Genomic DNA, 55,127 nt, shown 5'->3' with positions numbered 1-55,127 from the left:
GCCCCGGCACCGGACGGTGCCGGGGCGCCGCCGCGACCGGACCGCTAGCGCCGCACCCGCGGCTCGCCGGCGTCGTGGTGCTCCGTGCCGTCGTCCGGCGCCGGCCTCTCGGGGGCCAGCGGCGCGTCGGAGTCCTCGATCTCGGCGACGCCCTCGGTGCGCCGGCCGCCCCGGGCCAGCGCGGTGACGCCCGTGTTGAGCACCGCGACCAGCGGCACGGCGAACAGGGCGCCGACGATGCCGAAGACGGTCGCGCCGGCGGCGACGGCGAGGATGACGGCCAGCGGGTGCACCGCCACGGCACGGCCCATGAGGAACGGCTGCAGCAGGTGGCTCTCGATCTGCTGCACGGCGACGACGACGCCGAGCATGATCAGCGCGGTGACCGGGCCCTGCGCGACGAGGGCGACCAGGACCGCCACGGCCCCCGACAGCAGGGCCCCCACGATGGGGATGAACGCGCCGAGGAAGACCAGCAGGCCCAGCGGCACCGCCAGCGGCACCCGCAGCACCGCCGCGCCGACGGCGACCCCCACCCCGTCGGCGAACGCCACGACGATCGTGGCGCGCATGTAGTGCGTCAGCGTCACCCACGACTGGCGGGCGGCGGCGTCGAGGGGACCGCGGGACGGGCGCGGGAACAGGTGCAGCAGCCACGACCAGATCCGCCGCCCCTCGAGCAGGTAGAAGAACGAGGCGAACAGGGCGATGAAGAAGCCTGCGACGACGTGCCCGGCGGTGGCGACCACGCCGGTGGCGCCGGACAGGATGGTGTCGCGGTTCGCGGCCAGCGCCTCCTGCGCCTGGTCCACGTAGCCGGACAGCGCGGCGGAGGACACCTGCAGCGGCCCCTCGGCGAGCCACTCCTCGACCTCGTCGATGCCCTGGCTGGCCGAGTCGGACAGGTCCGCGAAACCCTCGGCCGCCTGGGTGCTGATGAGCGCGACCAGCCCGGCGACCACGGCGAGCGCCAGCAGCATGGTCATCAGGGTCGCCAGCGCCCGCGGCACCCCGCGCGCGTGCCCCCACGCCACGACGGGGCCCAGCAGCGCGGTGATGAGCAGCGCGACGAGCACGGGGATGAGGATCTGCGACACGAAGCTGAGCCCGTAGGCGACGACCACCACGGCGGCGGTGACCGCCACCAGCCGCCAGGACCACTCGGCCGCCGTGCGCAGCGCCGGGCTGACGTAGGGGTGGTGGGGGCGCGGGTGCAGCGCGTCGTCGGGCTCGGTGTCGGGCTGGGTGTCGGACTGGGTGTCGGACTGGGTGTCGAGCTGGGTGTCGGGCTCGGTACCGGCCCGGCGCTGCACCCGCGGTTGCGCTCGGGGACCGGTGCGGCTCACTGGCATGGGGGTCATCGTGCTCCGCGCGGCCGCGGCGGGCGCGCCGGGGTCGCCGCCGCGGAGCGGGTGTGGGCGGCGCGGAACGGACGTAGGTTCGGCGCGTGAGCAACCGCGACGCGCCCGCGACGACCGCCACCCTCCCCCTCGAACCGCCCGCCGACCTGCCGCGCACCCTGGGGGCGCTGCGCGCCTCCGGGCACGAGCACCTCACCGTCAAGGCGGAGCTGCGTCGCAACCTCCTGGCTCGCATGCGCGCCGGCGAGGACCGCTTCCCCGGCGTCCTGGGGTACGAGGACACCGTGGCGCCGGAACTGGAGCGGGCGCTGCTGGCGGGGCACGACGTGGTGCTGCTGGGCGAGCGGGGCCAGGGCAAGACGCGGCTGCTGCGCTCGCTGGTGGGCCTGCTGGACGAGTGGACGCCCGTCATCGCCGGCAGCGAGCTCAACGAGCACCCGTACGCGCCGCTGACTCCGGCCTCGCGCCGCCGGGTGCGCGAGGAGGGGGACGACCTGCCGGTGCAGTGGCTGCACCGCTCGCTGCGCTACGGCGAGAAGCTGGCCACGCCGGACACCTCGGTCGGTGACCTGATCGGCGACGTGGACCCGGTGAAGGTCGCCGAGGGCCGGGCGCTGGGCGACCCGGAGACCATCCACTTCGGCCTGGTCCCGCGCACCAACCGCGGGGTCTTCGCGATCAACGAGCTGCCGGACCTGGCCGAGCGCATCCAGGTCTCGCTGCTGAACGTGCTGGAGGAGCGCGACATCCAGGTGCGCGGCTACCAGCTGCGACTGCCGCTGGACCTGCTGCTGGTGGCCAGCGCGAACCCGGAGGACTACACCAACCGCGGGCGCATCATCACGCCGCTGAAGGACCGCTTCGGCGCGGAGATCCGCACCCACTACCCGCTCGAGGTGGAGCTGGAGGTGGACCTGGTGCGCCAGGAGGCCGCCACGGTCGCGGAGGTCCCGGACCACCTGCTGGAGGTGCTGGCGCGCTTCACCCGCGCGGTGCGCGAGTCGCCGGCGGTGGACCCGGCCTCGGGCGTCTCGGCGCGCTTCTCGATCGCGGCGGCCGAGACGGTCGCGGCGGCGGCGCTGCGGCGCTCGGCGCTGTCGGGCGAGGAGGGCGAGCCGGTGGCGCGGGTGGGCGACCTGCACACCGTCGTCAGCGTGCTGGGCGGCAAGGTGGAGTTCGAGCAGGGCGAGGAGGGCCGCGAGGGCGAGGTCCTGGAGCACCTGCTGCGGACCGCGGTCGCCGAGACGTACCGCGCGCGCCTGGGCGGGGCGGAGCTGTCGGGTTTCAGCTCCCTGGTCGCCGACGGGCGCACCGTCGAGACGGGTGACCTGGTGCCGGCGCGCCGGCTGCTGGAGCAGGTGGGCACCGTCACGGGGCTGGCGCAGGTGCTGGACCGCCTCGGCCTGGGCGACGAGCCGACCCCGCAGCGCGCCGCGGCCGGCGTGGAGTTCGTGCTGGAGTCGCTGCACCTGACGCGGCGGCTGGACAAGGTGGTGCTCGAGGACGGGCGCACCGTCTACGGCAGCTGACCGGGGCGCACCCGCGACCACCTCGGTGCGTCAGGGGACGTCACGCTCCGCGATGGCGTTGCGGCCGCCGGGGGACGTGGTGTGCCCGAACGGGTGCAGGCCGTTTGCTCTGCGCATCGTCTGGATCTCAACCTCTTCCTGTCACCTGGCTGTCACCGAGAGCAGCGTTCCCCGGGTGATCTGACGCTGCGGCCCCGGGCCGCCGCTCCAGCGGTGCGGAGAAAGAGATCCCACGATGAGCAGCCCTTCCGGCACCCCCCGTGCCTTCACCGCCCGCGCGTGCGCGTTCCGCGCGGTGCCGCCCTTCGTCGCCCTCGCCCTGGCCGCCGGCCTCGCCACCCCGGCCGCGGCCGCGGCCGCCGGGACCGGCGCGGTGCAGGTCGAGCGCGCCGAGCGCGGGGTGAGCGACGCCGTCACGTCCGGCACGTGGACCCCTGCCCCCTCCTCGACGTCCACCGCGACGCCCGCCCCGACGCCGTCCCCCGCCACCGGTGGCACCGGCGGCACCGGCACCGGCGCTGCCACCGGGACCGCCCCGGCGCCCACCACGGGTACCGGCACCCCGACCGCGGACACCACCGCGCCCGCGGCCGTGCGTTCCCTGAAGGCCAAGGGCTCCACCAGCAGCGTCAAGCTGAGCTGGTCGAAGGGCTCCGAGAAGGACCTCGCCGGGTACCGCGTCTACCGCGCGAGCGCGAGCGGCGAGTTCCAGCTCCTGGCCACCACCACGTCGCCCAAGTTCACCGACAAGGGCGCCCCCGCCGGGTTCACCAGCCACTACCGCGTGAGCGCGGTCGACCGCGCGGGCAACGAGTCCGCGCCCGTCACCGCCTCCGCCCTGCGCCGCGACAAGACCGCCCCCGGCACCCCCAGCGGCCTGGTCGCCACCGCCGGCGGCGACGGCATCGCCCTGGACTGGGCCGACGGCGCCGACGGCGACCTCGCCGGGTACGTCGTGCAGCGCGCCACCGGCACCAGCCGCTCCTTCAAGGCCCTCACCGGCACCCCCGTCACCGCCTCTGCGTGGAACGACACGACCGCCGTGCCGGGCACCGCCTACACCTACCGGGTCACCGCGGTCGACCACAGCGGCAACGACTCCCGCGCCGCCACCACGGGTGCCGTGCTGCCCGACGACGTCGCTCCCGCCGTGGTCCGCTCGCTGAAGGCGAAGGGCTCCAGCAGCGGGGTGACGCTGAGCTGGTCGAAGAACCGCGAGAAGGACCTCGTCGGCTACCGCGTCTACCGCTCGGCCACCGCCGACGGCGAGTTCGAGCTCGTCGGCACCCCGACCTCGGCGAAGTTCAGCGACAAGACCGCCCCCGAGGGCGTGTTCTCGCACTACCGGGTGACCGCGGTGGACCTCAGCGGCAACGAGTCGGCCGCCGCCACCGCCACGGGGCTGCGCGAGGACCGCACCGCCCCCGCCGCCCCCACCGCCGTGGTCGCCACCCCGGACCTCGCCGCCGCCACCGTCGCGCTGGACTGGGCCGACGGCGCGGAACCCGACGTCGCCACCTGGGTCGTGCAGCGCTCCACGGGCACGAAGAACTCGTTCAAGACCCTGGCGAAGGCGCTCACCGCCTCGCAGTTCACCGACACCACCGCCGTGGCCGGTACCGCGTACACCTACCGCGTCGCGGCCGTGGACCTCAGCGGGAACACGGGCGCCTACACCACGGTGGGCGCGACGCTGCCCGACACCGCCGCTCCCTCAGCGGTGCGCTCGCTGGCGGCGAAGAGCACCAGCGGGGGCGTGTCGCTGAGCTGGCCGAAGGGCTCCGAGAAGGACCTGGCCGGCTACCGCGTCTACCGGGCAGCCACCGCGGACAGCGAGTTCGCGCTCGTCACCACCACCACGTCGGCGAAGTTCACCGACACCACCGCTCCCACCGGCGTGTTCTCGCACTACCGGGTCACCGCGGTGGACCGCAGCGGCAACGAGTCCCTGCCCGCCTCCGCGAGCGTCCTGCGCACCGACCGCGTCGCGCCGGCCGCGCCCGCGGGACTCACCGCCACCGCCGGCGAGGGAGGCGTCGCGCTGACCTGGACGGCGAGCACCGAGCCCGACCTGGCCGGGTACGTCGTGCAGCGCGCCACCGGTACGAGCACGACCTTCGACACCCTCACCACGACGGCGCTGACCACCGCGGCGTTCACCGACACCACGGCCGTCCCGGGCACCGCGTACACCTACCGGGTGCGCGCGAGCGACCTCAGCGGCAACCTCTCCGAGCCCGGCGCCGGCGTCGGCGCGCTGCGCCCGGACGTCACCGCTCCGGCCGCTCCCACCGGCCTGGGCGCCACCGGCACCGAGACCGGCAACGTCCTGACCTGGACGGCGAGCACCGAACCGGACCTCGCCGGCTACCTGGTGTTCCGCTCCGTCACCCCCGACGCGGCCGACGGTTCCTGGACGCAGCTGACCGGCACCCCGCTGACCGAGCCGGCGTTCACCGACACCACCGCACCCGAGGGCGCCACCTCCTCGTACCGCGTGGTCGCCACCGACACCTCCGGGAACACCTCCGCCCCGGCTGCCGCGCAGGTGTCGCGCCCGGCCGCGGCCCCGGTCGTGGCCGCCGACGTCACCGTGGCGGCCGACGGCAGCCGGGACTTCACGACGGTCACCGCCGCCCTGGCCGCCGCACCGGCCGGAACCACGCCGTTCGTCATCGCGATCGAGCCCGGCACCTACCGCGAGACGTTCACGCTGACCCGCTCGAACACCACGCTGGTGGGCACCACCGGGAACGCCGCCGACGTCGTCATCAGCTACGACAACGCCGCGGGCACCGCCAAGCCCGACGGCAGCGGCACCTACGGCACGACCGGCAGCGCCACGGTGACCGTCAAGGGCAGCGACGTCACGGCGAAGAACCTCACCATCGAGAACTCCTACGTCGAGACCGGCTCGGGCAGCGAGCAGGCGGTGGCTCTGAAGACCGTCGGTGACCGGCTCGTTTTCGACAACGTGCGCCTGCTGGGCGACCAGGACACCCTGTACGCCGACTCCCCGAGGGCCGGCGCCCTGGCCCGTTCGTACTTCGTGAACTCCTACGTGGAGGGTGACGTCGACTTCGTCTTCGGGCGCGGCACCGCCGTCTTCGACCGCTCCACGCTGCACGCCTCCACCCGGGGCAGCACCAGCAACAACGGCTACCTCACAGCCGCGAGCACGGACGAGAGCCTGCCCTACGGCTACCTCATCACCGACTCGCGGATCACCAGCGACGCGCCCGCCGGCACGTTCCACCTGGGCCGGCCGTGGCAGCCCAGCGGTGACGTGAACGCGGTGGCCCAGGTCGTCATCCGCGACACGGAACTGCCTGCCGCCATCAAGTCCTCCCCGTGGACGGACATGTCGGCGACGTTCTCCTGGCGGGACGCCCGGTTCGCCGAGTACCGGAACACCGGCGTCGGCGCGACGGTGAGCGCCGACCGACCGCAGCTGAGCGACCTGGACGCGGCGAAGCACACGAAGTTCACCTACCTCGCCGGCGCCGACGGCTGGAACCCCACCGGGGAGGCCGCCCCGGCCGACACCACCGCGCCGGCCGCGGTGGACGCCCTGGGCGCCGAGCCCAGCGACAGCTCCGTGACCCTCACCTGGACGGCGGGCACCGACACCGACCTGGCGGGGTACGCGGTGTACCGCTCCACCGCCGAGGTCGTGGAGCTCACCGCCGCGAACCGGATCGCCACCGGAGTGACGGGCACCTCCTACACCGACCGCACCGCGGCCAACGGCACCACCTACCGCTACGTGGTCACCGCCGTGGACAGCAGCAGCAACGAGTCGCCGGCGTCCGCCCCGGTCACCGCCGCACCCGTCGGGGTGCCGCTGCCCGCCCACGACGTGCTCGTGGCGGCCGACGGGACGGGGCAGTACACCAGCGTCGCCGACGCGATCGCCGCCGCGCCGGCGGGCACGGCCGCGAACCCCACCGTCATCGCCGTCAAGCCCGGCGTCTACCGCGAGATGATCACCATCTCCCGCAGCGGCGTGACGCTCATCGGGACCACCGGCACGGCCACCGACGTCGTCCTCACCTACGACAACGCGGCCGGCACGCCGATCCCGGGGGGCACGGGCACCTACGGGACCGGCAAGAGCCAGTCGGTGCTCGTCTCGGGGAACGACGTCACCGTCAGGGACCTCACCATCGAGAACTCCTTCGACGAGGCGGCGTCCACCTACGACGGCGAGCAGGCCGTGGCGTTGAAGACGACCGGCGACCGGCTCGTCTTCGACAACGTCCGCCTGCTGGGCAACCAGGACACCCTGCTGGTCGACTCCCCCGACGCGACGAAGGTCGCCCGCTCCTACTTCGTGGACAGCTACGTCGAGGGTGACGTCGACTTCATCTTCGGCCGCGGCACCGCCGTGTTCGACCGCACCACCATCCACGCCCTCTCCCGCGGCTCGAGCTCCAACAACGGCTACATCACCGCCGCCAGCACCGCGGACACGAACCCCTACGGGTTCCTCATCACGGACTCGCGCATCACCAGCGACGCCCCGGCGAACAGCTTCCACCTGGGCAGGCCGTGGCGCGGCTGGTCCGACGACTACACCAAGAACGGTGTCGAGTACCCCGACTCCCGCGGGCAGGTGACCATCCGGGAGACCGCGCTGCCCGAGGCGGTCAAGTCCTCCCCGTGGACGGGCATGAGCCCGAACCTGTGGACCGACGGACGCTTCTTCGAGTACCGGAACACCGGTGCCGGCGCGGCCGTGAACGACGACCGCCCGCAGCTGACCGACGAGCAGGCCGCCTCCGCCACGAAGTGGGCGTACCTGGCCGGTTCCGACGGCTGGAACCCCACCGGTCAGGCGGCTCCCGGAACCACTGCGCCGGTCACCCCGACCACCCCGGTCGAGACCGTCGCCCCGGCGGCGCCGAGCGCGCTGAGCAGCCGGCTGAGCGGCCGCACCGTCGTGCTGGACTGGACCGCGCCCGCGGACGCCGACGTGGCCGGCTACACCGTGCAGCGCTCCACCGGCGACGGCGCAGCCGTGCAGGTGGCGACGGGGGTGACGGTGACGACGTTCACCGACACCACCGCGACCCCCGGAACCGCGTACCGGTACACCGTCACGGCGGTGGACACCTCCGGGAACGTCTCCCCCGCCGCGGCGCCCGTCACCGCGACCCCGGTGGCGGCGGACGTGGTCGTGGCCGCCGACGGCTCCGGTGACGCCACCACTCTGCAGGCGGGCATCGACCTGCTGAAGAACAACTCCGACTTCGCCGCGCAGGGCGGCGCGACCGTCCTGGTGCAGCCGGGCACCTACACCGGAGCGGTCACGAGCGGGAACAGGTACGGCATCACGATCCTGGGCGCCGGAGCCCGCCCGGAGGACACGGTGATCACGGCGGCCGCTCCGGGCGCGACGCTGGTGATCGCCGGGCGCGACTGGACCGTGAAGAACCTGACGGTGGCGAGCACCGGAACGTCCTCCGCCCTGCAGACGCAGGGCGACAGGAACGTCTTCGAGGACGTGCGCTTCCTCGGCGACAAGCAGACCCTGAAGATCAGCAGCCCGAACACGAGCACGCAGGCCAGGGCGTACTTCCACCGGGTGTTCGTGGAGGGTGGCGCCGACACGCTGATCGGTCGCGGCACCGCCGTCTTCGCGGACAGCACGTTCCACCTGCTCGACCGGCCGGGGAGCGCGATGACCGACTCCTCGATCGACGGCGCCTTCGAGCACGGCTTCCTCATCACCGGGAGCCGCATCCTCACCGACGGCGCCGCGAACAGCGCGTACCTGGGTCGCCCGTACCCGGAGACGCCGACCGCGGTGGCGCAGGTGGTCGTCCGCGAGACCGAGATCGGCTCGGCCGTCAGCACCAGCCCGTGGAAGGACTGGAACGCCGCGACGCCGTGGACGGGCGCCCGCTTCCTCGAGCACCGCAACACCGGTGCCGGGGCTGCGGTCACCGACCCCGCCACCCGGCCGCAGCTCAGCGACGAGGAGGCCGAGCGGTACACCGTGAGCGCCTACCTCGCCGGTGCCGACGGCTGGAACCCCGCCGCCGGCTGACGCGCCCCGCTCGGCCGCGCACGCCGAGCACGCCCACGAGGCCCCGTCCGGACCCCCGGACGGGGCCTTCGTCGTCCACGCCCGGGGTGGCCGGCAGGGCCGGGAACAGACCCGTGTGCCACCCTGTTCACCGAGTACCCCCCAGGGGTACGAGGCGATCGATCGAGGAGGCGGACGTGGTCGGCTACGACGACGACAAGGAGCAGGTGCTCAAGCGCCTGCGCCGCATCGAGGGCCAGGTCCGCGGCCTGCACCGCATGGTCGAGGAGGACACCTACTGCATCGACGTGCTGACCCAGGTGTCGGCAGCCACCAAGGCCCTGCAGGCCGTGGCGCTGCAACTGCTCGACGACCACCTGGCGCACTGCGTGGTCGACGCCGCCCGCCAGGGCGGTGAGGCCGCCGACGCCAGGGTCAAGGAGGCGTCCGACGCCATCGCCCGCCTCGTGCGGTCCTGAACCGGACCGACCACCCGAACGACCCGAACCGCCAGGAGGAACCGTGAGCCAGCAGTCCTACGAGGTCACCGGCATGACGTGCGAGCACTGCGTGAACGCCGTGCGCACCGAGGTCGGCGCGATCGACGGCGTGACGTCCGTGGACGTCGCCCTCGTCGCCGGCGGCACCTCCACCGTCACCGTGACCTCCGCCGCCCCGCTGGACGACGCGGCCGTGGCCGCCGCCGTGGACGAGGCCGGCTACGAGCTCGCCGGGGACCGGTCCTGAGCGAGGAGCCCCGGGACGCCGTCGTGCCGGAGGGCCCGGGCCGGTCCAGGGCCTCCAGGGCCGGCTGAGAGCGCCGTGGACGACGTCGCCGCGCTGTTCGGGGCCGCGTCGGCCCGGCACGCCGGCCGCGGCGACCCACGGCTGCGGGCGACGGCGCTGGCCGCCGCGTGCCGCGACGTGCTGGCTGCGGACGGTGCCACGATCAGCGTGACGAGCGACGGCCGGTGGCGCCTGCCGATCGGCGCCAGCGACGCCGCGGCCGCCGCGGCGGAACGCTGGCAGTTCACCGTCGGGCAGGGCCCCGGCTTCCGCGCGTGGGCCGAGGGCGGGGTGGTCGTGGCCGGCGAGGCGTCGCTGCGGCGCGCGTGGCCCGTGCTGCACGACCAGCTGCACCGCCGCACCCCCTTCCGGAGCACGGTCTCCCTGCCCCTGCGGCCGGGCCCGGGCCCGGTGGGGGTCTTCGACCTGCACTTCCACCGGGCGGAGCCGGTGGCGCCCGCGACGGCGTCCTTCGACCCCGTCCGCGCGCAGCTGGTGGCCTCGCTGATCGACACCGACCTCTTCGGCCCCGGAGCGCCCGGCCCGGCACCCGCCGGCCGCGGTCCGGGCGCGCCCGCCTGGCTGGACGCGCCCACCGCCCGGCACCGCCAGCGCGTGTGGATGGTGATCAGCATGTCCCGGCAGGTCCTGGGGCTCACGGACGCCGACGCCCTGGCGCTGCTGCGCGCCCGGGCCTACTCCCGGGACCGCACCCTGGAGGAGCTGGCCGACGACGTCGTCGAGGGACGCACCCCCGTCAGGGCGCTGCACCACAGCGCCGAGGACTGACCCGGCACCCGCACCGGGCGCTCCGCTGGGCTCACGCCGGCTGCAGGCGCAGCAGCAGGTCCCCGGCGTCCACCGACTGCACCGGGTCCACCGCGACGTGCACGACCGTGCCGGCGCTCGGGGCGGTGAGGGCGGCCTCCATCTTCATCGCCTCGATGGTGGCGAGCACCTGCCCCGCCTCGACCGCCTCGCCCACCGCCACGGCGAGGGTGACGGTGCCGGCGTAGGGGGCCGGCAGGTGGGTGGGGTCGCCCGGGTCGGCCTTCTCGGCGGTGCGGGTGTGCACGTCCACGGAGCGGTCGCGCACCTGCACCGGGCGCACCTGCCCGTTGAGGCTGGCCAGCACCGTGCGCATCCCGCGCTCGTCCGGGTCGGAGACGGCCTCGAGCACCACGATGAGCTGCACGCCCTGCTCCAGCTGCACGACGTGCTCGACGCCCGGGCGCAGCCCGTACAGCGCGTCGAGGGTGTCCAGCACCGAGGTGTCGCCGTAGGCGGCGCGGTGCTCGGTGAACGCCCTCGTGGGAGCCGGGAACAGCAGCCGGTTCAGCGCCTCGCGCCGCCGCGGCCCCGGCGAGGCCAGGTGCTCGGCCTCCTCGGCCGGCACCTCCGCGGCCGTGGCGCGGACGTTGCGCCCGGCCAGCGCCCTGGAGCGGAACGGCTCGGGCCAGCCGCCCGGCGGCGTGCCCAGCTCCCCGGCGAGGAAACCCACCACCGAGTCCGGCAGGTCGACCCCCGAGGGGTCCTCGGCGAACGCCGCCACCGCCTCGGGGGTGTCCACACCGGCGGCCACCAGCTGCAGCGCGAGGTCGCCGACCACCTTGGAGCTGGGGGTGACCTTCACCAGCCGGCCCAGCACCCGGTCCACGGCCGCGTACGCGGTCTCGATCGCCTCGAACCGCTCCCCCAGACCCAGGGCGATGGCCTGCTGGCGCAGGTTGGACAACTGACCGCCGGGGATCTCGTGCTCGTACACGCGCCCGGTGGGGCCGGCCAGCCCCGACTCGAACGGCGCGTACACGCGGCGCACGGCCTCCCAGTACGGCTCCAGGTCCATCGCCGCCCGCAGGTCCAGCGGCGTCTCGCGCGCGGTGTGCTCCGTGGCGGCGACCAGCGCCGACATCGACGGCTGGCTCGTGGTGCCGGCCATCGAGGCCACCGCCACGTCCACGGCGTCGACACCGGCGTCCACGGCCGCCAGCAGCGTCGCCAGCTGTCCGCCCGCGGTGTCGTGGGTGTGCAGGTGGACCGGCAGGTCGAACTCGCTGCGCAGCGCGCCGACCAGTTCCCGGGCCGCCGCCGGGCGCAGCAGACCGGCCATGTCCTTGATCGCCAGCACGTGCGCGCCGGCCGCGACGAACCGCTCGGCCAGCCGGAGGTAGTGGGGCAGGGTGTAGAGGTCCTCGGCCGGGTCCGCGAGGTTGCCCGTGTAGCACAGCGCCGCCTCGGCCACCGCCCCGCCGGCCTCCCGGACCGCGCGGATCGCGGGCTCGACCTGGCCGGCGTCGTTGAGCGCGTCGAAGATCCGGAAGACGTCCACGCCCGTGGCGACGGCCTCGGCGACGAACGCGTCCGTCACGGCCAGCGGGTACGGCGTGTAGCCGACCGTGTTGCGCCCGCGCAGCAGCATCTGCAGGCACACGTTCGGCACCGCCTCGCGCAGCGCCGCCAGCCGCGCCCACGGGTCCTCCCCCAGGAAGCGCAGCGCCACGTCGTAGGTGGCCCCGCCCCAGCACTCCAGGCTCAGCAGCCCGGGCAGCGTCCGGGCGACCGTCGGGGCCACCGCCAGCAGGTCGGCGGTGCGCACCCGCGTCGCCAGCAGGGACTGGTGGGCATCGCGGAACGTGGTGTCGGTGACGTGGACCCGCTGCTCGGCGCGCAGCCAGGCGGCGAAACCCTCCGGGCCCAGCTCGTCGAGGCGCTGCTTCGACCCCGCCGGCGGCGCCGCGGCGGCGACCGCGGGGTCCAGGGCGGGCAGCTTCCGGCGCGGGTGCACGCTCACGGGCGCCGCCCCGTGCGGGCTGTTGACCGTGATGTCCGCCAGGTGCGTCAGCAGCCGCGTCCCGCGGTCGGCCGGGGTGCGCGCGACCGCCAGCTCCGGGTGCTCGGCGATGAACGAGGTGTCCACCCTGCCCCCGGTGAAGTCGGGGTGGTCCAGCACCGCCTGCAGGAAGGAGATGTTCGTCGCCACCCCGCGGATGCGGAACTCCGCCAGCGCCCGCCGCGCACGGGCCACGGCCGTGGGGAAGTCCCTCCCCCGGCAGGTGAGCTTGACGAGCATGGAGTCGAAGTGCGGGGACACCTCGGCCCCGGCGTTGACGGTGCCGCCGTCCAGCCGCACCCCGGCGCCGCCGGCGGAGCGGTACGCGGAGATCCGGCCGGTGTCGGGGCGGAAACCGTTCGCGGGGTCCTCGGTGGTGATGCGGCACTGCAGCGCTGCGCCGTTGACGCGCAGCTCCTCCTGGCGCAGCCCCAGGTCCGCCAGGGACTCCCCCGCGGCGATGCGCAGCTGCGCCTGCACCAGGTCGACGTCGGTGACCTCCTCGGTCACCGTGTGCTCGACCTGGATCCGGGGGTTCATCTCGATGAACGCGTGCTCCCCGGCCCGTTCCCCCGCGGTGGCCACGAGGAACTCCACCGTGCCGGCGTTGACGTACCCGATCTCGCGGGCGAACCGGACCGCGTCGGCGTGCAGCGCGCGGCGCACGCCGTCGTCAAGGTTCGGCGCCGGGGCGATCTCGACGACCTTCTGGTGCCGGCGCTGCAGCGAGCAGTCCCGCTCGAAGAGGTGCACCACCTCGCCGGTGGCGTCGGCGAGGACCTGCACCTCGACGTGCCGGGGGCGTTCCACCGCGCGCTCCAGGAAGACGGTGGGGTCGCCGAAAGCGCCGTCGGCCTCGCGCATCGCCGCGGCCAGCGCGTCGGGGAGCTCGCCGGGCGTACGCACCAGGCGCATCCCGCGCCCACCACCGCCGGCCACGGCCTTGACGAACACCGGGAACCCGACGCCCCCGGCGGCGGCGACCAGTTCGTCGCGGTCGGCGGAGGGGGCGGAGGACTCCAGCGTCGCGATGCCGGCCGCGCGAGCCGCGGCGACCGCCGAGACCTTGTTGCCCGCCAGTTCCAGGACCCGTGCCGGCGGGCCCACGAAGGCGATGCCGTGCTCGGCGCACGCCCGCGCCAGCTGGGGGTTCTCCGAGAGGAACCCGTACCCGGGGTAGACCGCGTCCGCGCCGGACTCGCGGGCCACGCGGACGATCTCCGCGACGTCCAGGTAGGCGCGCACCGGGTGCCCGCGCTCACCGATGAGGTACGCCTCGTCCGCCTTGGAGCGGTGGATCGAGTTGCGGTCCTCGTGGGCGTACACGGCGACCGTGCGCGCCCCCAGCTCGTACGCGGCCCGGAACCCCCGGACCGCGATCTCCCCCCGGTTCGCCACCAGCACCTTGCGGAACACGGCCTGCCTCCTTCGTGGGTCGGTCCGGGCTCGGGCTGACCCTGACGGGCCGCCCGGCCGGCGTCAAGGCCGCAGTTCGAGGGGGTTGTCGGCGCTGGAGGTGGTGCGGGTGTCCAGGTGCCCGCGCCCCCACGAGGCGTCGCTGCCGCGGTGCGTCGCGAGCAGCCCGGCGGCGAAGTCCTGGTCCAGGTCGCGCAGCACGGTGTGCAGGTGGTTACCGCCTGCCACGGCGTTGACGGCCTCCACGAGGAAGCGCGGGGTCTGCACCCGGAAGTAGTGCGGCTCCCCGCGGCGCTGGGCCCCGGCCCAGGCGAAGTGCACCGACCCGATCCCGGCGGCCCGCACCGCCGCGCGGTGCTTGAGCCAGGCCTCCTCGGGCAGGCGCGCGAGGTAGCAGTCCAGCAGCCGCCACAGCAGCTCCTGCTGCTGCGGGCCCAGCGCGTCCCCCGCCAGGCCGGACGGCTCGTCGCGGCTGAACCGCAGCGCCACCCGGTCCGCATCGGTGATCGTGTACTGCGGCATCCCCAGGTCGTAGTGGTCGGGCTGCTCGAAGGCCCCGATGCGCGGCACCTGGCGGGTGACGAAGTCGGCCGGCGCGACGTCGTGGATCACCGCGCCCTCGCGCTGCGCGTCGTCCAGGGACGCCAGCAGCTCGAAGGCGGTGCCCTCGTCGTCCGCCAGGGGCTTGAGCACCCCGTCGTACTCGGTGGGCTGCTGCCCCAGCGCCACCGGCGTGGCGCACACCCACCGCTCGTCGACGACGGTGACGTTCAGGCACACGTGGTGCCCGAGGAACCGCAGCATCCAGGTGTCCTCGAAACCGGGCCGGCCGAAGAACGTGACGAAGTAGGAGTCCGACGTGCGCCAGGCCTGCAGGGCGGGCCCGAGGAAGTCGTGCTCGTAGTCGCGCAGCACGTGCTCCAGCTGCGGGATCGCCAGGACCTTGGTGAACGTGCGCATCGGCAGCGCGGTGCGCACCAGGTCCCACAGCAGGACCTTCTGGTGGCGGTCCAGCCGGTGCAGCGGGACCCCGGTGCGGTCCGGGCGCGGGATGATGTCCCAGTCCAGGCGGCGCGGGTCGTCGAAGTCCGCCACGACGGCGGCCGCGCGCTGCTCCGGGGTGAACGTGTCCAGCAGGCCCATCGCGGTCACCAGCATCCGGGTCGCGGTCCGCGGGGCCTCGTAGGCCGCCGCCGCGTCGGTGGGCTCGCCGCCGGTCCCGCGGGTCGGTGCGGTGATCAGGTCGTGCGCCACGGGATCTCCTCCAGGTCTGGCGGGGTGGTCCCGTGGCGCCCCAGGCGTCGCGGGGTGGGGTGCCGCTGACCGCGGCCGGCGGCGAGCTCGGCGCCCAGCGCGTCGCACAGCCGCTGCACGAACCCCTCGGGGTCCTCCGCGGCGTCGCGCGGCTCGGGCACCAGGACGTCCACGAACCCGGCGCGTCGCAGCGCGCTCGCGTCGATCCCCTGGCTGCGGGCGAGCTCGGGGGCGTGCGCGGTGTCGCGGTGCACCACCGCGCTGGCGCCCTCCGGCGGCAGCGGCGCCAGCCAGCTGTGGCTCGCCGCCAGGACGCGGTCCGCCGGCAGCAGCGCGAGCGCCCCGCCGCCGGCGCCCGCGCCCAGCAGGACCGAGACGGTGCGGGTGCGCAGGCGCACCAGGTCCGCCAGGCACCGGGCGATCTCCCCGGCCAGCCCCTGCTCCTCCGCGGCCGCGGACAGCTCGGCGCCCGGGGTGTCGACGACCGTGACCAGAGGCAGGCCGAGCTCCTCGGCCAGGCGCATCCCGCGCCGGGCGGTGCGCAGCCCCGCCGGTCCCAGCGCCGTCCCGTGCGCCTGGGCGTACCGGTCCTGCCCGACGAGGACGCAGGAGGTGCCGCGCAGGCGCACCAGCGCCAGCAGCAGCGCCCCGCCGCTCTCGCCCTGCCCGGTGCCGCGCAGCGGCAGCACGTCGTCGGCCGCGGCCAGCACCTCGCGCAGCCCCGGCCGTCCCGGTTCGCGCGAGCGCTGCACCACCCGCCACGGGTCCGGCGCCGCGGCCGGGTCCGGCTCGACGGCCGGGCCCGGGACGCGGGGCGGCACCGGTGCCGGCGGGTCGCCGAGCACCGCCAGGGCGCGCCCGGCGACGGACCGCAGCCGGTGCAGCGGCACGACGGCGTCCACGAGCCCGTGCCGCAGCAGGTTCTCCGCCGTCTGCACCTGCGCGGGCAGCGCGGCGCCGGACAGGGCCTCCTGCACGCGCGGCCCCAGGAAACCCACCAGGGCACCGGGTTCGGCCGTCGTCACGTGCCCCAGGGAGGCCCACGAGGCGAGCACGCCGCCGGTGGTGGGGTGGCGCAGGTGCACCAGGAACGGCAGTCCCGCGGCACGGTGGTCGGCGACGGCCGCCGTCACCGGGACCATCGCCAGGAACGCGGCCGTGCCCTCCTGCATGCGGGTACCGCCCGAGGCGGGCGCCACCAGCAGCGGCAACCGCTCGGCCGTGGCCCGGCGCACGGCGTTCACCAGACGGGCGGCGGCCGCGGATCCCACGGACCCCGCGAGGAACGCGAACTCCGAGACGGCGACGGCCACGCGGCGCCCGGCGACCGTCCCCGCGCCGGTGAGGATCGACTCGTCGGCCCCGCAGCGGGCCTCGGCGTCCAGCAACCGGCGCCGGTAGGCGGGGTCCGCGCCGGACAGGTCAACGGGGGCGTCCCAGGAGCGGAAGCTGCCGGGGTCCAGCACCGCCGCCAGGACGTCGCGGGCGCCGGGGCGAGCCGTCCGCGCCGCCGGCGGTGCGCTGGTGGTCACGCTCACGAGCCCTCCCCCAGCCAGCGGCGCAGGGCGGCCGCGTCGGCGTCCAGCACCGGCGGAGCCCGGTGCTCGCGCCGGGTCGTCTCGGCGCCGTCGGCGTCGAAGAAGCGCAGCGGGACGCCGGGCAGGGTGATGGTGCCCAGGGTGGCGTGCTCGACGTCCAAGAGCAGTCCCTGGCTGGCCGTCTGCTCCCAGGAGTAGACGTCCGCGACGTCGCGGACCCTGCCGGCGGGGACGCCCGCCTCGGCGAGCCTGTCCAGCAGGTCGGTGGCCTTCCAGTCGGCGAAGACCTCCTCGACGACCCGGACCGTCTCCTCGCGGTGGCGGACCCGCTCGGTGTTGCTCGCCAACCCGTCGGCGGCGGCGTCCAGGCCGAACGCCGCGCAGAACCTGCGCCACAGCCCCTCGCTGCCGACCGCGATCTGCACCGAGCCGTCGGCGCAGCGGAACAACCCGTACGGGCTGATGGAGGGGTGGTGGTTGCCCTGCGCCCGCCCCACCTCACCGGCCACCGTCCACCGCGTCCCCTGGAAGGCGTGCACGCCGACGACCGCCGCCAGCAGGGAGGTGCGCACCACCTGCCCGCGGCCGGTGCGCTCGCGCTGCACCAGGGCGGCCAGGACGCCGTTGACACCGGTCAACCCGGCCAGCAGGTCCGCGATGGGCACCCCGACGCGCTGCGGGTCCTCCGGCGCGGAACCGGTCAGCGACATCAGCCCGGCCTCGCCCTGCGCGATCTGGTCGTACCCGGCGCGCCCGCCCTCGGGGCCGTCGTGCCCGAAACCCGTGATGGACAGCACCACCAGCCGGGGGTTGAGTTCCAGCAGTTCCCCGGTGCCGAACCCCAGCCGGTCCAGGACGCCGGGGCGGAAGTTCTCCACCAGCACGTCGGCGCGGCGCAGCAGCCCGGTGAGGACCTCCCGGCCGTCGGGGGACTTCAGGTCCAGGGCGATGGACTCCTTGTTGCGGTTGCAGGAGAGGAAGTACGTGGACTCCCGCTGCCCTTCCCCGTCCGGTTCGGCGAACGGGGGTCCCCAGCCGCGGGTGTCGTCCCCGGCGCCGGGGACCTCGACCTTCACCACCCGGGCCCCCAGGTCGCCCAGGACCATCGCCGCGTGCGGGCCGGCCAGGGCCCGCGAGAGGTCCACCACGACCGTGCCCGCCAGGGGCCCGGCGCCCGGGCGCTCGCGCGTCGCGGTGCTCACGCGCCCTTCCTCCCGCCGGCGTCGACGATCGGCGTGCGCAGGACGCCGAGCCGCTCGACGTCCACCTCGACGACGTCACCGGGCTGCAGCAGCCACGGGGGGGTGCGCACGTAACCGACGCCCTCGGGGGTGCCGGTGGCCACCACGTCGCCGGGGTGCAGGGTGAGGGTGCGGCTGACGAGCGAGAGCAGCGTGCCGACGTCGAACACCATGTCGCGGGTGTTGCCGTCCTGGACGGTCTCGCCGTTGACGCGGGTGCGCACCGCCAGGCCGTCGCGCAGGTCGCCGACCTCGTCGGCGGTGACCAGCGGACCGGTGGGTCCGCTGCGGTCCGCGTTCTTGCCGAGCGTCCACTGCGCGGTGAGCTTCTGCGCGCGGCGGGCGGTGAGGTCGTTGAACGTGGAGTACCCCAGCACGGCCGCGCGGGCGCTGTCGGGATCGGCGTCGGCCAGGTCCTCGCCCACGTAGGCCAGGACCTCGCCCTCCCAGTCCAGGCCGTCCTCGCCCTGCGGGACCGGTGCGGGAACCTCCCCGGCGGTCAGCGACGCCGTCCACCTCCCGAAGACGGTGGGGAACTCCGGCGGGGTGAAACCCCCCTCGGCGGCGTGCGCGCGGTAGTTCAGCCCGATGCAGAGCACCCGCGCCGACGGGGGCACGACGGGACGCAGCTCGACCTCCTCGACCGCCACCGCCGGGCCGTCCCCCGGCTGACCGGGCACGGCCCAGCGGCGCGGTGCGGCCCAGAACTCCGCGAGGCTCGTCAACGGGCGGACCGCCCCGTCGAGCAGTTCCCCGACGAGCACCTCGGCGCTGCCGGGCCGGGCGAATCCGACGATCTTCACGATCGACCTCCGTGGTGGTTCTTCGGCGTCCAGGGGGCGGCCGGCACGCAGGGGGTGCGCCGCACGGGGACCGAGCGTCCCGGCGCGGCTCGTCCTCGAGCCGTCCGGCGACTGTGGCACCCGGCGATCGGCAGCGGAACGCCCCGTCCCATTGGACGGGACGCCCGGGGCGGGAGGAGCCGGGTGGGGTAGCGTCGCGGAGCCGGGTGGAGCGGCCGGCGCGCAGGGCTGCGCGCGGCGCCCTGGGCCCCCGGCAGCCCGGCGACGGGCACACCGACGAGGAGGTCACCGCGATGCCGCCGTCCCCCGAAGCACCGGCGCCGGGAGCACCGGCCCCCCGGGCACAGACCCCGCCGGCGCGGCGCGGTCACCGCCCCACGAACGGCGACCCGGTGGTGGACCGCGCGTTCGCGCTGCTGGCGGCCTTCGGCGCCGACCGGCGCGCGCTGACGCTGGCCGAGCTGTCGCGCCGCAGCGGGGTGCCCACCAGCACGGCGCACCGGCTGGCGGGCAGGCTGCTGGCCTGGGGGGCGCTGGAGCGCGACGCGGACGGCCGGTACGTCGTCGGCCTGCGGTTGCTGGAGGTCGCCTCGCTGGCGCCGCGCGGGCACGGCGTGCGCGAGGCCGCCATGCCGTACATGGCGGACCTGGCCGAGGCCACGCACCAGCACGTCATGCTGGCGGTCCCCGAGGACGACACCGCGCTCCTGGTGGAACGGCTCTCGCACCGCTCGGCCCCCGAGGTCCACTACCGCGTGGGCGGGCGCGTTCCGCTGCACTCCACCGGTGTCGGGATCGTGCTGCTCGCCCACGCCCCGGCGGAACAGCGCGAGCGCCTGCTGCAGAACCCGCTCGTGCACGAACCCGAGGGGGTGCCCGCCGACCCGGCGCAGTTGCGCCGCCGGCTGGCGGAGGTGCGGCGGCAGGGTTTCGTGGAGTTCCGGCGGGCGTCCCCCGGCCCGGTCCTGGCCGTGGCGGCGCCGGTGTGGAACTCCGCCGACCGCTGCTGCGCGGCGGTGTCCGTGCTGGTGCCGGACTCCGGGGTGAGCGCGGGTTCCCTCGTCCCGGCGGTGCAGGCGACCGCGCGGGCCGTCTCGCGCGCGCTGGGCGCCCCGCGGGCGTCGGTGCGTCCCGCGACCGTGCACGGCGGCTGACGCCGCGCACGGTCGCGGGAGGGTGCGGGCGCCCTCAGGCCACCGTCGTGAGGCGGCGGCCGCCCGGGGCGGGCACAGTCCCGGTGGCGCGGGCGAGCGCGGCGGGGACCTCGCCGAGGTCGCAGCCGCGCCAGGCGACGTGCTGGTCCGGGCGCACCAGCACCGCGGGCGCGCCCCACACCCGCGTGAAGGTGCTGCCGGCGGCGGGGTGGCGCACGGTGCGCACCTCCAGCGGTGCGCCGGTGGGCACGGCCCCGGGGGCCGGGGCGGCGGGGAACGCGTCGGCGTCGAGCAGGAGGGTGAAACCCGGTCCCAGGACGTCGTACAGGGAGGTGCGCTCGTCGAGCCACGCGTGCGGCAGCAGGCACCCCGGGACCGCGGAGGGGTGGTAGGCCACGGGGTCGGGCGCGGGCGCCGGCTCGGGGTCCGGTGAGCACAGCGGCGACCCGGTGTACGAGTAACCCAGCACCAGGCCCAGCGCGTGGAACTCGCTCTCCTTGACGGCCAGGGCGCGCGCCGCCCGGGCCCGGGCCCGCTCCCCCGCCTCCCCGTCCTCCTCGAGGTGCGGGTCGAGCAGGTCGTCGGCCAGGAGCGTGCCGTTGCGCGCGGCCTCGTCGACGGTGCGCCGGGCGACGGGCCGGCGCTCGGCCTCGTAGCTGTCCAGCAGCTCCTCCCCCGCCCAGCCGTCGAGGACAGCGGCCAGCTTCCACGCCAGGTTCGCGGCGTCGCCCACGCAGGTGTTGAACCCGTGCCCGCCCCAGGGCGGGTTGGCGTGGGCGGCGTCGCCGAGCAGGAAGGTGGCGCCGCGGCGGTAGGTCGGCGCCAGCAGCATGCGCGCCGTCCAGGGGTCCTGGGCGACGACCTCGACGTCGACGTCGGCCCCGACCAGGGCGCGCAGGACGTCCTCGACGGGCACGTCCGCGAACTTCGGGGCGTCCGGGTCGTAGCCCTGGACGATGGCCCACCACAGGTCGCCGAGGTCCAGCCGCCCGATCATGCCGGCGTACTCCGCGCCGGTGACCCAGTACTGCACCGCCGGGTCCAGGGCGACGGCCCCGGCGGTGCCGCGCGAGCGGAACACCACGCCGAGGTTCGACTTGGCCGCCGAGGAACCCTCCAGGCGCACGCCCAGGTCCGCGCGCACGGCGGAGGACACGCCGTCGGCGCCCACCAGGTAGCGGGCCCGGACGTGCGCGCGGTTCCCGGAACCGCCCTCCACGGTGACCAGGGTGCCGTCCCGCGCGCCGGCCGCGGCGGACGAGCGGGTGAAGCGCGCGCCGAGGTGCAGGGCGGTGCGCTCCTCGCGGGCCACCGCCGTGCGTAGCACCTGTTCGACGACCGGTTGCGGAACCTGCTGCCCGCACTCCGGCTGGGGCTCATAGCGCCCGTCCTGCAACTGGAAGGCACCGGTGAACCGGGTGAGCTCCCGGCCGGCCAGCGAGGTGCAGAACAGGACGCTGTCGGAGTAGGAGACCGGCAGCGGTGCGGCGGCGCGCAACTCGCCGGCCAGGCCGAGGCGGCGCAGGTGCGTCATGGTCCGGGCGTTGGTCGTCTTCGCGCGCGGGCGGGTCCAGTCGATCTCGACGCGCGGTTCGAGCACGACGGAACGCACCCCGCGCCGGGCCAGGTCCAGGGCCAGGAACAACCCGCTGGGACCTCCCCCGGCGATGAGGACGTCGGTCCGCTCGGGCAGGTCGGCCAGGGAGGTGGAGATCACGATGCTCCTCCGGTGGCGCCCAGGGGCTCGCGCGGTCCTCCGGCGGCCACCGCCGGCCCCTCGGGGGCGCGCCGCTGCGCGGGCACGAACAGGACGACGAGCGCGCCCGCGAGGGCGGTGGCGGCGAACGCGGTGGTCGTGGCGCTGAGCGGTTCGTCACCGGCGACGGCCCAGGCCCCGAAGGTGGGACCGACGATGGCGCCGAGCCGGCCCACGCCGAGCGCCCAGCCGAGGCCGCTGGCGCGGTGGGCGGCGGGGTAGTACCGGGAGACGAGGTCGTTGAGCACGTTCTGGGTGCCCAGCCCCCCGAAGCCCGCGAGCAGCACCAGGACGACCAGCAGCGGCGTCGGCGGCCGCAGGGAGATCGCCAGCAGGGCGGCGGCGGCCGTGAGGTAACCGGTGAGCACCAGGGGTTTGGGGCCGACGCGGTCCGCGACCGCGGAGGCGGCGAGGGTCCCGACGACCGCCCCGGTGCAGTACACGCCCAGCAGGACGATGGACGAGCCGAGCCCGTACCCGGACCGGGCCATCACCTGCGGCAACCAGGTGCTGATGCCGAACACCGTGAGCAGGCTGAAGAACGTCGTGCCCCAGATCAGCAGGGTGGGCCAGCGGTCTCGGCCGCTGAGGAGGCTCCTGAGGGGGTTGTGCCCGCCCGCCGCTCCGGGAGCGGTCGCGGGGACCTGCTCGGGCGGCAGCCCGTAGCGCGCGCGCAGGGCCGCAGCGAGCTCGTGCCGGCCGCGCGCGGCGTGGAACGCCGGCGACTCGGGCTGCAGCTTGACCAGCACCGGGACGAGCAGCAGCACCGCACCGCCGGCGACGTACACGGGGCGGAAACCGTGGGCGGGCACGACCTGGGAGGCGACGAAGGAGGCCAGGAGCATGCCCAGCGGCGGGCCGGTGAGGACCAGTCCCAGCGTGCGGGAGCGGTTGCGCGGGTGGGCGAACTCGGAGGCGAGGGCCACGGCGGTCGGCAGCAGCCCGCCCACCCCGACGCAGGTGAGGGTGCGGAACAGCACGAACACCTCCAGCGTCGGCGCCAAGCCCGTCACGAGCGTGCCGGCCGAGAACAGCGCCACGCTGGAGATGAAGATGCGGCGGCGGCCGACCACGTCGGTGAGGGTCCCGGCGACCAGCGAACCGGCGAGCATGCCGGCCAGGGCCAGGCTGCCGATGTGCCCGCCCTGCTCGACGGTGAGGGAGAACGGGGGCTGCCCGATGAGGCTGGGCAACGTGGCGCCGTAGGCCAGCAGGTCGTACCCGTCGGCCATGAGGCACAGCCAGCACAGGACGAACAGGGGTGCCCGCGAGCGGGCGGTCGGGGTGGGGGCGAGCGACACTGCGGCCTCCTGGGACGGACGGGTGGGGTCGTCCGGTCCGCCTCGCGGTGACGGCGGCTCCGGCGTCTGCCCGACCGTGGCACGCGTCACCGGCTGCCAGAAGTGCGGCGCCCGTTCAATGGGACGGCAATCCGCGGCCTGCGGCCGGACTCCAGCACACCGTCGGCTGCGGACCCCGGCGCGACCGGGACGTACGCCCGAGCGGCCGCCGCGGTGAGCACCGGGTGCTCCGCCCCGGGGGTGCCGCGCGCGCTCCAGCGACGGACGGCACCCCCGGAGGCGGAGGTCAGGAGTTCTGCGGGAAGCCGAGGTTCAGGCCGCCGTGGGAGGGGTCCAGCCAGCGTTCGGTGACGACCTTGCCGCGGGTGAAGAAGTGCACGCCCTCGACGCCGTGGGCGTGGGTGTCGCCGAACAGGGACTGCTTCCAGCCGCCGAAGGAGTAGTACGCCACCGGCACCGGCACCGGCACGTTGATGCCGATCATGCCGACCTGCACCTCGTTGCGGAAACGGCGCGCCGCGCCACCGTCGTTGGTGAAGATGGCCACGCCGTTGCCGTACCGGTTGGCGTTGATCATCTCCATGCCCTCGTCGTAGCCGGACACGCGCAGCACCGACAGGACGGGGCCGAAGATCTCGTCGGTGTAGATCGACATGTCGGTGCCGACCTTGTCGAACAGCGTGGGGCCCAGCCAGAAGCCGTCCGCGTCGCCGTCGGGGACGACCTCGCGGCCGTCGATGACCAGCTCGGCACCCTCGGCGACGCCGGCGTCGACGTAGCCGGTGACCTTGTCGCGGTGGGCGCCGGTGACCAGCGGGCCCATGTCGCAGCCGCGGCGGCCGTCGCCGGTGCGCAGCGTCGCGACGCGCTCCCCGATCTTCGCGATGAGCTCGTCGGCGACGGAGTCGACGGCGACGAGGGCGGAGACGGCCATGCAGCGCTCGCCGGCGGAGCCGAAACCGGCGTTGACCGCGGCGTCGGCGGCCAGGTCCAGGTCGGCGTCGGGGAGCACCAGCATGTGGTTCTTCGCCCCGCCCAGGGCCTGCACGCGCTTGCCGTGGCGGGTGCCGGTCTCGTAGACGTACTGGGCGATGGGGGTCGAGCCGACGAAGGAGATCGACGCGACGTCCGGGTGCGTCAGCAGCCCGTCCACGGCGACCTTGTCGCCGTGCAGCACGTTGAAGACGCCGTCGGGCAGACCGGCCTCCTTCCACAGCGCGGCGATGAAGTTCGCCGCGGAGGGGTCCTTCTCGCTGGGCTTGAGGACCACCGTGTTGCCCGCGGCGATGGCGACGGGGAAGAACCACATGGGCACCATGGCGGGGAAGTTGAACGGGGAGATGATGCCGACCACGCCCAGCGGCTGGCGCACGGAGTACACGTCGATCTTGGTCGAGGCGTTCTCGGTGAACCCGCCCTTGAGCAGGTGGTTGATCCCGCAGGCCAGCTCCACGACCTCCTGACCCCGGGAGACCTCGCCGAGGGCGTCGGAGAGGACCTTGCCGTGCTCGGCGGTGATGATCTCGGCCAGCTCACCCTTGCGGGCGTCGAGCAGCTCGCGGAAGCGGAAGAGCACGGTGGTGCGCCGGGCCAGCGAGGTGTCGCGCCAGGCGGGGAACGCGGCGCGGGCGGCGGCCACGGCGGCCTCCACGTCCGCGGGCGCGGCCAGGGCGACGCTCTTGGTGATCTTCCCGGTGGCCGGGTCGTAGACGTCACCGAACCGCTCGCCGGTCCCGGCCGTGGCAGCACCGGCGATCCAGTGCTCCACCAGGGGGTGGTCGGTGTTCTGCGACGCGGACGAGCCAGCGGCGGCGGTGGAGCTGGCGGTCGTGGTGGTCACGAGGGGGCCTCCTCGGTCACGGATCGGCGGACCGCGTCATCATGCCACCGGAAGGCCCCTTTTTGTAAAGACAAGCTGTCATTGGGAGTGATCGGTGGCCGGGGCGGGGGCGTGGCGCCGCGGCGGCACCGGACGTAGCGTCGCCGCATGAGCGATGCGCGGAGCCGGTCCTGGGCGCGGCGGCGCGGCGGGCGCTACCGCTACGGCGAGTGGGCCGGCGGCCCCGACCCCCTCGCCCCTCCCCACGACGTGCGCGCCGCCGTCGACCGCGTCGGCCGGGAGGTGCTCGGCGGCGGCTCCCTGCGCGAGGCGCTGCGCGACCTGCTGCGCCACGGCCCCGACGGCCGCTCCGGGCTGGAGGACCTGCGCGCCCGCGCGGCCCGCCTGCGCCGCGAGGCCGCCCGCCGAGGCGACCTCGACGGCGCCCTCACCGGCGCCCGCGCCCGGCTCGACCAGGCCCTCGCCGCCGAACGGGAGGAACTCGCGGCCCGAACCGGAGAGGACCCCCGCGCGGACGACGCCCGCTTCGCCGAGGCGCGCCTGGACGCCCTGCCCCGATCCACGGCGCAGGCCGTGCGCGACCTGCAGGACTACGACTGGGCCTCCGACCAGGCGCGGCAGCAGTACCGGCAGATCCTCGACGGGCTGCGCGAGGACGTCCTCGACCAGCAGTTCCGCGGGGTGAAGCAGGCCCTGCGGAGCGGCGACCCCGCCGCCCTGCAGGCGGTGAAGGACATGGTGAGCGACCTCAACGACCTCCTCGCCGCACGGGCCCGCGGGGAGGACACGCAGGCCGACTTCGAGCGGTTCACGTCGAAGCACGGCGACACGCTCGGCGCGGACGCGGAGGGCGTGGAGGACCTCGACGGCCTGGTCGACCTGCTCGCCCGCCGCGCCGCCGCCGCGTCCCGGCTCATGCGCTCGTTGTCCCCGCAGCAGCGCGAGGAGCTGTCGCAGCTGATGGAGCAGGCGTTCGGCGACGACCTCGACCTGCAGGCGCAGGTGTCGCAGCTCTCCGACAACCTGCGCGCCCTGCGCCCCGACCTCGACTCCACCAGCGGCGAACGCGTGCGGGGCGGGCGCGGCAGCGAACCCCTCGGCTACGGCGAGGCCGCCGACGCCCTGCAGGACATCTCCGAGCTCGACGACCTGATCGACTCCCTCGGCCAGGAGCACCCCGGCGCCACCCTGGACGACGTGGACGTCGACGCCCTCGGGCGCCAGCTCGGCCGCGGCGCCGCCGACGACCTGCGCCGCCTGAAGGAGCTGGAGCGCGAACTGCAGCGCCAGGGGTGGCTCACGCGCTCCGGGCAGGGCCTGACCCTCTCCCCCAAGGCGCTGCGCCGCCTCGGGCAGACCGCGCTGCGCGACGTGCTGAACCGCGTCACCGCCGACGGCCGCGGCGACCACGACAACAGCAGCGCCGGCGCCGGGGGCGAGCCCACCGGCGCCACCCGCCGCTGGGAGTTCGGCGACGAGCAGCCCCTCGACGTGGTGCGCACCGTCTCCAACGCCCTGCGCCGCACCCGCCCCTCCCCCGGCGGTGCGGTGCGCCTGAGCTGGGAGGACTTCGAGGTCGTCGAGACCGAGCGCCGCGCCTCCGCCGCCGTCGCCCTCTGCGTGGACCTGTCGTTCTCCATGGCCGCGGAGGGCCGGTGGGGCCCCATGAAGGAGACCGCGCTCGCCCTCAGCCACCTCGTGTCCACCAAGTTCCCCGGCGACGCCCTGCAGATCATCGGGTTCGGCCTGCACGCCGCCCCCATGACCCTCGGCGAGCTCGCCGAGGTCGAGCCCGACTTCGTGCAGGGCACCAACCTCCAGCACGCCCTGAGCATCGCCCGGCGCCACCTGCGCAGGCACCCCGACGCCGAACCCGTCGTCCTCGTCATCACCGACGGCGAACCCACCGCCCACCTCGACGACACCGCGGGAACCCCCGAAGCGGTGTTCCAGTGGCCCCCCACGGCCGCGACGATCCGCGCCACGGTCACCGAGGTGGACCACCTCACCCGGTTCGGCGCCACCGTGAACCTGTTCATGCTCGGGGACGACCCCGGGCTGCGCCGGTTCGTCGACGCCGTCGCCCGCCGCAACGGCGGCCGCGTCCTCACCCCCAGCCCGGAGCGCCTCGGGCGGTTCGTCGTCGACGACTACCTCCGCTCGCGGTCGGGGCGTTCCACCCGGCGGCGTGCTTCGTAGGGTCGCCGCCCGGGTGGCGGGGGGTTCCTCCGCCCCCCTCTGCACCCGCCTCGCGCGCCCCCGAGCGCGCCTTGCGAGGAGGAACTCAGGCGAACGCCGCGCGCACCGCGTCGAGCACCGCGTCCGCCGCCGCGAGCGCCCCCTCCTCGTCGGCCGCGACACCCGTGGGCAGCGCCGTCACCGCGACCGTCACCGCGCGCCCGTCCTCGGTGGCGCCGCCGCGCGTCTCGAACCCGGGGATGTCCCCTCCGTGCCCCCACAGGAGGGTCCCGTCCGGCAGGGGCGAGCTGGACAGCCCCAGGCCGTAGCGGGCCCCCTCCCACAGGTCCGGGGACGGCACGGTGGTGCGCATCTGCTCCAGCGCCTGCGCGGACAGGAGTTCACCGGACAGCAGCGCGACCGTGAACCGGTTGAGGTCGCTGGGCGAGGCGACGAGCGCACCGGCCGCCCACCCCCACGACGGGTCCAGCAGGGTGATGTCCCCCCACGGCTGCGCGGCGGAGTCGCGGTGGAACGCCACCGGGTGCTCGCCCCGGAACCCCTGCTCGCCGGGGTGCGGGAAGAACGTCTCGCACAACCCCAGCGGCTCGGTGATCCGGGTCCGCACCAGTTCGGCCAGGGGACGGCCGGCGACGCGCTGCGCGAGCAGCCCGGCGACCACGTACCCGGTGTTGCTGTACGCCCACGTCTCGCCCGGGGGCGACGTCGCGGGCTGCTCGGCGACGAGGTCGAGGAGCTGGCGGGGTTCGTAGTAGCGGTCGCGCAGCTCGAACCAGTCGGTGGTACCGAAGTGGCCGGTGTAGTTCGGCAGGCCGGCGGTGTGCTGCAGGACCTGCCGCACCGTGATCTCGCGGCCGTCGCCGCCGGGGCCGCGCAGCAGCCCGGGCAGGTGCGCCTCGACCGGCTCGTCGAGGCCGACGAGCCCCTCGTCGACGAGCTGCAGCACGATCGTCGCCACGTACGTCTTCGTGTTGCTGCCCACCCGCACCCGCCCGTCCACGGGCACGCGCGCACCGCTGGTCGCGGTGAGGTCGTGCACCCGCCCGTCGGCGTCGCGCACGCTCGCCAGCGCGGAGGGGAAACCCACCTCGTGCACGAGGCGGTCGAGGTGCTCCTGCAGCGGGTGGCGGCGCCGGCGCGGGGCGGCGACCACGGGCGGGGCCGCGGCGACGGCACCAGCGCCGAGGGCCGCTCCCCCGAGGACGCTGAGCACGGATCGGCGCGAGGGCGCGGGAGGGGTCGTGACGGTCACGTCGGGCTCCTGACGTCGGTGGGTGGTGTTCCCATCCGACCGGAGCGGGGCATCGCGTTCGAGGGGGTGTGCGGGTGTCCCCGTGCGGGGGTCTCCCCTACCGGAGCTGGGTTCGCGCCCGGGGGGGGGGGGGGGGGGGGGGGGCCCCCCCCCCCCCCCCCCCCCCCCCCACACCCCCCCCTCCGACCTCACCCACGCGGGGGTGGGCCGGCCCAGCGGTTCAGCCCAGAGCGGTGGCGAGGTCCGCGACGAGGTCGTCGGCGTCCTCGAGGCCGACGGACAGGCGCACGAGGTCGTCCGGGACCTCCAGGAGGGAACCGGCGACGGAGGCGTGGGTCATCCGGCCGGGGTGCTCCACGAGGGACTCCACGCCGCCGAGGGACTCGGCCAGGGTGAACAGCTCGGTGCCCTTGCAGACGGCCAGGGCGTCCTCGACGCTCGCGGTGCGGAAGGAGATCATCCCGCCGAAGCGCCGCATCTGCTTCGCGGCGACGTCGTGGTTGCGGAACTCCGGCAGGCCCGGGTAGAGGACCTTCGTGACGCGCGGGTGGGACTGCAGGAACTCCACGACCCGCTCGGCGTTGTCGCAGTGCCGCTCCATGCGCACCGCGAGGGTCTTCAGCCCGCGCTGCACCAGCCAGGAGTCGAACGGCCCCGGCACGGCGCCCATGGAGTTCTGGTGGAAGCCGATGCGCTCGGCGATCGTCCCGCCGCGGCCGTCGTCGCCGTCGCGCACGACGACGGCGCCGCCGACGACGTCGGAGTGCCCGCCGGCGTACTTCGTCGTGGAGTGCACGACGAGGTCGGCGCCGAGCAGGAGCGGGGTCTGCAGGTACGGGGTGGCGAACGTGTTGTCGACGACGAGCAGGGCGCCGGCGGCGTGGGCGACCTCGGCGACGGCCGCGATGTCGCCGATGGTCAGCAGCGGGTTGGTGGGGGTCTCCAGCCACACCAGGCGGGTCCTGCCGGGCTCGACGGCAGCGCGCACGGCGTCGAGGTCGGCCAGGTCGGCGGGGGTGTGCTGCACGCCCCACGGCTCGGCGACCTTCTTCACCAGGCGGTAGGTGCCGCCGTAGGCGTCGTTCGGGATGACGACGTGGTCGCCGGGCTTGAGCAGCGCGCGCAGCACGGCGTCCTCGGCGGCCAGGCCGGAGGCGAACGCGAAGGCCGCGTCGCCCTGCTCGAGGGAGGCGAGCTGCACCTCGAGCGCGGTGCGGGTGGGGTTGCCGGAGCGGGAGTACTCGTAGCCGGTGCCGAGGCCGGTGCGCAGGCCTCCGACGCCGTCCTGCTTGTAGGTGGACACCTGGTAGATGGGCGTCACGACGGCGCCGGTGGCCGGGTCGGCCTCCTGACCGGCGTGCAGGGCGCGGGTGGAGAAGCCGGGCGTCGCGGAGGTGCCGCCGGCGGGGCTGTCGGGAGTCGTCACGGTCGGCAAGCCTACGCACGGCACGGGAACGCCGCGGCGGCCCGCGCGGTTGAGGGGGGTACCACGAGGGAGGAGCACGACGTGCTGTTCGGCAACCCGTTCAAGACGCGCATGGTGACCCGGGAGGAGGCGCTGCCCGGCTCGCCGGCCCGCCGCTTCGAGGTCCCCGCGGAGCACGCGGTGCTCGGCACCCCGCTGGAGGGGCCGTGGCCCGAGGGCACCGAGGTGATCTCGTTCGCGATGGGCTGCTTCTGGGGTGCGGAGCGCATCTTCTGGCGCCGACCGGGGGTGGTGACCACGGCCGCCGGCTACCAGGGCGGCTTCACCGAGAACCCCACCTACGAGGAGTCCGTGACGGGCCGCACCGGCCACGCCGAGACGGTCCTGGTGGCCTACGACCCGTCGGTGACGAGCCCGGAGCAGCTGCTGAAGGTGTTCTGGGAGAACCACGACCCCACACAGGGCTACCGGCAGGGCAACGACCGCGGCACCGAGTACCGCTCGGCGGTCTACACCACGACCGACGGCCAGCTGGAGGCCGCGCGGCGCACCCGCGAGACGTTCCAGCGGGAGCTGACCGCGCACGGCCACGGCGAGATCACCACGGAGATCCGCCCGGCGGTCGAGGCCGGACCGTTCTGGTACGCGGAGGAGCACCACCAGCAGTACCTGCACAAGGTCCCCGGCGGCTACTGCAACCACGGCCCCAACGGCCTGACCTGCCAGATCGGCCTGGTCGGCACCGGGGAGTGATCGGGCCGTGAACGGCACAGGGGTGGCACCGCACGGTCGCGGTGCCACCCCTGGTGCGTTCGCGGCCCCCCGCTCGCCACGACGCCCCGTCCCCCCGGCGGAGCGCGCCCGGAGATCCTCCCAGAGCGCGGGACCGCGGCGGGCGCCGCGCACACCCCCCTTTCGGGGGCGCGGGACGGCGGTGGCGTGACGTGGGCGCCCCGCGAGCTGGCTAGGCTCCGCTGACGAAGGAGGTCACCCGAGTGGACCAGGAGCCCGCACGACCCGCGACGGCACGACAGCGCACGGTCGTCCACGGGGCCGTGGACGACACCGTGGACGGTGCCCTCGACGGAGCCGTCGACGCAGCCGATCCCGCCACCGCGCTGCGCGTCGCCGCCGTGGACGACCACCCGGCGCTGCTGACGGGGCTGCGCGTGGAGCTGGCCGGTCACGGCGTGGAGCTCGTCGCCACGGCGCCGACGGTGCCGGACCTGCTGCGCGGCCTCGGCGAGGGCGGAGCGCCGGAGGTCGTCCTGCTGGACCTGCGCCTGGGTGACGGGTCCCGGCCCGCGCAGAACGTGGGCGCGCTGGTGGGCGCGGGCACCAGGGTGCTGGTGTACACGGAGGGGCGCCAGCACGCCGAGGCGTCGGAGGCGCTGCAGGCGGGCGCCCAGGGCGTGCTGCTCAAGGACCGTCCCGTGGCGACGCTGGCCGGCGCGCTGCGCGCCGTGGTGGACGGCGAGACGCTGCCCTCGGCGGAGACCGCGGCGGCCCTGCAGGTCGACGCCGACCTGGCCGGGCACCTGTCCCCGCAGGAGCGGCGCGTGCTGGAGCTGTACGCCGGGGGGATGCCGGCCCGCTCCGTGGCGCTGCGCCTGGGCGTGACGCTGGAGACGGCCAAGAGCTACCTGAAGCGGATCCGCGCCAAGTACGCCGCGCTGGACCGCCCGGCGTACACGCGCATGGAGCTGTACCGGCGCGCGGTGGAGGACGGCGTGCTCAGCCCGCTGGGCGCCCCGCAGGCGCCGCCCGCCCCACCCGGGGCCCCCGCCGGGGACCGTCCGGCGGGGGCCCCGGGCGGTCCGCCGCCCGGCCGGTGACGGCCCGCGGCGGCCACCGCATCGTCGCGCTGGTGCTCGCGCTGGCCGTGCTGTCGCTGGTGCCGACGGTCGTCTCCGCCACCGCCTCCCGCGGTCCGCGCCCGCCGGCGGCGTGGACGGCGCCCGTCGTGGTGTCGTACGCGGTCCTGCTGGTGCTGCTGCTGGCCCAGGCCGTGCACGGCCGGCCCCGCCCGTGGCTGCCGTGGGCGCTGGTCGCCGTCGGCGACGCGGCCCTGGTGACCTGGCTGCTCGTGGCGCCGGGGCGCGCCGAGCAGGCCCCGTGGGTGCTGGCGCTGTCCCCGCTGACGGTGGGCGCGGGCGCGGCGGCCGCCGGCCTGGGCGTGGCGACGGGGCTGGGGCTGCTGCACGTGGGACTGCGCGCGCTGGTGCAGGTCGGCGGCGGGTGGGTCGTCCCCCCGACCGCGTTCGTGCTGGACTCCCTGCTGGTGCTCGTGGTGGCCCCGGCGGCGTGGGTGGCGGTGGCCGCGGTGCGCTCCTCCGGGGTTCGCGTCGAGCAGGCCCGGCTGCGCGCCGAGGACGCCGCGGCGCGCGAGGCGGCGGCCCGGGCGGCGGAGCTGGAGGACGCCCGGTGGGACGCCATCGTCCACGACGACGTGCTGGCCGCCCTGGCGACCACGGCGCAGGCGCAGGACGCGGACGGTCGCGCCGAGGCGCGGCGCGCGGCGCTCACCGCCCTGGCCCGCGTGGAGGGCGAGGTCGCGCCGGGCGCGCCGGCCCCGGCGACGGTGCCGGTGGACCGGTTCTGGCAGGACGTGGCGCGCACCGCGCTCGCGCTGCACCCCGGTGCCGAGGTGGACGGGCCGGGCGCGGGCGGCGGCGCGGTGCTGGGCCGGGACGCCGCCGAAGCGCTGCTGACCGCCGTCGCCGAGCTGGTGCGCAACGCCGTGCGCCACGGCGGCGCGGGGCCCGGCGAGCCGCCGCCCGTGCGGCTGCGAGGGCGGGTGCGCACCGGCGCGGCCGGCGCCCGGCTGCTGGTGGAGGTGCGCGACGCCGGCAGGGGCTTCGCGGCGCGGGCCCCCGGCGCGTGGCGCCTGGGCCTGGCCGTGTCGGTGCGCGGGCGGGTGCGCAGCGCCGGTGGCCAGGTGCACCTGCGGTCCTGGCCGGGAACCGGCACGTGCGCGCTGGTGGGCGTGCCGGTGCTGCCGCCCGGAGGGGCCGACGAGGGGGCGGGCGGGCGGTGAGGGGCGTGCAGCGCGCCTGCGGGGTGGGCGCGGGCCTGTGGCTGGCCTCGCACGCCGTCCTGCCGGCGGCGCTGTCGCTGCGCACGACGCGCGCACCGGTGCTGTCGCTGCTGGCGGTGACCGCCGTGCTGGGGGTGTCCGCCGTGCTGCTGCGGCCGCTGCGCGGCGGGCCGACGTGGCTGGGCGCCGGGACCGCGTGGGCAGCGGCGGCCGTGGTGCCCCTGTCGGGCCTGGCCGTCATGCCGTGGCTGCCGCCGGAGGCGTGGCGCACCTACGCGAACTGGTGGCCGGGCGCCACGCAGGTGGTGGTGGCGGCCCTGGTGGTGCGCCGGCACTGGCCGGCGGCGCTGGCGGCGGAGCTGGCGTCGGCGACCCTCATCACCGGTGCGGTGCTGGCTGCGGGCGTGCCGGACCCGTGGGCGTGGATCACCGCCCTGGACCAGCCGGCGCTGCTGTGGTTCAGCGCGTCGGTGGGGGCGCGGGTCCTGTTCGACCGCACCGGCCGCGAGGTGGAGCGCTACGAAGCGGCAGCGGCGCGGGCGGCGGCCGAGGAGGCGGCGGCCGCGGCCCGCGCCCGCAGCGCGGCGCAGCGCCGGGCGGACCTCGACCTGTGGGCGGTGCCGCTGCTGCGCCGGGTCGCCGCCGCGGACCCGGCCGACGACGCCGGCTGGGCGCAGCTGCCGCGGGCGGCGCTGGGGGTGGGGCGCGGGCTGCGCGACGACCTGCGCGCCCGGGCGCTGCTGGACGAGGAGGTGCGCACGCGGCTGCGCGCCGCCCGGGCGCGCGGCTGCAGCGTGGACGTGGTGGACGACCGCGCGGTGCGCGGCGACGACGAGGGGTTCCTGGCGGGGGTCCGCCGGGTGCTGGCGGCGGTGCTGCCGGCCTGCGCGGACGGCACGGTCACGCTGCGGCTGCCGCCGGAGGGGCGGGTGGCCACCCTCGCGGTGGAGGCGACCCCGGCCACCACCTCCGCGGTGGCGTGGGCGCTGGGGGCCCGGCTGCCCGCGCACCTGGCGGTCGACGTGGACGTCGACGCGGTCGGCGGGTCGCTGTGGGCGCAGCTGCGCACGCGCTGACCGGCCCGCCACCTCGAGGGGGACGGGCCGGTCAGCGCGTGCGAGCGCCGGGGCCGGGCGCCGAGCCGCTGGGGCTCAGGCGTCGAACCCGTGCACGGCCAGGTAGCCGCGCAGCCGCTGCGCGGCCAGTTCGGGATCGGCCAGGACGCCGGCCTCGTCGGCCAGGCGGAACGTCTCGGCCTGGTGCACCGCGCTGCGGGCGGAGTGCAGGCCCCCGACCATCGCGTACCCGTCCTGCCGGCCGTCGAGCCAGTTGAGGAACGCGATGCCCGCCTTGTAGTACGGGGTGGGTGCCCCGAAGACGTGCCGCGCCAGGGGCAGCGTCGGGTCCAGCGCCTCGTGGAACCCGGCGGTGTCGCCGGCGTCCAGGCGCGCCAGGCCGGCGGCCGCCGCCGGCGCGATCCCGGCGAAGATGCCCAGCAGGGCGTCGGAGTGGTGCTGACCGTCGCCGGCGATGAGCTCGGGGTAGTTGAAGTCGTCGCCGGTGTACAGGCGCACCCCCGCGGGCAGGCGGCGGCGCAGCTCCCGCTCGTGGCCGGCGTCCAGCAGCGACACCTTCACGCCGTCGACCCGGTCCGCGTGCGCGTTCACCAGCTCGACGAACGCGTCGGTGGCGGCGGCGACGTCGCGCGAGCCCCAGTAGCCGGCCAGCGCGGGGTCGAACACCTCGCCCAGCCAGTGCAGGACGGCGGGGCGCTGCACCTGCGTCAGCAGCCGGGCGTACACGCCGGCGTACTCCTCGGCGTTGCGGGCGACGGCGGCGAGGTGCCTGCTGGCCATGAGGACGACCTGGGCGCCGGCGTCCTCGACGACGGCGACCTGCTCCTCGTAGGCGGCCACGACGTCGGCCAGGGCGTGCTCGCCGGGGGCCAGCTGGTCGGTGCCGGCGCCGGCGGCGATGCGCCCGCCGACGGCGGCGGCCTCCGAGGCGCTGCGGCGCACGAGCTCCGCGGTGGCGGCCCAGTCCATCCCCATGCCGCGCTGGGCGGTGTCCATCGCCTCGGCCACGCCCAGCCCCAGGCCCCACAGACGGTGCCGGAAGGCCAGGGTGGCGTCCCAGTCCAGGTCCGCCGGTGCCCCGGGGACCGTCTCGGAACCGGTGCGCGGCACGACGTGGGCGGCGGCGAAAGCGATCCGGCTGGTGGCCGGCCCGGCGGGGACCTCCCAGGCGACGGGCTCGTGCACGGCGTGCTCGACGACCTCGACCGCGCCGCCGGCGCCGCGCCGGGGGAGGCGCAGGACGGTGCCGGTGGTGCGCCGCCCCGCCGCGGTGGCCGCTCGCGCCTCGGCGGGGGCGCTCACTGGGCCAGCTCCGCGAGCTCGATGCGCCGCCCCTGCGCCGAGGAGGCCAGGCCCGCCTCGGCCAGGCGCACGCCGCGCGCGCCGGAGGCGAAGTCGTAGGGGTGGGGGGCGTCCTCCACGACGTGGCGGATGAACTGCTCCCACTGCACCTTGAAGCCGTTGTCGAACCCGCCGGGCTCGTTGTCGGGGACCTCGAGCCAGTCGTCGCGGTAGCGGTGCTGCTCGGGCAGGTCGGGGTTCCACACGGCGCGCGGAGTGGCGCTGCGCGGCTGCACGCGGCAGCCGAACAGTCCGGCGACGGCGCTGCCGAGGGTGCCGTCGACCTGGAACTCGACGAGCTCGTCGCGGTCCACGCGCACGGCCCAGGAGGAGTTCAGCTGGGCGATGACGCCGCCCTCGAGCTCGAAGATGGCGTAGGCGGCGTCGTCGGCGGTGGCCTTGTACGCCTCGCCGTTCTCGTCGTGGCGCACGGGCACGTGGGTGACGGCGCGGGCGGTCACGGCCTCGACGGGGGCGATGATCTGCTCGAGCACGTAGTTCCAGTGGCAGAACATGTCGGCGACGATGCCGCCGCCGTCCTCGGCGCGGTAGTTCCAGCTGGGGCGCTGGGCGGGCTGCCAGTCGCCCTCGAAGACCCAGTAGCCGAACTCACCGCGCACGGAGAGGACCTCGCCGAAGAACCCGGAGTCGACCAGCCGCTTGAGCTTGCGCAGGCCGGGCAGGAAGAGCTTGTCGTGCACGACGCCGTTCTTGACACCGGCGGCGGTGGCGGCCTCCGCCAGGCGCACGGCTCCCTCGACGCTCTCCGCGGTGGGCTTCTCGGTGTAGACGTGCCGGCCCGCGGCGATGGCCGCGAGGATCGAGCTCTCGCGCACCGAGGTGAGCTGCGCGTCGAAGTAGAGCGGGTAGTCGTCGTCGGCGAGGGCGTCCTCGACGCTGGTCGTCCAGCGCTCCAGGCCGTGGCGCTGCGCGATGTCGCGCAGCTTGGCCTCGTTGCGGCCCACGAGCAGGGGCTCCAGCTGCACGCGACTGCCGTCGGAGAGCTCCACCCCTCCCTGCTCGCGGATCGCCAGGACCGAGCGCACCAGGTGCTGCCGGTACCCCATGCGTCCCGTGACGCCGTTCATGACCACTCCGAGGCGCTGCGTCATCGCTGCTCCTCCTCCTCACCGGTTGCGCCCCTGCGCGGGGCGTGTGGAAAGCGCTTCCCCGAGGCTAGGCCCCCGAGTCGTCCTCGCGCAAGGACCCCGACGCGCCTCCGGGCCGCGACCACCGCCCCGTTGAGCCCGGAACCACCACGGGACCTCCACGCGACGGCAGCTCGCCGTTCCCCGCGAACCGGCACAGCGCCCGCACCGGCACTGCTAAGTTCGCCGCACTCGCTGAGCCGTTCGGGGGATCGGCGGCAGGGACCTCGACGCACTCTCGACGCACCGCGCAGCACCCCCCAGGAGAATCCGGAGGTGGGCGCGTGGGCGTCTTCCGCACGATCGTCCTGCCCTCGCTCCGCCTGGTGGTGTGGGCCGCCATCGCCGTCGCCCTGCTGTGGCTGGCGTTCGGCCGCGGCACCGCCGCCGAGCAGGAGGCCGCCGCCAGCCCTTCCGCCGTGCTCGAGCCGGCCACGGCACCGGTCGTGCGCGGCGACGTGGTCAACACCGTCTCCCTCACCGGCACCATCGCCGCCGACCCCGCGGCCACCGTGAAGTCCACCGCCGCCGGGGAGGTGGGCCGGGTGCGCGCCGAGGTCGGCCAGGCGGTGGAGAAGGGCACCCCGCTGTTCACCGTCCTGGTGCCCGTGGAGGAGACCGCCGCGGCACCCGCCGCCGCGGCCGACCCCGCCGCGGCCCCCACCGCACCCGCCGCGCCGGCAGCTCCCCGCACCCGGACCGTCACGGTCACCGCCCCCTCGGCCGGCACCCTCGCCACGCTCGACGTCCTGCCCCAGCAGCAGGTCACCGTCGGGCAGCAGGTCGCCACCGTCTCCCCCGGCACCCTGAGCGTCTCGGCGCCGCTGACCCAGGAGCAGCAGTTCCGGCTGCTGGCCCCGCCCACCACCGCCCAGGTCACCGTCCCCGGCGGTCCCGGCACCTTCGAGTGCACCGGCCTGCGCACCGGCACCCCGGAGGCCCCCAGCGCTGCGCCCGACCCCACCGGCGGCTACGTCGACCCGTACGCCGACCCCGCCCAGTCCCCGACGGGCGCGACCGTCTCCTGCCGCGTCCCCGACGGCGTGCAGGTCTTCCCCGGGCTGTCCGCCACCGTCGACGTCACCGCCGGCTCGGCCACCGGGGCCCTGCTGGTGCCCGTCACCGCGGTGCGCGGCCGCGTCGGCACCGGCACCGTCTGGACCGTCGACGACACCGGCACCCCGACCGAGACGGAGGTGACCCTGGGGCTGACCGACGGCGCGAACGTCGAGGTCACCGACGGTCTCGAGGAGGGCGCGCAGGTCCTGCAGTTCGTGCCCGGCGACGACCAGGTCACCGACCCCTACGCCACCGGCGGCATGTACGGGATGGGCTACTGAACATGAGCGCGACCCTGTCGCTGTCGCAGGTGAGCCGCTCGGTGGCGCTGCCCGACGGTCAGACCCTGCGGATCCTCACCGGCGTCGACCTGCAGGTGGCCGCCGGCGAGCACGTCGCCGTCGTCGGCCGCTCCGGCTCCGGCAAGTCCACGCTGCTGAACATCATCGGCCTGCTGGACGCCCCCACCTCCGGGCAGTACCTGCTCGACGGGCGCCCGGTGGACGGGCTGTCCGCACGCCGCACCGCCCGGCTGCGGGGCGCGACGTTCGGTTTCGTCTTCCAGCAGTTCAACCTCCTGCCCGGGCGCACCGCCACCGAGAACGTCGCCTCGCCGCTGCTCTACGCCTCGGGCAGGGAGTTCCTGGCCCGCAAGCGGATCGCCCGCGCCATGCTCGAGCGCGTCGGGCTCGGGGGGCGGCTGGACACCATGCCGGAGAAGCTCTCCGGCGGCGAGCAGCAGCGCGTGGCGCTGGCCCGCAGCCTGGTGCGCCGCCCCCGGGTCCTGCTCGCCGACGAGCCCACCGGGGCCCTGGACGTCGACACCGGCTCGGCCGTCATGGACGTGCTGGAGGAACTGGTCCGCGTGGAGGGCACCACCCTGGTCACCATCACCCACGACCTGTCCGTCGCAGCCCGCGCCGACCGCCGGTTCCGCCTCGACCACGGCGTCCTCAGCGAGATCACCCGCGACACCCTGGCGACCGCCACCGCCCACCGGGAGACGGTGCGATGAGCCGCTGGCTGCTGGGACCCGTCGCCGCGGTCACCGAGGCGTGGAGCGAGGTCCGCGTCCACCGCACGAGGGTCGTGCTCTCGCTGGTCGGGGTGTTCCTCGCGGTGTTCGCGATGACCACCATCACCGCCGCGGGGAACATGGGCCGGCAGATGATGGTGGAGAGCACCGAGCGCTCCTCCGGCCGCGCCGCGACGCTGCAGGTGAGCGCCTCCCCGGCGGGTCCGTCCACGGCGCAGAGCGCCGCGACGGCCGTCGAGGCGCTGCGCGCGGCCGCCGACCGGCACGAGGTCGCCTGGTGGGGCTTCGTCTCGCAGGGCTCGGGGCAGGTGACGGTCCGGTTCCCCACGGGTGCGCAGCTGGTGTCCTTCTCCTCGGTCGACCCCAGCTACGACACCATGCACCGCACCCTGACCGAGCAGGGCCGCTTCCTCACCGCCTCCGACGGCGAGGCGTTCTCGCCCCGCCTCGTCGTGAACCGCGCGTTCGCCGACTCCATGGGCGGCTTCGACGAGCGCACGCCCTCCACCGTCGTGCTCGGCGGCGACCGGCCCGTCACCGCGACCGTGGTGGGAGTCATGGAGGTCCCGTACAGCGACCCCTCCACGCCGGCGGCCTACGTGCTGAACTCCGCCGCGCAGGCGTGGGGACTGGTCGACCCGGCGATGACCGGACCGCCCACCTTGGAGCTGTGGGTCCCGGACGCCGACGCGGAGGCCCTGGTGGCCGCGCTGCAGACGGAGGTGCAGGCCAGCCTGCCCGGGTACTACGTGGGCGCCTACCGCTCCGACGCCGGTGACGCGCTGGGGACCGTCGACGCCGTCCTCGCCTACGGCGTGCGCGGCGTGGGCGTCTTCGCCCTCGTCCTGGGCGGCATCGGCGTGCTCAACGTCGGCCTGGTGACCGTGCGCCAGCGCATCCGCGAGATCGGGGTGCGCCGCAGCTTCGGCGCCACCGGCGGGCGGGTGTTCTTCGCGGTCCTGCTGGAGAGCGTGGCGGCGACGTTCGTGGCCGGCGTGCTGGCGGTGGGCCTGTCGGTGCTGCTGGTGTCGAACTTCCCGCTCGAGGCCGTCCTGCCGACGGGCACCACCCTGGAGGACGTGCCGCCGTTCCCGGTCTCCGCGGCCCTGGAGGGCCTGCTGGCGGCCACGGCGGTGGGGGCGCTGGCCGGGGTCGTGCCGGCGACGATGGCCGTGCGGGCGAAGGTCATCGACGCGATCCGCTACTGAGCGCGCAGGGGCCCCGCGGTGCGCGACCGCGGGGCCCCTGCGCGTCCGGACCGCCTCAGTGGCGGGTGGCCACGTACGCCAGCAGGTCCTGCCGGGTGATCACCCCGGCGGGCTTGCCGTCCTCGACGACGACGGCGGCGTCGGCACGGGCGAGGACCTCACGGGCCTCGTCCACCGACTGCCCCGCCCCCACCAGCGGCAGGGCCGGTCCCAGGTGGCTGGAGACGGCGTCGGACATCTTCGCCGCGCCGCTGAACACCTTGTCCAGCAGGTCCCGCTCGGTGACCGCGCCGGCGATCTCCCCGGCCATCACGGGCGGCTCGGCACCCACGACGGGCAGCTGGGAGACGCCGAACTCCCGCATGATCTCGATGACGTCGTGGACCGTCTCGGTGGGGTGCGTGTGCACCAGCGCCGGCAGGCCGGCCGACTTCGCGCGCAGCACGTCGCCGGCGGTGCCGCCCTCGGCCTCGTCGAGGAAGCCGTAGGAGGCCATCCAGTCGTCGTTGAAGATCTTGCCGAGGTAGCCGCGGCCTCCGTCGGGCAGCAGCACCACGACGACGTCGTCGGGCCCGAGGTCCTTCGCCGCGCGCAGGGCCGCGACGACCGCCATGCCGCACGAGCCGCCCACCAGCAGGCCCTCCTCGCGCGCCAGGCGGCGCGTCATGAGGAAGGACTCCGCGTCGGAGACGGCGATGATCTCGTCGGGGACCGAGGGGTCGTAGGCGGTGGGCCAGAAGTCCTCCCCCACGCCCTCCACGAGGTAGGGGCGGCCGGTGCCGCCGGAGTAGACCGAGCCCTCCGGGTCCGCGCCGATGACGCGCACCGGGCCCTGCTCCTTGAGGTAGCGGCCGGTGCCGCTGATGGTGCCGCCCGTGCCGACACCCGCGACGAAGTGGGTGACGCGCCCGTCGGTGTCGGCCCAGATCTCGGGGCCGGTGGTCTCGTAGTGGCTGCGCGGGCCGTTGAGGTTGGCGTACTGGTTGGGCTTCCAGGCTCCCTCGATCTCGCGCACCAGGCGGTCGGAGACGGAGTAGTACGACTGCGGGTCCTCCGGCGGCACGGCCGTGGGGCAGACCACGACCTCAGCGCCGTACGCCCGCAGGACGTTGCGCTTGTCGGCGCCGACCTTGTCGGGGCAGACGAACACGCACTTGTAGCCGCGCTGCTGGGCGACCAGGGCCAGGCCCACGCCGGTGTTGCCGCTGGTGGGCTCCACGATCGTGCCGCCCGGCTTCAGCGCCCCCTCGGCCTCGGCCGCGTCCACCATGCGGGTGGCGACGCGGTCCTTCACCGAGCCACCGGGGTTGAGGTACTCCACCTTCGCCAGGACGGTGCAGGCGAGGCCCTCGGTGACGCGGTTGAGCTTGACGAGCGGTGTCCCGCCCACGAGGTCGACGACGGACTCGGCGTAGCGCATGGCGCCATTCTCGCCCACCGCCCCGCCCACGGCGCTCACAGGCCGCGGCGCAGCTCCAGGACGACCTCCAGCGCGGCGGCGAGCGCCGGTGCGTCGCCGTGCGCGAGGACGTCGGCGCCGGTGACGGCGAGCTGGTCCCCCAGCCCGTGCAGCGCCAGGTGCGGCAGGGGCCGCCGGGGCCTGCCCTCGGCGTCGGCGGCGAGGTCCGCGAGGGCCTGCGCGGCGGATCGCACGCGCTCGGCGCGGGTGGCACCGGCGCCCTCGCGGGCCCGGTCCAGCTGCGACAGGGGCGTGGCGCGCACCCGGTCGGCCTGCAGGGCCAGGACGCGCGAGAGCTCGGCGCGCACGGCCGCGGGGGCCGGCGCGCCGAGCTCGTCGGGAGTGCGCTGCGTGCTCAGTCGTCGCCGCGCAGGATCGCGATGAGGCGCAGGATCTCCAGGTACAGCCACACCAGGGTGACGACCAGCCCGAAGGCCGCGCGCCAGGACTCGTTGACGGGCAGGCCGTTGCGCACGCCCTGCTCGACGTAGTCGAAGTCCAGCACCAGGAACAGCGAGGCCAGCACCACGCCGAAGCCGCTGACGAGGACCGGCAGCAGCCCACCGCCGGAGTAGACGCTGGTGCCGCCGAAGAAGGCGAAGCCGAGGTTGACCATGGCGAAGACCAGGTAGCCCAGGCCCGCGATGGTCAGGACCTTGGTGAACCTCGGGCTGTTGCGGATGATGCCCGTCTTGTAGGCGAGCAGCATCGCCGCGAAGGCGCCGAGGGTGCCGAGGACCGCCTGGCCGACGATGCCGTCGTAGAAGCCGGCGTAGGCGTGGGAGATGGCCCCCACGAAGACGCCCTCGACGGCCGCGTAGGCGAACATCACGCCGGGGCGGACCTTCTTGGACAGCTGCGCCCACATCGCCAGCACGAACCCGACGAGCGCGGCGCCGATGGCCAGACCCAGCCCGACGTTCGCGAACCAGGCGCCCGCCGCGCCCAGCGCGAGGACACCACCGAGCATCGCGGTGCGCACCACGACGTCGTCCAGAGTCATCCGGCGCGACTGCACCGGGGTGGCGGACGGCTTGCGGTACCAGTCCTCCAGCGTGCTCGCCGAGGCGTCCGCGGGTGCGGTGCCCGACGGGCCGAAGGTGGCGTACCCACCGTTCTTGAACTCGTTGCTCCGGGCGAAGACCGGGTTCTTGCTCTGCATGGCTCCCTCCTGGAAGCGAGTCGTTGCCGGTGCAACGCACCGGTGGCCGCGGCGGTTCCCGGACTCCGGGACCACCGCCGGCACCGCCTGGTACCCGGGACGGGACTCGAACCCGCACGCCGCGAACGGCCCGGGGGTTTAAGCCCCGTGCGCCTGCCAGTTACGCCACCCGGGCGGGGGCACGGCAGCAGCCTAGCCAGCCGGTCGGACCTCGCCGCGGGCGAGCTCGGCGACCCGGCCGACGACCGCGTCGAGCATCGGGGCGGTGAGCCGGCCGGTGGAGGTGTTCTGCTGGCTGACGTGGTAGCTGCCGACCAGGCGCACCGCACCCGCGGGCGAGCCCAGGTCGGTCTCGGCGCCGTGGCCGAAGGGCGGTCGCGGGCGCGCCACGGCCCAGCCGGCGCGGCGGGCGGCGGCCAGGCTCGCCGACCAGGCGAACGACCCCAGCGCCAGCACCACCCGCACGTGCGGGGTCAGTGCGGTCAGCTCCGCGTCCAACCAGCCCGCGCAGGTGTCCCGCTCGACGGTGCTCGGCCGGTTGTCCGGCGGGGCGCAGCGCACCGGCGCCACGATGCGGGTGCCGATCAGCTCCAGCCCGTCCGCGGCGTGCACGGACGAGGCCTGCGAGGCCAGGCCCGCCCGGTGCAGGGCCGCGATGATCCAGTCGCCGGAGCGGTCCCCGGTGAACATGCGCCCGGTGCGGTTGCCGCCGTGCGCGGCGGGCGCCAGCCCCACGACCAGCGCGCGCGGCTCGGCCACGCCCAGGCTGGGCACCGGACGCCCCCAGTACGGCTCGTCCCGGTAGGCGCGCCGCCGGGTGCGGGCGACCTCCTCGCGCCAGGCCACCAGCCGCGGGCAGGCGCGGCACACGCACGAGCGGGCCACGACCTCGCCGGCCCCGCCCGCGGCGGCGGCCAGCTCGCGCACCCGGCCGGCGTCGTGCGCCACAGGCGTGCCGGGGCCCGAGGGGTCACCGGGCCACCCCGCGCCCGGGGGCACCGGGGAGGCGAACGGCACCCCGGTGCCGGGGTGGGGCAGCTGCTCGGGGACGGGCGGGGGGCCGGGCACGGTCAGCGGGCGACGTCCACGGCGAGGTTGTCCAGCAGCTCGCCGTAGATGCGGTCCAGCCCGCGCGGGGCGAACGTGCGCTCGAAGAAGCCGCCGACCCCGTCGGCGCCCCGCCACTCGCTGGTCACCACGACCTCGGCGGCGTCCGGGCCGTCGGCCTCGACCCGCCAGGTCGTCACCAGGGAGGAGTTGCGGTCCTTCTCCACGAGCCCGTGCTTGTCCGTGGAGGTCACGTCGGCGAGCACGTCGCGCACCCGCTTCTTCGTGGCGTGCAGCTTCCAGCGCACCTGCGTACCGGGACCGTGCCCGCCGGCGAGCACCTCGTAGTCCGTGAACTGCTCGGGCAGCAGCCGGGGCCGGGTGCCGGTGTAGTCGGCGAGGGCGGCCAGGACCCGATCGGCGGGGGCTTCGATGCGCCGGGTGGTCGTCGCGCTGACGGTGCTCATCGCCTCAGCCTGCCAGCGGCGGCGCACCGGGCGCACGGCGAGCGCGCGAAGCCGGCGACCGGTGGTGCGTGCGGTGCGTCACACCCCGCGGCCGCCCGCGCCCGCGCGCTCGGCGGCGGAGAAGGCGGTGCCGTCGAGGATGTCGTGCTCGCTGGTGACGACCTCCTGCACGCCCGCCACGCCGGCGAGGCGCTCCAGCACGGTGCGCCACACCAGCGCCCCGGCGGCGATGACGTCCACGCGCCCGGGGTGCAGGAACGGCATGGCGGCGCGCTCGGCGCGCGGGGCGCGCAGCAGGCGGTCGCAGGCGGCCCGCACCCCGGCCACCGGCAGCCGGGCGCCGTGCAGCACGCCCGGTTCGTACGCGCGCAGGTCCAGGGCCGCGGCGGTGATCGTCGTGATGGTCCCGGCGACGCCCACCAGGGTGCGGGTGCGCGCCAGCGGGACCTGCCGCCCGACGGCGTCCAGGGCCGCGTCCACGTCCGCGCGGACGGCCGCCACCTCGTGCTCGGCGGGCGGGTCCGAGCGCACGTGCCGCTCGGTCAGCCGCACGGAGCCCACGTCCACGGACACCGCGGCCTCCGGCTCGCGCTCGCCGAGGACGAACTCGGTGGAACCGCCGCCCAGGTCGACGACGAGGAAGGGGGAACCGCCGGCGCCGAGGAGCTCGCGGGTGGCGCCCGTGAAGCTCAGCCGAGCCTCCTCGGCACCGCTGACCACCTCCGGGTCGACGCCGAGGCGCGCCCGCACGCCCGCGGCGAACTCCTCCCGGTTGGTGACGTCGCGGGAGGCGGAGGTGGCGACGAAGCGCACGGCGCCGGGGGCCACGCCGTGCCGGCGGCAGGCGGCGGCGGCCTCGTCCACGGCGGCGAAGGTGCGCACCAGCGCCTCGGGGGCGAAGGCCCCGGTGGCGTCCACGCCCTGCCCGAGCCGGACGACGCGCATGGTGCGCTCGACGTCGCGCAGGGTCCCGGCGGCGGTGTCGACGTCGGCGACGAGCAGGCGCAGCGAGTTCGTGCCGCAGTCGACGGCGGCGACGCGCTGGACGCTCACGCGCCCCCGCCCGTGCCGCCGCCCGTGTCGCCGCCCGTGTCGAGGTGGCCGTGCGGGCAGGTGGCGGGCCAGCCGCCCAGGGCCCGCAGCCGCTCCAGCGTCTCGTCGCCGAACGGGCTCACGCCCGGGCCCGCGGCCAGGGCGTGACCGGCCAGCGCGTGCAGGCACTTCACGCGGGTGGGCATGCCGCCGGCGGAGACCCCGGCGATCTCGGGCACGTCGGCGTCGCCGAGGGCGGCGCGGCGGCGCAGGTAGTCGCGGTGGGCGGCCGCGTGCGCGGCGGCCAGCTCCTCGTCGGCGGCGAGCCGCTCGTTCATCTCCCGCATGAGGCCGGAGGCCTCCAGGGTGCTGATCGCGGCGGCCGCGAACGGGTCGACGAGGTAGTACGTGGTGGGGAACGGCGTGCCGTCGGGCAGCCGGGGCGCGGTCTCGACGACCTCCGGGCGCCCGCAGGAGCAGCGGTGGGCGATGCCGACGACGCCGCGCGGCACGCGGCCCAGCAGCCGGGCGATGCCCTGGAGGTCCGCCTCGGTCGCGGGGTCGTGCGGGGTGGAGCTGCTCATCGTCCTGTTCCGGTGCCGGTGGCGGGCTGGTCGGTCAGCCCCGGGGAGGTGGCGTCCGCCGCGCCGGGCGTGGCCGCCACCCGCAGCGACTCCCAGATGTTCTCGTACCAGGCGGCCGAGGACTCCGCGACGGCCGCGGCGGCCTGCGCGGGGGCGACCGCGTCGGCGTCCTGCCCGCCGGCCACCACGTACGGCGTCTCACCGGGCAGCACGTACTGCAGGCGGCTGCGCGCCTGGGCCACGACGTACGCGTCGTCCTCCCAGCGCTCGACCTGCGCCTGCGCGGCGGCGAGGTCCTCGCGCTGCTGGCTGATCGTGGCCTCGAGGCGGCCGATCTCCGAGCGCTGCTCCAGCCACTTCTGCCAGCTGGGCAGCAGGAAGACGGCCAGCACCAGCACGAGCGCGCTGAGCACCAGCGCGCGCGGCCCTCGGGTGCGGCGGGCGGCCGCCGAGGCGGTGGCGCTGCTGCGCCCGCGCGCGGCGGCCGCCGGCCTGCTGGCCGGGCGGGCCGCTGCCGGGCGCTGGGTGCGGGAGGCGGCGCCGGGACCGCGCCCGGCGCCGGCGCTGCGCCCCGCAGCGCCCGCCGTGCGGCGGGTGCTGCGGGGCGCGGTGGGACGACGCGACGCCATGGGTCCAGCTTCTCCCGCGATCGGGCCTGCGGGCGTCAGGCGCGCCCGGTGGCGCGCGCGGCGCGCGGGAAGGCGGAGGCGCCGGCGTAGCGGCCGGCGTCGTCCAACTCCTCCTCGATGCGCAGCAGCTGGTTGTACTTCGCCACGCGCTCGGAGCGGGCCGGTGCACCGGTCTTGATCTGGCCCGAGCCCACCGCGACCGCGAGGTCGGCGATGGTGGTGTCCTCGGTCTCGCCGGAGCGGTGGCTCATCATCGTGGTGAAACCGTTGCGGTGCGCCAGGTCCACGGCGTCCAGGGTCTCGGTGAGCGAACCGATCTGGTTGACCTTCACCAGCATGGAGTTGCCGGCGGAGAGGTCGATGCCCTTGCGCAGGCGCTCGGGGTTGGTGACGAACAGGTCGTCGCCCACGAGCTGCACCTTGTCGCCGAGGGCGCTGGTGATGTGCTGCCAGCCGCTCCAGTCGTCCTCGCCGAGCGGGTCCTCGATGGACACCAGCGGGTACTCCGAGACCAGGCCCTCGTAGTAGCCGGTCATCCACTCCGCGGAGCGGTTCGAGCCCTCGAAGGCGTACCCGCCGTCGGCGACGAACTCGGTGGCCGCCACGTCCAGGGCCAGGGCGATGTCGGTGCCCAGGCTGAAGCCGGCCTTCTCGATCGCGGAGGCGATGAGGTCCAGCGCCTCCTTGTTGTTCGGCAGGTCGGGGGCGAAACCGCCCTCGTCGCCCAGGCCGGTGCTCAGGCCGCGCTGCTTGAGCACGGACTTCAGCGAGTGGTACGTCTCCGCACCCCAGCGCAGCGCCTCGCGGAAGGACGCCGCCCCCACGGGAGCGATCATGAACTCCTGGATGTCGACGCCGGTGTCCGCGTGCGCGCCGCCGTTGACGATGTTCATCATCGGCACCGGCAGCAGGTGGGCGTTGGGCCCGCCCAGGTAGCGGAACAGCGGCAGGTCCGCCGCGGCCGCGGCGGCCTTGGCGACCGCGAGGGAGACGCCCAGGACGGCGTTGGCGCCCAGGCGGCCCTTGTTGGGGGTGCCGTCCAGGTCGAGCATGACCTGGTCGACGATCCGCTGCTCGTGGGCGTCGTGGCCGACGAGCGCCGGCCCGATCTCCTCGATGACGGCTTCGACGGCCTGCTCGACGCCCTTGCCCAGGTAGCGGCCCTGGTCGCCGTCGCGGCGCTCGACGGCCTCGTGCGCACCGGTGGACGCGCCCGAGGGCACGGCCGCGCGGGCGAAGGTTCCGTCGTCGAGGAGCACCTCGACCTCGACGGTGGGGTTGCCCCGGGAGTCCAGGATCTCGCGAGCTCCGACGGCCTCGATGGTGGCCACGCGCACTCCTACTGCTCGGCTTGTGGGCTGTTCGGTCGTCCCGAGCCTAGTGGGTGCCACCGGGCTCACCCCGAGAGCGTCTGCCACCCCAGGCGGCCCGCCCCCAGCAGCCCGGACAGGCGCGGCAGCTGCGAGGGCACCAGGCGCACGTCGGCCAGATGCGGGTACACGGCCATCTCCGCGTACGCGGCCCGCAGCGGCGCCATGAGCACCTCCCCCGAGGCGGCGACCCCGCCGCCGACGACGACGTCGGTCAGGTCGAACAGCGCCGCCGCGGACAGGAACGCCGAGGCCAGCGCCCGGGTCCCGGCGGCGATCACCTCCACCGGCACGCGCTCACCCGCGGCGGCGTCGGCGGTCAGGACCTTCGCGTCGGCGCGCTCCCCGGCCCGCCAGCCGCGCGCCTGCGCCGCCCGCACCATCGCCGGGCCGGACGCGTAGGACTCCACCACGCCCAGCGCCCCGGAGCCGGGCAGCCGCTCGCCGTCGAGGACGACGCCGACGTGGCTGATGAACCCGGCGTTGCCGCTCTTGCCGGTGAGGATGCGCCCGTCGAGCACGACGCCGCCGCCGATGCCGGTGGAGACCACTACGCCCAGCACCGAGGGCGCGCCGGCGGCGGCGCCGGTCCACTGCTCGGCCGCGGCGAAGCACTGCCCGTCCTGCGCCAGGGCGGCGTGCGCCGGGCGGCCCAGGGCGCGCCCGGCGCGGGCGGCGACGGCCTCGGTGAGCGGGAAGCCCCGCAGGGAGGGGATGTTCACCGGGTGCACGGTCCCGGCGGTGGTGTCGACAGGACCGGCGGAGCCGATGCCGACGACGTCGGCCACCTCCACGCCCTCCGCACGCGCATCGGCGAGGACGGCGTCGACCAGGCCCTCCAGCGCCGCACCGACGGCGGCCGCGTCGGCGGGGTCGGTGGGCACCTCCCGCTCGCCGCGCACCTCGCCGGTGCTCGACACGAGCCCCGCGGCGAGCTTGGTGCCCCCGATGTCCAGGGCCAGCACGTGCGTCGTCGTCACGCCACGGACCCTACTGCTCCGGTCCGGCCCGCTCCGAGCGTTCGCGGGCGGTGCGCTCCAGGCGCCGGGTGGCGGTGCGCAGCGCCGCCTCGGGGTCGACGCCGGCCGCGTGCGCGGTGCGCACCAGGTCCAGCAACCGCTCCCCCACCGCCTCCTCGTCGAGGTCCTGCGGCGCGACGGCCTGCTCGGCCAGGCCGGCGCGCTGCAGGCGGCCGAGGACCTTGTCCGCACGGGCCAGGGCCGGCAGCTGCAGCGGGATGCCGTCCAGGACCCACGCGCGCGGCTTCTCGGTGGCCTTGATCGCGTCCCAGCGGGCCTGCAGGTCCTCCGCCGTGGCCTCGCCGTCGAAGACGTGCGGGTGCCGGCGCACGAGCTTGGCGACGATCGCCGCCGCGACGTCGTCGACGTCGAAGCCCTCGGCGGGGTCCTCGGCGGCCACGCGGGCGTGGAAGACCACCTGCAGCAGCAGGTCGCCGAGCTCGTCGCGCAGCTCCTCGGGGGTGCCGTTCTCCACCGCGTCGACGACCTCGTAGCTCTCCTCGACGAGGTGGCGCAGCAGCGAGGCGTGCGTCTGGCGCGCGTCCCACGGGCAGCCGCCCGGCGAGCGCAGGCGGTCCATGACGGCCACCAGCTCCAGCAGTCCGGTGCCGGTGGGTGCCGCGGGGTCCGTGCCCGGGGTGCTCACCGGGCACCCGCCGCCACGGCCGCCGGCTGCTCCAGCAGCACCGCGTTCACGAACTCGTGCGCCCACGCGAGCATCTCCGCGTCGCGCAGCGGCTTGCCGCCGATGCGCGCGGTCATCGGGGCGGGCACCAGCGCCACCGACAGCGCCGGCTTGAGGATCGTGCCGGGGTAGAGCCGCTTCAGGCGCAGCTCGCGCGACTCGGGCAGGTCGATCGGGGCGAAGCGCACCTGCTTGCCCTGCAGCGACACCTCGCGCAGGCCGACGCGGCGCGCGGCGATGCGGAACTTCGCCACCTCGAGCAGGTTCAGCACCGGCTGCGGCGGGGTGCCGTAGCGGTCGGTGAGCTCGGCGTGCAGCTCCACGAGGTCCTGCTCGGAGTCCGCGGCGGCCAGGCGCCGGTACGCCTCCAGGCGCAGCCGCTCGCTGGGCACGTAGTCGTGCGGCAGGTGCGCGTCGATCGGCAGTTCGATCTTCACCTCGGTGGGCTCGGGCTCGGCGTCGTCGTTCTCGGCGCCGGGCACCTGCCGGCGCACGTCGGCCACCGCGTCGGCGACCATGCGCATGTAGAGGTCGAAACCGACACCGGCGATGTGGCCGGACTGCTCCCCGCCCAGCATGTTGCCGGCACCGCGGATCTCCAGGTCCTTCATCGCCACGGCCATGCCGGAACCGAGGTCGGTGTGCTGGGCGATGGTGGCCAGGCGGTCGTGCGCGGTCTCGGTGAGCGGCTTCTCCGGCGGGAAGAGGAAGTAGGCGTAGGCCCGTTCCCGGCCGCGGCCCACGCGCCCGCGCAGCTGGTGCAGCTGCGACAGGCCCATCGCGTCGGCGCGCTCGACGATGAGGGTGTTGGCGTTGGAGATGTCCAGGCCGGTTTCGACGATCGTGGTGCAGACGAGGACGTCGAACTTCTTCTCCCAGAAGTCCACGACGACCTGCTCCAGGCGGTGCTCGCCCATCTGACCGTGCGCGGTGGCGATCCGCGCCTCGGGGACCAGCTCCTTGAGCCGGGCCGCGGTGCGCTCGATGGACTGCACCCGGTTGTGGATGTAGAAGACCTGCCCCTCGCGCAGCAGCTCGCGGCGGATCGCGGCGGCGATCTGCTTGTCCTCCTGCCCGCCCACGTACGTCAGCACGGGGTGGCGCTCCTCCGGCGGGGTGGCCAGCGTGGACATCTCGCGGATGCCGGTGACCGCCATCTCCAGGGTGCGCGGGATCGGGGTGGCGCTCATCGCCAGGACGTCCACGTTGGTGCGCAGCGTCTTCAGCGACTCCTTGTGCTCGACGCCGAAGCGCTGCTCCTCGTCGACGACCACGAGGCCGAGGTCCTTGAACTTGACCTCCCCGCTGAGCAGGCGGTGCGTGCCGATGACGACGTCGACGGAGCCGTCGGCCAGCCCCGCGATCGTCTCCTTCGCCTCCGCGCCGGGGGTGAAGCGCGACAGCGGCTTCACCGAGACGGGGAACTGCGCGTACCGCTCGGCGAACGTCTTGTAGTGCTGCTGCACGAGCAGCGTGGTGGGCACGAGCACCGCGACCTGCTTGCCGTCCTGCACGGCCTTGAACGCCGCGCGCAGCGCGATCTCCGTCTTGCCGTAGCCGACGTCGCCGCAGATGAGGCGGTCCATGGGGACCGGCTTCATCATGTCGCCCTTGACCTCGTCGATGCTGGCGAGCTGGTCGGGCGTCTCCACGTACGGGAAGGCGTCCTCCAGCTCGCGCTGCCACGGGGTGTCCGGGCCGAAGGCGTGGCCCTTGGTGGCCATGCGGGCGGAGTACAGCTTGATGAGGTCGCCGGCGATCTGCTTGACGGCCCTGCGCGCCTTGGACTTCGTCTTGGCCCAGTCCGAGCCGCCCATCTTCGACAGCGTCGGGGTCTCCCCACCGGTGTAGCGGGTGACCTGGTCGAGCGTGTCGGTGGGCACGAACAGCCGGTCGCCGGGCTGGCCGCGCTTGCTGGAGGCGTACTCCAGCACCAGGTACTCGCGGGTGGCGCCGCCGATCGTGCGCTGCACCATCTCGATGAACTTCCCGATGCCGTGCTGCTCGTGCACGACGAAGTCGCCGGGCTGCAGGCTCAGCGGGTCCACGGCGTTGCGCCGCCGGCGCGGGGCCATGCGGCGCATGTCCTTGGTGGACTGCCCGCCCACACCGGTGATGTCGGCCTCGGTGACCAGGGCGACCTTCAGCGCCTCGGCGACGAAGCCGTGCTCCACGCTCGCGGTGGTCACGGCGACCACCGACTCCACCGGCGGCTCGACGAGGTCGTCGACGAGGCGGGTGGGCACGTCCTCGCCGGAGAGCACCTCGACCAGCCGCTTGGCCGGTCCGTGCCCCTCGGTGGTCACGACGATGCGCCAGCCGGCGCCGGCGAGCTCGCGCAGGTCGGCGAGCGCCCTCTCCGTCTCGCCGCGGTAGCTGACGACGTCGCGCGCGCCGACCCGCAGGACGCGGGTGTCCTCGAGGTCGCGCAGGTCGTCGTCGGAGACGAGCGAGGTCACCGACCACCAGGGCCGCCCGGTGGACTCGGCGTGGGCGCGCACCTGAGCCAGCGTCCAGAAGGAGGAGGCGCCCAGGTCCACGGGGGCCTGGCCGCCGGCGGCGGCGTTCATCCACGCCGCGTCCAGGAACTCCGCGCCCGTGGCGACGAGGTCGTGGGCGCGGGCGCGGACCTTCTCCGGCTCGGCCAGCACCACGTGGGTGCCGGCGGGCAGGACGTCCAGCAGCGGTTCCATGCCGTCGACGAGGACGGGGGCGAGGGACTCCATGCCCTCCACCGCGATGCCCTCGGCGATCTTGGCGAGCACCTCGGCGGCCTCGGGGTGGGCCTCCACCAGCGCCGCGGCCCGCTGCCGCACGCCCTCGGTGAGCAGCAGCTCGCGGCACGGCGGTGCCCACACCCCGTCCGGCTCGACCTCCAGGCTGCGCTGGTCGGCCACGGAGAAGGAGCGGACCTCGTCGACCTCGTCGCCGAAGAACTCCACGCGCAGCGGGTGCGGGCGGGTGGGCGGGAAGACGTCGAGGATGCCGCCGCGCACGGCGAACTCCCCGCGGCGCTCGACCATGTCCACGCGCGCGTACGCCGCGCCCACCAGGGCCTCGACGGTGGCGTCCAGGCCGACCTCGTCGCCGGCGCGCAGCCGCACCGGCTCCAGGTCCGCCAGGCCCTTCACCAGGGGCTGCAGCACCGCGCGCACGGGGGCGACGACGACGCGCACCTCGCCGGTGCTCGCGTCGCGGTCGGAGGGGTGCGCCAGGCGGCGCAGCACGGCCAGGCGCTGGGCGACGGTGTCGCTGCGCGGGGACAGCCGCTCGTGCGGCAGCGTCTCCCACGCGGGGAACTCCGCGACGGCGTGCTGCGGCAGGTAGCAGCGCAGCCAGCTGGCCAGGTCCTCGCACTCGCGGCCGGTGGCGGTGACCACCAGCAGGGGGCGCTCGGCGGCCAGGGCCGCCAGGAGGGCGGGGCGCGCGCCGAGGGGCGCCACCACGTCGAGGGCCTGGCCGCCGCCCTCGCGCGCCGTCTCCACGGCCGCTCGGACGGCGGGTTCGGTGCGCAGGACGTCGAGCAGGCCGGTGAGGCTCACGAACACTCCGGGGGGGACGTGCGAGCGGGTGGCGGACCACCGCGAAGGACTGCCGCAAGCCTACGTCCGCCCTCCGACGCGGGCTGCGCGGACGAGGGGCGGAGCCGCCCGCGGGGCCCCGGGCCGTCGCTACCCTCTGCCTGGTGCCAGGTGCTGCTGACGACCCCACCGCTCCCGCCCCGCCGCCGCGCCGCCGGCCGCGCCCGGTGGTGGTGGTGCTCGCGGTGCTCGCCCTGCTGGTGCTGGCCTGGGTCGTCGCCGTGGCGGTCAGCGGCGTGCAGGCGGCCCGCGCCCTGCAGCGGGTGGCGGCCGCGGCGCCCGCGCTGGAGGGGGACCTGCGCGCCCAGCGCTTCGCGGAGGCGGTCCCCGCGGCCGAGGACGTGGCGGCCGACGCCGCCGCGGCCGCGCGGGCGACGGGGCAGCTGCCGTACCGCGCCGCCGAGCACGTGCCGTGGGTCGGCGACCAGCTGCGCGCGCTGAGCGGCGGGTCCCTGGCCGCCGCGGCGCTGACCGAGCCGCTGCCGCGGGCCCTGACCGCGGCCCAGGTCCTGCTCGGCGACGGGCTCGTGGCGCCGGACGGCACCGTGGACGTCGCCGCGCTGCAGCGGCTGAGCCCGGTCGTGACCGACTACGCCTCCCGCCTGGGCGTGGCCCGCGCCGCGCTCGCGCGGGCCCAGGGCCCCCGCGTGCTGGACGCCCTCGGCTCGCGCCTGGAGCCGGTGTCGCGCCGGCTGGACGAGGTCGCCGGCCCGCTGCGGGTGGCGGGCGCGCTGGCCCCGCAGCTGCCGGCGATGCTCGGCGCCGAGGGCGCGCGGACGTACCTGGTGGCCTTCACCAACCCGGCGGAGATCCGGCCGGTCCAGGGCCTGGTGGGTGCCTACGCCTACGTGTCCGTCGACGAGGGGCGCGTCTCCCTGGTGCGCACCGGCTCGAACGACGACCTGCAGGACGCCCGCTCGGACGTCGCGGTCAACGGGGGGGAGTTCCTGTCCCTGTACGGCCGCGACCCCGACGCCGCGCTCGTGCAGAACCTCACGGTGGGTGCGCAGGCCGACGACGCCGCGCGCCTGGCGGTCTCCCTGGTCGCCGACGCGGGCCTGCCCGCGCCCGACGCCGTCGTCCTCGTCGACCCGGTGGGCCTGAGCCTGCTCCTGGGTGCGGACCAGCCGCCGCTGCAGCTCGGGCCCTTCGGGGAGGTGGCGACCGCCGACCTGCCCGAGGTGCTGATGCGCGACGCGTACGTGCGCTACGAGGACGACAACGACGCCCGCGAGGCGTTCCTGGCCGCGGCGTCGGCCGCCGCGTTCGAGGCGGTGCTGCACGACGGGCTGTCCGCGGACGCGCTGAGCGGCGGCCGGGAAGCCGTCACCAGCGGCCACCTGGCCGTCTGGAGCTCGCGCCCCCAGGAGCAGGAGGCCCTCGTCGCCGCCGGCCTGGCGGGGGTGCTGGGCGACCCCGGCGCCGCACCGCCGACCGCCCACGTGGGGCTGACCAACGCCGCGCCGTCCAAGCTGGACTACTGGGTGCGGGCCGAGCTGGAGCTGACGCCCCCGTGCGCGGCGGGCGCGGGCGAGGCCACGGGCGCGCTCCAGCTGACGCTGACGAACACCGTCCCGGAGGAGGTCCCCTGGTACACGCGCAACCAGCGCCACCGCTCCGACCCGCTGCTCGGGCGGACGGCCCGGGACGTGGTGTCGCTGTGGGTACCGCCGCAGGTGGGCCTGGACGGCGCGAGCGTCGACGGCACGCCGGTGGCCACGGCGGTCGACACCGAGCACGGCTGGCGCCTGGTGCGGCTGACCGTGGACGTCCCCCCCGGCGAGCCCGTGGTGGTGCGCTGGCAGCTGCGGGGGCCCGCGGGGGCCCTGCCCGTCGCCGTCGACGCGCCCGCCACGGCCACGACCCCGGAGGTGCGCACCACCGCGTGCGCACCGTGACCAGCGGGGTGGGAGGGGCGGCGGGGACGGGCTGAGCAGGCAGGGACACGCACCGCGACCATCACCGATTCCGCTGGACTCCGGCCGGGCGTTCCGCCATCCTGGAGGGCGCCTCGTGCGTGATCACTCGCGGGGCCGGACATTTCCAGGGGGGGACCCAACCGTGCGCAAGAACACTGCTCGATCCGCCGCCGCCGGGGCGCTCGCCGCCACCGCGCTCGTCGGCCTCGCCGGCACCGCGACCGCCGCCACCGACTACGCGCCGTCGACGCCGACCCCGTCGATCACCACCGTGCCGCCCGCGAGCACCTCCAGCACCCCGACGCCGGCCGGCAGCAGCGACGCCGCGGTCGACAGCTCCTCCGACGAGCTGGCCTACACCGGCACCGACGCGCTGCCCTGGGCGGCCGCCGGCACCGTCCTGACCCTCGGTGGCGCCGCGCTCGTCGTGGCCTCGCGCCGCCGCCCGGGCCGTCAGCACTGACGCACCCGGCCCCTCGGCCGGTGCCGCCCCGTCGGACCCGGCAGTGATAGTGATGCAGCGCGGCCCCCTCGTCGGTGACGAGGGGGCC

The 55,127-nt window shown here is 75.7% G+C and carries 41 protein-coding genes and 1 tRNA gene; 16 read left to right on the top strand and 26 right to left on the bottom strand.

What is annotated here, in order from left to right; genetic code table 11:
• Positions 1 to 44 precede the first annotated feature (44 nt).
• On the bottom strand, positions 45 to 1,352 hold the full coding sequence (locus ACRYR8_RS09575; protein WP_432484235.1) for an AI-2E family transporter: 1,308 nt from the start codon (positions 1,350 to 1,352) through the stop codon (positions 45 to 47).
• A gap of 95 nt (positions 1,353 to 1,447) precedes the next feature.
• On the opposite strand from ACRYR8_RS09575, the gene ACRYR8_RS09570 reads away from it, so the two are divergent.
• The 5 genes from ACRYR8_RS09570 (at position 1,448) to ACRYR8_RS09550 (ending at position 10,496) form a co-directional block, all read left to right on the top strand.
• Positions 1,448 to 2,890, top strand: coding sequence for a sigma 54-interacting transcriptional regulator (locus ACRYR8_RS09570; protein ID WP_432484234.1), 1,443 nt, complete (start codon positions 1,448 to 1,450; stop codon positions 2,888 to 2,890).
• A 235-nt stretch (positions 2,891 to 3,125) separates the two neighbouring features.
• Entirely contained in the window at positions 3,126 to 8,942 is a 5,817-nt protein-coding gene (locus ACRYR8_RS09565) for a pectinesterase family protein (protein WP_432484233.1), read from the top strand.
• Between the two features lie 176 nt (positions 8,943 to 9,118).
• The gene (locus ACRYR8_RS09560) at positions 9,119 to 9,400 is read left to right on the top strand and encodes a metal-sensitive transcriptional regulator (protein WP_432484232.1); all 282 of its coding nucleotides are present in this window, start codon (positions 9,119 to 9,121) and stop codon (positions 9,398 to 9,400) included.
• Positions 9,401 to 9,443: 43 nt separating this feature from the next.
• A complete protein-coding gene (locus tag ACRYR8_RS09555; RefSeq protein ID WP_432484231.1) occupies positions 9,444 to 9,668 on the top strand; it encodes a heavy-metal-associated domain-containing protein in 225 nt (74 codons plus the stop codon).
• Positions 9,669 to 9,743: 75 nt separating this feature from the next.
• Positions 9,744 to 10,496, top strand: a complete 753-nt coding sequence (locus ACRYR8_RS09550; protein ID WP_432484230.1) for an ANTAR domain-containing protein — start codon at positions 9,744 to 9,746, stop codon at positions 10,494 to 10,496.
• Positions 10,497 to 10,527: 31 nt separating this feature from the next.
• Here the strand turns inward: ACRYR8_RS09550 and ACRYR8_RS09545 are convergent, their stop codons facing one another.
• The 5 genes from ACRYR8_RS09545 to ACRYR8_RS09525 form a co-directional block, all read right to left on the bottom strand.
• Complete coding sequence (locus ACRYR8_RS09545) at positions 10,528 to 13,953, bottom strand: pyruvate carboxylase (protein WP_432484229.1); 3,426 nt, start codon at positions 13,951 to 13,953, stop codon at positions 10,528 to 10,530.
• Between the two features lie 63 nt (positions 13,954 to 14,016).
• Complete coding sequence (locus ACRYR8_RS09540; protein WP_432484228.1) at positions 14,017 to 15,207, bottom strand: DUF3500 domain-containing protein; 1,191 nt, start codon at positions 15,205 to 15,207, stop codon at positions 14,017 to 14,019.
• Positions 15,192 to 16,739 carry a carboxyl transferase domain-containing protein gene (locus ACRYR8_RS09535; RefSeq protein WP_432484240.1) on the bottom strand — a complete coding sequence of 516 codons (1,548 nt, stop codon included), beginning with the start codon at positions 16,737 to 16,739 and terminating at the stop codon, positions 15,192 to 15,194. The genes ACRYR8_RS09540 and ACRYR8_RS09535 overlap by 16 nt, the downstream gene beginning before the upstream one ends.
• Positions 16,740 to 16,741: 2 nt before the next feature.
• Positions 16,742 to 17,947 (bottom strand): CaiB/BaiF CoA transferase family protein, encoded by a 1,206-nt coding sequence (locus tag ACRYR8_RS09530; RefSeq protein ID WP_432484227.1) that lies wholly within the window; start codon positions 17,945 to 17,947, stop codon positions 16,742 to 16,744.
• Positions 17,944 to 18,789: a fumarylacetoacetate hydrolase family protein gene (locus ACRYR8_RS09525; protein WP_432484226.1), complete on the bottom strand. Its 846-nt coding sequence runs from the start codon at positions 18,787 to 18,789 to the stop codon at positions 17,944 to 17,946. Before ACRYR8_RS09525 ends, ACRYR8_RS09530 begins: the two co-directional genes overlap by 4 nt.
• Positions 18,790 to 18,995: 206 nt before the next feature.
• Here ACRYR8_RS09525 and ACRYR8_RS09520 point away from each other — a divergent pair, with 206 nt between their 5' ends.
• On the top strand, positions 18,996 to 19,943 hold the full coding sequence (locus ACRYR8_RS09520) for an IclR family transcriptional regulator (protein WP_432484225.1): 948 nt from the start codon (positions 18,996 to 18,998) through the stop codon (positions 19,941 to 19,943).
• Positions 19,944 to 19,977: 34 nt separating this feature from the next.
• Here ACRYR8_RS09520 and ACRYR8_RS09515 read toward each other — a convergent pair whose 3' ends face one another.
• From ACRYR8_RS09515 to ACRYR8_RS09505, 3 genes are all read right to left on the bottom strand, one after another.
• Complete coding sequence (locus ACRYR8_RS09515; protein ID WP_432484224.1) at positions 19,978 to 21,660, bottom strand: FAD-dependent monooxygenase; 1,683 nt, start codon at positions 21,658 to 21,660, stop codon at positions 19,978 to 19,980.
• Positions 21,657 to 23,000 (bottom strand): MFS transporter, encoded by a 1,344-nt coding sequence (locus ACRYR8_RS09510; RefSeq protein ID WP_432484223.1) that lies wholly within the window; start codon positions 22,998 to 23,000, stop codon positions 21,657 to 21,659. Before ACRYR8_RS09510 ends, ACRYR8_RS09515 begins: the two co-directional genes overlap by 4 nt.
• A gap of 286 nt (positions 23,001 to 23,286) precedes the next feature.
• Positions 23,287 to 24,768 carry a CoA-acylating methylmalonate-semialdehyde dehydrogenase gene (locus ACRYR8_RS09505; protein ID WP_432484239.1) on the bottom strand — a complete coding sequence of 494 codons (1,482 nt, stop codon included), beginning with the start codon at positions 24,766 to 24,768 and terminating at the stop codon, positions 23,287 to 23,289.
• 219 nt (positions 24,769 to 24,987) lie between these two features.
• On the opposite strand from ACRYR8_RS09505, the gene ACRYR8_RS09500 reads away from it, so the two are divergent.
• Complete coding sequence (locus ACRYR8_RS09500) at positions 24,988 to 27,039, top strand: vWA domain-containing protein (protein WP_432484222.1); 2,052 nt, start codon at positions 24,988 to 24,990, stop codon at positions 27,037 to 27,039.
• A gap of 85 nt (positions 27,040 to 27,124) precedes the next feature.
• Here the strand turns inward: ACRYR8_RS09500 and ACRYR8_RS09495 are convergent, their stop codons facing one another.
• The gene (locus ACRYR8_RS09495; RefSeq protein ID WP_432484221.1) at positions 27,125 to 28,291 is read right to left on the bottom strand and encodes a serine hydrolase domain-containing protein; all 1,167 of its coding nucleotides are present in this window, start codon (positions 28,289 to 28,291) and stop codon (positions 27,125 to 27,127) included.
• Positions 28,292 to 28,511: 220 nt separating this feature from the next.
• Complete coding sequence (locus ACRYR8_RS09490; protein ID WP_432484220.1) at positions 28,512 to 29,717, bottom strand: cystathionine gamma-synthase; 1,206 nt, start codon at positions 29,715 to 29,717, stop codon at positions 28,512 to 28,514.
• A gap of 111 nt (positions 29,718 to 29,828) precedes the next feature.
• Between ACRYR8_RS09490 and msrA the strand changes: the two genes are divergently transcribed.
• The 4 genes from msrA (at position 29,829) to ACRYR8_RS09470 (ending at position 33,830) form a co-directional block, all read left to right on the top strand.
• Positions 29,829 to 30,470 (top strand): peptide-methionine (S)-S-oxide reductase MsrA, encoded by a 642-nt coding sequence (gene msrA / locus ACRYR8_RS09485; protein ID WP_432484238.1) that lies wholly within the window; start codon positions 29,829 to 29,831, stop codon positions 30,468 to 30,470.
• A gap of 242 nt (positions 30,471 to 30,712) precedes the next feature.
• Positions 30,713 to 31,552 (top strand): response regulator transcription factor, encoded by an 840-nt coding sequence (locus ACRYR8_RS09480; RefSeq protein WP_432484219.1) that lies wholly within the window; start codon positions 30,713 to 30,715, stop codon positions 31,550 to 31,552.
• A complete protein-coding gene (locus ACRYR8_RS09475) occupies positions 31,549 to 32,754 on the top strand; it encodes an ATP-binding protein (protein WP_432484218.1) in 1,206 nt (401 codons plus the stop codon). The genes ACRYR8_RS09480 and ACRYR8_RS09475 overlap by 4 nt, the downstream gene beginning before the upstream one ends.
• Positions 32,751 to 33,830, top strand: a complete 1,080-nt coding sequence (locus ACRYR8_RS09470) for a hypothetical protein (RefSeq protein ID WP_432484217.1) — start codon at positions 32,751 to 32,753, stop codon at positions 33,828 to 33,830. The genes ACRYR8_RS09475 and ACRYR8_RS09470 overlap by 4 nt, the downstream gene beginning before the upstream one ends.
• 75 nt (positions 33,831 to 33,905) lie before the next feature.
• On the opposite strand, the gene ACRYR8_RS09465 is transcribed toward ACRYR8_RS09470, so the two are convergent.
• Positions 33,906 to 35,069 (bottom strand): dihydrodipicolinate synthase family protein, encoded by a 1,164-nt coding sequence (locus ACRYR8_RS09465; protein WP_432484236.1) that lies wholly within the window; start codon positions 35,067 to 35,069, stop codon positions 33,906 to 33,908.
• 59 nt (positions 35,070 to 35,128) lie between these two features.
• Complete coding sequence (locus ACRYR8_RS09460) at positions 35,129 to 36,283, bottom strand: Gfo/Idh/MocA family protein (RefSeq protein ID WP_432484216.1); 1,155 nt, start codon at positions 36,281 to 36,283, stop codon at positions 35,129 to 35,131.
• 320 nt (positions 36,284 to 36,603) lie between these two features.
• On the opposite strand from ACRYR8_RS09460, the gene ACRYR8_RS09455 reads away from it, so the two are divergent.
• From ACRYR8_RS09455 to ACRYR8_RS09445, 3 genes are read left to right on the top strand one after another with little or no spacing between them, the layout of a single operon-like run.
• Complete coding sequence (locus tag ACRYR8_RS09455; RefSeq protein ID WP_432484215.1) at positions 36,604 to 37,659, top strand: efflux RND transporter periplasmic adaptor subunit; 1,056 nt, start codon at positions 36,604 to 36,606, stop codon at positions 37,657 to 37,659.
• Between the two features lie 2 nt (positions 37,660 to 37,661).
• Entirely contained in the window at positions 37,662 to 38,393 is a 732-nt protein-coding gene (locus ACRYR8_RS09450; RefSeq protein WP_432484214.1) for an ABC transporter ATP-binding protein, read from the top strand.
• Complete coding sequence (locus ACRYR8_RS09445; protein ID WP_432484213.1) at positions 38,390 to 39,622, top strand: ABC transporter permease; 1,233 nt, start codon at positions 38,390 to 38,392, stop codon at positions 39,620 to 39,622. The genes ACRYR8_RS09450 and ACRYR8_RS09445 overlap by 4 nt, the downstream gene beginning before the upstream one ends.
• Positions 39,623 to 39,677: 55 nt before the next feature.
• On the opposite strand, the gene ACRYR8_RS09440 is transcribed toward ACRYR8_RS09445, so the two are convergent.
• The 13 genes from ACRYR8_RS09440 to mfd form a co-directional block, all read right to left on the bottom strand.
• Positions 39,678 to 41,042 (bottom strand): cystathionine beta-synthase, encoded by a 1,365-nt coding sequence (locus ACRYR8_RS09440; RefSeq protein ID WP_432484212.1) that lies wholly within the window; start codon positions 41,040 to 41,042, stop codon positions 39,678 to 39,680.
• A 35-nt stretch (positions 41,043 to 41,077) separates the two neighbouring features.
• Positions 41,078 to 41,389: a hypothetical protein gene (locus tag ACRYR8_RS09435; RefSeq protein ID WP_432484210.1), complete on the bottom strand. Its 312-nt coding sequence runs from the start codon at positions 41,387 to 41,389 to the stop codon at positions 41,078 to 41,080.
• A gap of 47 nt (positions 41,390 to 41,436) precedes the next feature.
• Positions 41,437 to 42,243: a Bax inhibitor-1/YccA family protein gene (locus tag ACRYR8_RS09430; protein WP_432484209.1), complete on the bottom strand. Its 807-nt coding sequence runs from the start codon at positions 42,241 to 42,243 to the stop codon at positions 41,437 to 41,439.
• 88 nt (positions 42,244 to 42,331) lie between these two features.
• Positions 42,332 to 42,418: transfer RNA gene (locus ACRYR8_RS09425), tRNA-Leu, on the bottom strand.
• A 17-nt stretch (positions 42,419 to 42,435) separates the two neighbouring features.
• Positions 42,436 to 43,311 carry a uracil-DNA glycosylase gene (locus ACRYR8_RS09420; protein WP_432484208.1) on the bottom strand — a complete coding sequence of 292 codons (876 nt, stop codon included), beginning with the start codon at positions 43,309 to 43,311 and terminating at the stop codon, positions 42,436 to 42,438.
• A 2-nt stretch (positions 43,312 to 43,313) separates the two neighbouring features.
• The gene (locus ACRYR8_RS09415) at positions 43,314 to 43,757 is read right to left on the bottom strand and encodes an SRPBCC family protein (protein ID WP_432484206.1); all 444 of its coding nucleotides are present in this window, start codon (positions 43,755 to 43,757) and stop codon (positions 43,314 to 43,316) included.
• A gap of 78 nt (positions 43,758 to 43,835) precedes the next feature.
• On the bottom strand, positions 43,836 to 44,810 hold the full coding sequence (locus ACRYR8_RS09410) for a Ppx/GppA phosphatase family protein (RefSeq protein WP_432484205.1): 975 nt from the start codon (positions 44,808 to 44,810) through the stop codon (positions 43,836 to 43,838).
• Positions 44,807 to 45,373 carry a DUF501 domain-containing protein gene (locus ACRYR8_RS09405; protein ID WP_432484204.1) on the bottom strand — a complete coding sequence of 189 codons (567 nt, stop codon included), beginning with the start codon at positions 45,371 to 45,373 and terminating at the stop codon, positions 44,807 to 44,809. Before ACRYR8_RS09405 ends, ACRYR8_RS09410 begins: the two co-directional genes overlap by 4 nt.
• A complete protein-coding gene (locus ACRYR8_RS09400) occupies positions 45,370 to 46,002 on the bottom strand; it encodes a septum formation initiator family protein (protein WP_432484203.1) in 633 nt (210 codons plus the stop codon). The genes ACRYR8_RS09405 and ACRYR8_RS09400 overlap by 4 nt, the downstream gene beginning before the upstream one ends.
• Before the next feature lie 35 nt (positions 46,003 to 46,037).
• On the bottom strand, positions 46,038 to 47,333 hold the full coding sequence (gene eno / locus ACRYR8_RS09395) for a phosphopyruvate hydratase (protein ID WP_432484202.1): 1,296 nt from the start codon (positions 47,331 to 47,333) through the stop codon (positions 46,038 to 46,040).
• 65 nt (positions 47,334 to 47,398) lie between these two features.
• A complete protein-coding gene (locus tag ACRYR8_RS09390) occupies positions 47,399 to 48,352 on the bottom strand; it encodes an ROK family protein (RefSeq protein ID WP_432484201.1) in 954 nt (317 codons plus the stop codon).
• Between the two features lie 10 nt (positions 48,353 to 48,362).
• On the bottom strand, positions 48,363 to 49,037 hold the full coding sequence (locus ACRYR8_RS09385; RefSeq protein WP_432484200.1) for a nucleoside triphosphate pyrophosphohydrolase: 675 nt from the start codon (positions 49,035 to 49,037) through the stop codon (positions 48,363 to 48,365).
• On the bottom strand, positions 49,034 to 52,618 hold the full coding sequence (gene mfd / locus ACRYR8_RS09380; RefSeq protein WP_432484199.1) for a transcription-repair coupling factor: 3,585 nt from the start codon (positions 52,616 to 52,618) through the stop codon (positions 49,034 to 49,036). Before mfd ends, ACRYR8_RS09385 begins: the two co-directional genes overlap by 4 nt.
• A 143-nt stretch (positions 52,619 to 52,761) precedes the next feature.
• Between mfd and ACRYR8_RS09375 the strand changes: the two genes are divergently transcribed.
• Both ACRYR8_RS09375 and ACRYR8_RS09370 read left to right on the top strand, forming a co-directional pair.
• Positions 52,762 to 54,555 carry a DUF4012 domain-containing protein gene (locus tag ACRYR8_RS09375; RefSeq protein ID WP_432484198.1) on the top strand — a complete coding sequence of 598 codons (1,794 nt, stop codon included), beginning with the start codon at positions 52,762 to 52,764 and terminating at the stop codon, positions 54,553 to 54,555.
• Between the two features lie 163 nt (positions 54,556 to 54,718).
• A complete protein-coding gene (locus tag ACRYR8_RS09370; protein WP_432484197.1) occupies positions 54,719 to 55,039 on the top strand; it encodes an LAVTG motif-containing sortase-dependent surface protein in 321 nt (106 codons plus the stop codon).
• Positions 55,040 to 55,127 lie beyond the last annotated feature (88 nt).

It is taken from the genome of Kineococcus esterisolvens (assembly GCF_050871405.1).
Classification (GTDB): Bacteria; Actinomycetota; Actinomycetes; order Actinomycetales; family Kineococcaceae; genus Kineococcus.
This window is presented reverse-complemented; position numbering and strand designations above follow the sequence as displayed.

Coding starts and splice junctions, on each gene's coding strand:
- ACRYR8_RS09575 (WP_432484235.1), bottom strand. CDS start 1,352: ATGCCAGTGAGCCGCACCGGTCCCCGAGCGCAACCGCGGGTGCAGCGC.
- ACRYR8_RS09565 (WP_432484233.1), top strand. CDS start 3,126: ATGAGCAGCCCTTCCGGCACCCCCCGTGCCTTCACCGCCCGCGCGTGC.
- ACRYR8_RS09500 (WP_432484222.1), top strand. CDS start 24,988: ATGAGCGATGCGCGGAGCCGGTCCTGGGCGCGGCGGCGCGGCGGGCGC.
- msrA (WP_432484238.1), top strand. CDS start 29,829: ATGGTGACCCGGGAGGAGGCGCTGCCCGGCTCGCCGGCCCGCCGCTTC.
- ACRYR8_RS09460 (WP_432484216.1), bottom strand. CDS start 36,283: ATGACGCAGCGCCTCGGAGTGGTCATGAACGGCGTCACGGGACGCATG.
- ACRYR8_RS09450 (WP_432484214.1), top strand. CDS start 37,662: ATGAGCGCGACCCTGTCGCTGTCGCAGGTGAGCCGCTCGGTGGCGCTG.
- ACRYR8_RS09445 (WP_432484213.1), top strand. CDS start 38,390: ATGAGCCGCTGGCTGCTGGGACCCGTCGCCGCGGTCACCGAGGCGTGG.
- ACRYR8_RS09440 (WP_432484212.1), bottom strand. CDS start 41,042: ATGCGCTACGCCGAGTCCGTCGTCGACCTCGTGGGCGGGACACCGCTC.
- ACRYR8_RS09430 (WP_432484209.1), bottom strand. CDS start 42,243: ATGCAGAGCAAGAACCCGGTCTTCGCCCGGAGCAACGAGTTCAAGAAC.
- ACRYR8_RS09415 (WP_432484206.1), bottom strand. CDS start 43,757: ATGAGCACCGTCAGCGCGACGACCACCCGGCGCATCGAAGCCCCCGCC.
- ACRYR8_RS09405 (WP_432484204.1), bottom strand. CDS start 45,373: ATGAGCAGCTCCACCCCGCACGACCCCGCGACCGAGGCGGACCTCCAG.
- ACRYR8_RS09400 (WP_432484203.1), bottom strand. CDS start 46,002: ATGGCGTCGCGTCGTCCCACCGCGCCCCGCAGCACCCGCCGCACGGCG.